Raw genomic sequence first — 55,400 nt, 5'->3', positions numbered from 1 at the left:
CATCCTGGGCAAGGCGTACGCGTTCCTCACCCGCCCGGTGTGGGTCGAGGGCTACCCGCGCAACGACGTGCTGACCAACGGCGACGGCGCCGCCACGCGCGAGGCGCTCGGCATCCACCCCGGCGAGCGGGTGCTGCTGTATGCGCCGACGTGGCGCGACGATCGCGACCAGATCGTGGACTTCGTCGATCCGGCCGCGCTCGCCGCCGCCACCGATGCGGTCGTGCTGGTGCGCGGGCACTCCCGCACCCTCCTGCCCGGTCGCGACGCCGAAGGCCCGCGCGTCATCGATGTGACAGGCTTCCCTGACACATCGCTGCTGCTGCTGGCCGCCGACGCGCTCATCACCGACTACTCGTCGGTCATGTTCGACTTCTCGGTGACCGGTAAGCCGATGTACTTCCTGGTGCCCGACATGGAGCACTATCGCGGCCAGCTGCGCGGCTTCTACTTCGACCTGGCGGCGCACGCGCCGGGTCCGGTGGTGCGTACGCAGGACGAGCTCGTCGCGGCGCTGGCCGCAGACGACGCCGCCGAGCACGCCGGGCGCTACCGCGAGTGGCAGGCGAGGTTCAACGCGCGCGATGACGGTCACGCGGCCGAGCGCGTGGTCGCCCGCATCCTCGATCAGGGATTCATCCGCGCCTGACGCGAATCGGGCGGCCAGGCCGTGCCTGGCTCACGGGAGCGGCGTGTTGCGGCTGCCGAGTCGCGACGTGTCGACGGTGTCCTGAGCGCCGCCGACGACGCCGCCGAGGAAACCCCAGCCCCACGCCAGATGCATCGAGGGCAGCACGGCGGCCGTCCACAGCTTGTCGCGCCAGCCGCGGCCGCCGCCGTGACCCAGCGCGACCGCGATGATCAGCGCGGCGTACGCGATCACGGGCAGGTAGACGAGGGATGCCGCCACCGACCACCAGCCGGCCAGCACGCCCGTGAGCTGAAGCACCCCCACGACCATCGCGAGGAGGATCGTGACGACCAGCGCCGGTGGCGCGAAGAACCGGATCGAGTTGCCGCGCCCGAACCGCCGCACGAGTTCGCCGCGCCAGCGTCCGGTGGCCGCGAACTGGCGCACCAGCCGGGCCCAGCTCTCGCGCGGCCAGTAGGTCACCGACAGCGACGGGTCGAACCACACGCGGTAGCCGGCGCGGCGGATGCGGAGGTTCAGCTCCCAGTCCTCGCCGCGCCGGATGCTCTCGTCGAACAGGCCGACCTCTTCCAGGACGCTGCGACGCATCACGCCGAGGTAGGCGGACTCCGCCTCACCCTCGTGCGTGCCGCCGTGATAGGCGCCGCCGCCGAGTCCGATGGGGGAGTTGTAGGCGCGGGCGACCGCGCGCTGGAAGGGGGTCCGCCCGTCGGCGCGCATGACGCCGCCGACGTTGGCCGCCTTCACCCGGTCGAGCGTCTGCAGGGCACGGCGCGCGTACGAGGGATCCAGTTCGGAGTGCGCGTCCACGCGCACGACAGTGGGGTGGCTGCCCGCGCGGATGGCGAGGTTGAGCCCCACCGGTATATCTGCGGCAGGGTTGTCGACGAGCACGATGCGGGGGTCCGCCTGCGCGAGTTCGCGGGCGAGTTCGCTCGTGCCGTCGTTGGAGGGTCCGAGGGCCAGGATGAGCTCCGTCGGCGCGTCGATGTCCTGCGCCAGGACGGTCTCGACCGCGCGCTGAAGGTAGTCCTGTTCATTGAGGACCGGCATGACGAAGCTCACGCCGGCGCCGGGAGGGGGGATGGGGGCGTCCCTGCGTCCGTGTTGCTCGTCCTGCACTGGTCGATCATGTCATGCGCGCCGGTCGATAGGCTGGACGGGTGGGTCTCGTCTCGGATGTGAAGAAGGCGGTCGCGCTCCTCCGGAAGGCCGTGCGCAATCGCTCTGCCGTCATCGACGTCCGTCGGACGCTCGCGACCGGGCCGAAGCATCCGCCGTTCCACTATCGCGTTGCGGTGTACTTCGCCGACGGCGCCGTGAACATGTACCAGATGCGTCAGTGGTACAAGCCGCTGGCAGGGCTGGCGGAGAAGTGGCCCGTCGTCGTGCTGAGCCGTGCCGCGACGGGCGCGGAGGCGCTGCTGGCGGACGATGCGCTCCCGGTGGCGTTCGTGCCCACCGTGCGCGACCTCGAGCGCTTCATCGCCAAGCAGGACATCCGCGTCGTGCTGTACGTCAACCAGAACACGCGCAACTTCCAGATGTTCCGGTACGGGCGCCGGTGGCACGTGTTCATCAACCATGGCGAGTCCGACAAGATGTACATGACCACGAACCAGTACAAGGCGTACGACTACGCGATGATCGCGGGGGATGCCGCACGCGAGCGCCTGGGCCGTGTGCTGTGGGACTACGACATCGACCGTCGCACGATCGAGATCGGGCGACCGCAGGCCGACCACTACTCGGGCACACTGCCGTACACGCCCGACGAGCGGACCGTCGTCCTCTACGCGCCGACGTGGGAGGGCGACCGGCCCTCTGCGCACTACGGCTCGATCGTCACCCACGGCGAGGCCCTCGTCGCGGCACTGCTGGCGACCGGTCAGCATCGCGTCATCTATCGGCCGCACCCCCGCTCCGGCGTGGTGAATCCCGAGTACGGTGCGGCCAACAAGCGCATCGTCGCCGCACTCGCCGCCGCGAACGCCGCCGACCCGTCGGCCGCGCACGTGTTCGACGACGGTCCGGAACTGGGCTGGCAGCTCGCGGCCGCCGACGTCGCGATCGTCGACATCTCGGCGATGGTGTACGACCGGCTGGCGGCCGACAGGCCGCTGCTCATCACACGCCCGGCCGATCCCGCGGCGGCGATCGACACCCACGGGTACCTGTCGGCCTGCGAGTGGCTGGATGCTGCGGCCGCCGCAGAGATCGTCGCCGAGACCGATCGCGTGCTCGGCGACCCCGATGCGGTCGCCCGCTTGGAGGAGTGGGTCGCCCACTACTTCGGCGACACGGCGCCGGGTGCCGCGACCGCCCGCTTCCACGGTGCGGTTCAGGGGCTCATGGACGATTGGGAGCGGTGGTACGCGCTGTCGTCCGCCGACGACGAGGACGAGGAGCCCGACGACGAGGCCGAGCTCGACGAAGAGGGCTGAGCCTCCTCACAGCACGGGCGCAGGCCGCTCCACCAGTCGGGCGACCGCGCCGAGCGGGATCGCGACCCATGTCGGCCGGTTGCGCGCCTCGTAGATCGCCTCGTACACGGCCTTGTCGAGTTCGAGGGCGGCCAGCAGCGGATGCCGCGGGTCGAGGTCGATGCCTGACGTCGCCGCGTAGCCGTCCACGAAGGCTGCGCGGGCAGCCGCCGCCCACTCGCGCACGGCGCCGGGGGAGCGGTCCGGATCGTCGAGGCGCAGGGATCCTGCGACGTAGTCGAACGACCGCAGCATCCCCGCCACGTCGCGCAGCGCAAGGTCTGGCCGCACGCGCTCGACCATCGGCCGGAGCGGTTCGCCCTCGAAGTCGACGAGCACCCACCCGCGTCCGGGCGCGTGGAGCACCTGGCCCAGGTGGTAGTCCCCGTGGATCCGCTGCAGCGGCGGCCATGCCACGTCGAGCGCCCGGCTGTAAACCGCCCCAATCGCCTCGCGCTGCGTGGCGAGCTCGGGCACCTCGGCGATCGCGATGGCCAGGCGCCGCTCCCACGCCGCTGCTGTCGCCTTGCGGTCCGAAGCCGCCGCGGGGTGGGTCGGGAAGCACCGGGCGAGGCCCCCGTGCACGTCCGCGGTGGCGGCGCCCAGTGCGTGCGCGGCCTCGCGGAAGTCGTCGCCCCGGGCGGCGGCCCGCAGCGCCACCCGCCAGGCGTCCTCGACATCGGGGAGGAACTCCTGCGCGAACGCCAGCGAACCGTGGACGGCGCCGTGAGCCGTCGCGAGATCCGGCCATGCCCCCTCGATCCATCCGATCGGCGTCGGCACACGTGCGGATCCCGTCGCAGCGAGCGCCTCCTGCAGCTCGATATCGGGGTTGAGGCCCGCGTGCAGCTGTCGATACACCTTGCAGATGACCGGCACGCCGTCGCCCTCGTAGATCAGCGATGTGTTCGACTGCTCGCCGCTGACCACGCGCGCGACGCGCAGCCTGCCGGCCGGCTCGGCCGCGGCGGCCGGGCGTCCGGTGGCGGTGGTCTGCGGCCCCCCGGCTGTCCCGCCGCCCTCCACCAGGCGCAGCAGCGCCTGTGCGTACGCGTCGTCGAAGGGGCCGTCGATGAAGGTGGTGCCGGGCTCGGGGCTGCCGATCACGTGCTCCGGGTCGGCGTCGACAGTCTCGGTCGCCCGCTCGACCACCGGGATCTGGTACAGCACGGCGGGCAGCGCCCCCTCGTCGGCCACGAGGAACGTCCGCACGCGTGCCCCGGCATCCCCGGCCGGATGCGCGGGGTCGTGGGCGCCCAAATCCCACCACGAGACCAGGCGCAGGCTCGGCGGGCGCCCTTTGGCGGCGTACCACCGTTGCCGCGGCATCCACGCCGCCAGGCACGCCAGGGTGCTGTCCATACGTGCGAGCGTATGCCCCGTACCGCGGCCTGTCGAGGTACGGGGTGCAAGCGCTTACACGGATCATCGACGGCGCCGGGCCGGCGCCGCCCGGTTGAGGGCGTGGCCGAGCCCCGTCGGGTCGACCTCGTCGCGCAGATCCCGATCGACCGCCGGACTACTCGTCCTCGCCGGACTCCTGCGACTCGGAGATCTCGACCACCGGCTTGACGGGGATCACGATGGACTCCACGGCGCCTGCGCCGGTCGCGTCGCCGAAGGAGAGACCGCCGAGATCGATCGAGGTCGCCGACGAGAGCCGCTCTGCGGCGCTCTCAGGACGATCGGGCTCGGAAGGGAGCCCCGCCCACTCCACGGGCTCCTCGGGGAGCTTGCTGAACAGACCCATACCGCTATTGTCGCGCCGTCGCCGGCCTGGTGGCTCACCTCACGGACTTCCACAGGCACTCCTCACCGTCCTCCGGGCTGAGCCACGCCCCGGTGCTCGGTGGCGGTCCTGGGGAGGAGGCTCAGTCGGCGCGCGGCGCCTCGAGCTCGGGCTTCTTGCGGCGCACCGCACCGGCCACCGCGGCGGAGCCGCGTGTGACACCGCCGATGACGGCCTCGCCCGCCCGACGGATCCCACGGCCGGCGACGCGCTCGAGGCGATCGGCACCCGGCCGCGGCTCGAGGTCCGCCGGGAGGTCGATCGGCGGCATACCGAACGCGCGTCGCGAGCCGGTGAGCACGCGTCGCCCGAGGATGTTGTTGCCGGCCCCGCCGATCGCGGCGCCGATGCCGAACGGCAGGGCCTTGCCGATCCACGATGCGCCGCCGCGCGCGGCGAACTGCCGGATGAACGTCGACTTGAGGCGGTCGAGGACGGGGCCGACGGCGGCACGCGGGAGCGTCTTGGTCACCATCTCGCCCCAGTAGGTGGCGCGGGTCGGTCCGCGCCCGGCGGCCTGACCTGCCAGCTGCGCGACGAGGTCGACGCCCTCCTGTCCGAGCATGAGCATGAGCACCAGCGTGCGGGCGCGGTCCGGATCGGCGACCGGGATGCCGTGCACCTCGGCCACCGACTGGGCGAACAGCGTCGTCGCTTCGAGGAACGCCACAGTCTCGACGCCGCTGAGGGCGAGTGTGACGCCTGTGCCGATCCCGGGCACGACCGCGGTCGCGCCCACGGCCGCGCCTCCGGTGGTGACGGCGGCGAGGTAGCGGCGTTCGAGGATCCGCACGATCTCGACGGGCGTCGCGTGCGGGTGCCGCAGCCGGATGCTGCGCAGGTGCGCGAGCACCGCGGGGCGCTGGATGGCCAGGACGCGGTCGAGCGCGCGGATGGTGAACGGATGCTCCGCCGACCCTACGGGCGGCATTCCCCCCTGCCACGGAGCGTCGTCGGGCAGGGTGTGGATGCGGTGAACCTTCTCGGTCATCGGCGTCAGCCTAAGACGAACCGCTGGGCGAATGCCGCATGTGGCATCCGCCCAGCGGTCGGCGGTCTGCGGGGTGAGCCGGTCAGACGAAGAGGTTGGCGCGCTCGAGGTCCTCGGCGAAGTCGACCTCGACGGCGTACAGGTCCGAGATGTCGAGAGGCTCGAGCAGCACGCCGTCCTCGGCGATGGCGAGCTCGAGGCCGCGCTCGAAGTAGTCCTGGTCGTCGACCCGCGTCAGGTGGCGCATGAACGACTTCTTGTCGGCGCTGGAGATGTAGTTGATGCCTACGGCCTCGCCGATGCCGCCCTTGACGGTCTTGGACAGCTCCTTGATGAAGCCCTCGGACGTGACGGTGTACTTGACCTCTTCGTCGCTCACCTTCGAGGTGTTGACGGTGACGAACGACTGGTCGCGCTCGATGAGCTCGATGGCGCGGCCGAGCACGCGCGGGTCGAAGACGACGTCGCCGTTCATCCAGAGGACGCCGCTCTTGCCCGTCTTGGCGAGGGCGCGCAGCAGGCTCTTGGACGTGTTCGTCTGGTCGTAGCGGTCGTTGTAGACGTAGTCGACCTGCGGGAACGCCTCGACGATCGTCTCGGCGCGGTAGCCCACGACGGTCGTGATGCGCACGTCGCCGCCGAACGCGGCACGGATGTTGTCGTGCTGCTGCTGCATGATGCTGCGGCCGTCGCTGAGCTCGGTGAGCGGCTTGGGGAGGCTGCGTCCGAGACGCGAGCCCATACCAGCTGCGAGGATGACGGTCTGAAGGGTCAAAATCTGCTCCTGAAGTGCGTGATTCACTGCCGGTTCACCGGCGCGACACCCCTTCGTGCCTGGACCAGGGTATCGAAGGCAACTGGAAAGGTGCAGAATGAGCGGCTCCCGTTGCCGTTTCGTGACATAACGCGAATGCTGAGACTCGGCGACACGATCTGCCACGCGATCAGGCCCGCTTGATACGTTGGTGCGGTGACAGCCTCCCTCCCGGTGCCGAACGACATCGATCCGGAAGAGCCGGACCGTCACTCGAGCGCGCGCGTCGTGCGGATCTCGGACTCGGTGCCGAAGCCGCCCGAGAAGCCGCGTCGCCCGGCCCGTGCGCCGCGGCAGTCGAGCGGCAAGGCGGCTCCCCGCAAGAAGCGTGAGAAGCCCGCGGCTCCGGTCGATCCCGGTCCGCCCCCGCCGATGCCGACAGATCTCGAGATCGCCGCCTCGGTCGCCGCCGCCATCGTCGTGCCGCCGAAGCCGCCGCTTCCGCCGTCCGACACTCCGCAGCCCGAGGCGTCGCAGCCTGAGCCATCGCAGCCTGAGGCTCCCGCAGCACCAGCCGCGGCCGCCGCCCCTACTGCGCCTGCGCCGCCGCCCGTCCCGGCTCCGGCACCTCCCGCTCCGGCCGCGGAGGCGACCGCTCCCGTCCCCGCACCGTCCCCGGCTCCAGCGGCCCCGCCGGTCGCCTCGCCCGCGGAGTCGACCCCGGCCGAACCTGCTCCCGCCGAACTCGCACCGGCGGAACCGGAGTCGGAGTCGCCGGCATCCGATCACCACCCGGTCATCGTGCCCACGCTGGGAGCCGCCGCAGGCGAGGCACTCGTGCTGCGCGGCGTCACCAAGCGGTTCGGCAGCACGCACGCGGTCGACGGGATCGACCTCACGGTCCCCGCCGGAACCTTCTACGGCCTCGTCGGTCCTAACGGCGCCGGCAAGACCACCACGCTGTCGATGATCGCGGGCCTGCTCGAACCCGATCGCGGCACGATCCAGGTCGCCGGAGTGGATGCCGCGGCCCACCCGCTCGCGGTCAAGAAGCTCATGGGCGTCCTGCCCGATCGCCTGCGCACGTTCGACAGGCTGACCGGCCGCCAGCTGCTCTACTACTACGGCGTGCTGCGCGGCCTTCCGCCGGCGGTGGTCGAGAGCCGCACCGGCGACCTCGCGCGCGCGTTCGACCTCGTGGACGCACTCGGCCGCAGCGTGTCGGACTATTCGGCCGGAATGCTCAAGAAGGTCATGCTCGCCGGCGCCCTCATCCACTCGCCGCGCGTGCTCGTGCTGGATGAGCCGTTCGAGGCGGTCGATCCCGTGTCGAGCGCGATCATCCTCGACATCCTCTCGGCCTATGTCGCCCACGGCGGCACGGTGATCCTCTCCAGTCACGGCATGGAGCTCGTCGAACGGGTCTGCACACGCGTCGCCGTCATCGTGGCGGGCCAGGTGCTCGCCGAGGGCACCGTCGACGAGGTGCGCGGCGAGCTCACGCTCGAGCAGCGCTTCGTCGAACTCGCGGGCGGGCTCAGCGACGTGGAGGGCCTGGAGTGGCTGCACACGTTCTCCGGCTGAGGTTCGCGCTGCTGCTCGGCGCGCTGCGCGGCGACATCGGTCACGTGGTGCGCCGCGTGATCGCGCTGGTGCTGCTGATCGCCGCGACGGTGGCGGCCTGCTGGGCGATGCTGACGATGCGGGATGCCGCGACCGACGCCGTGCGCACGGTCACAGTGCTGGGCGGCTCGGCCGTCACCCTGGGCTTCGCGCTCGCGCCCTTGATCGGCGCGATGGAGGATCCGCTGGACCCCCGGCGGTTCGCGCTGTTCGGGCTGCCGCGGGGCGGGCTGGCGGGCGTGCTGGTCGTGGCGGGTCTCATCAGCGTGCCGATCCTGGCGCTGCTCGCCGTCGCCGTCTGCTCGGCGATCGTGTGGGCCGACCACGGCGTGCCGGTCGCCGTGGGGATCGTCAGCGTCGTGCTCGGGGTGCTCACGTGCTCGCTGTTCGCGCGGGTGTGCGGTGCGGTGGCGTCGCTTTACCTGCGTGAGCGGCGCTCGCGGGAGCTGTCGGGCGTGTTCCTGCTCGTCGTGCTCGTCGTCGTGGTGCCGGTCGGCGTCTTCCTGGCCTCCCTGGAGTGGCGCGGCGCGGTGCCGCCGCAGCTGCTCGAAGCCGTCGATGCGCTGGGGCTGACGCCTTTCGGTGCGGCGTGGGCGCTCCCCGGCGAGGTCGCGAGCGGGTCGCACGCGTGGGTCGCGGCGACCGTCGCGGTCGCAACGCTCGTCGCGCTCGGACTGCTGTGGGTGTGGGCCGTCCACCGCCTGCTCACCACGACCGAGCGGCCCGGGACGGGGCGCGAGCGCGCGGGCCTCGGCTGGTTCGGCGTGGCGCCCGGGACGCCCGGCGGCGCGATCGCCGCCCGCAGCCTCGTGTACTGGTTCGGCGACCGCCGCTACGTCGTGAACGCCCTCGTGATCCCGGTCGCCGCCGCCATCACCGTCGTGCCGCTGCTGATCGCCGGCGTGCCGCCCGAGATCGTCGCGCTCGTGCCGGTGCCGTTCGCGGCGCTGTTCCTCGGCTGGCTCCCGCACGATGACGTCGCGTACGACTCCACGGCGATCTGGATGCACATCTCGGGCGGCGTGCGCGGTGTGTCCGACCGTGTCGGGCGGCTCGTGCCCGTGCTGCTCGTCGGCGTGCCCCTGCTCGCGGTGGCCATCCCGGTGGCGACGTCGTTCCATGGCCGCTGGGCGATCCTGCCGGCGCTGACCGGCGTCTGCGCCGCGCTGTTCCTGTCGGGACTCGGACTGTCGAGCATCTCGTCGGTCGTGGCCCCCTACGCGGTGTCGCGTCCGGGAGAGAGTCCGTTCCAGCAGCCGCAGCGCACGAGCGCCGGCGGCGCCGTCGCCCAGGGCGTCGTCATGCTCGGCGTCCTCGTGCTGTCGGCGCCCGTGGTGTGGTGCGGCTGGCTGGCGCTGCAGGGCGACGTCGAAGCGGCCACCACGGCGCTCTGGGGCGGACTCGCCATCGGGTTCGGCGTGCTCGTGGTCGGCATCGTCATCGGATCCATCGCGTTCGAGCGGCGAGGCGGCCGGCTGATGGAGTTCGCCGAGTCCACTTGACGCTCTCGGGCCGCCCGGAGCGTCCCTGCCGCGACTACACTGGCACACCATGAGCACGCCCCTTGACAGCCCCGACCAGGGCGGTATCGCGACCCTCGATCGCGAGCTCGAAGAGCTCCTCCGCGAAGAGCAGATCGAGCCGGGCGATCATGAGCGGTTCTCCCACTACGTCAAGAAGGACAAGATCCTCGAATCGGCGATCACCGGCAAGCCGGTGCGTGCGCTGTGCGGAAAGAAGTGGACGCCCGGACGCGATCCCGAGAAGTTCCCGGTCTGCCCGACCTGCAAAGAGATCTACGAGTCGCTCGGGGGCTGACTCAGCGCGTGCGGGCCGCGATCATCGCGGGGCGCGCCGACGAGTGAGCGAAGACGCTCTCAGCGGTCCTCCGCGTCGACGTACACGGTGGGGATCGCCGGATCCGAACGGCTGAGCGCGAGCGCCCGCACCGGCAGCTCCTCGCGCACCCGGGAGTGATGTGCCCGCGCGGCCTCGACGCCGGCGTGCCCCTCGTGCGCGGCATCCACTTCTCCGTCGATCACGAGCGGAACCTGCAGCGGGCGCGCGTCGGGGTGCGAGGACGCCGCCCCGAGCGCCTCGAAGCCGTCCGAGACCACGATGAGCTCACTGGTCGCGGTGCCGGCGTCGAGGGTGCGGAAGGCGGCTTTGCGACCGCCTTTCGAACCCTTGTCGGCCGACGCCTTCGCGACGCCGACCCATCCGCCCGCGGAGTCCTGGCGGGCGACGAGCTTGTAGACCATGCCCGCCGTCGGCGTGCCGGATCCGGTGACGACCGAGGTACCCACGCCGTACGCGTCGACGGGGGATGCCGCCAGCGCCGCGATCGCGTACTCGTCGAGGTCGCTCGTCACGGTGATGCGGGTGCCGGTCGCGCCGAGTCCGTCCAGCTGTTCGCGCACCTGCGCCGCAACCGTGGGCAGGTCGCCGGAGTCGATCCGGACGCCGCCGAGCCCCGTGCCCGCGACGCGGATCGCCGTCTCGACGCCGGTGCGGATGTCGTAGGTGTCGACCAGCAGGGTCGTGCCGACGCCGTGCGCCGCGATCTGCGCGCGGAACGCGTCCTCTTCGGTGTCGTGCAGCAGCGTCCAGGCGTGCGCGGCCGTCCCCATGGTCGGGATGCCCCACCGCCGGCCTGCTTCGAGATTCGACGTGGCGCCGAACCCGACGATGTAGGCGGCGCGTGCGGCGGCGACCGCGGACGACTCGCCGGCGCGGCGCGAGCCCATCTCGGCCAGCGGACGATCGCCGGCGGCGACGCTCATCCTGGCCGCGGCGGTCGCGACGGCGGAATCGTGGTTGAGGACGCTCAGGGCGAGGGTCTCGAGCACGACAGCCTCGGCGAACGTGCCCTCGATCGTGAGCAGCGGAGACCCGGGGAAGTAGAGCTCGCCCTCGCGGTACCCCGAGACCGAGCCGGTGAACCGATAGCCCTCGAGGAAGGCGAGGGTGGCGGGATCCACCACCCTCTCGTCGCGGAGGAAGCGCAGTTCGTCGTCGCCGAATCGGAACTCGCGCAGCAGCGACAGCAGCCGGCCGGTGCCGGCCACGACGCCGAAGCGTCGCCCGCCGGGCAGCCGGCGGCCGAACAGCTCGAACACGCAGCGCCGATGCGCTGTGCCGTCGCGCAGCGCGGCGTCGAGCATCGTGAGCTCGTAGCGGTCCGTCAGCAGAGCCGTCGAATCACCCATGCGGGTCAGCCTAGCCAGCGCCTGGCGTAGGCTGGGGCATCGTGAACGACGCGCCGATCGGAATCTTCGACTCCGGAGTCGGCGGGCTCACCGTCGCGAGGGCCGTGTCGGCCCTGCTGCCCCGGGAGTCGATCCTGTACATCGGCGACACCGCGCGCTCACCCTACGGGCCGAAGCCCATCGCCGACGTCCGCCGGTACTCGCTGGAGGTGCTCGACGACCTCGTGGCGCAGGGCGTGAAGATGCTCGTCATCGCCTGCAACACGGCGTCCGCCGCGGTCCTGCGTGACGCGCGCGAGCGCTACGACGTGCCGGTGGTCGAGGTGATCAAGCCCGCTGTGCGCACCGCGATGTCGACGAGCCGCAACGGCCGCGTCGGCGTCATCGGCACATCGGGCACGATCGGCTCGGGCGCGTATCAGGACATGCTCGGCGTCAACGAGCGGCTGACTGTGTTCGCCCAGGCGTGCCCCCGCTTCGTGGAGTTCGTCGAGGCGGGCATCACCGACTCGCCCGAGGTGCTGGCCGTCGCCGAGGAGTACCTCGCGCCGCTGCGGCATGCGGGAGTCGACACGCTCGTGCTGGGCTGCACGCACTACCCGTTCCTCGAAGGCGCCATCAGCTACGTCATGGGTCCCGACGTGTCGCTCGTGTCCAGCGACACCGAGACCGCGAAGGACGTCTACCGCCAGCTCGTGTCGCGTGATCTGCTCGCCGGCCCGGATGCCGCACCGCGGCACGTCTACGAGGCCACCGGCGCCTCGGCCGACGAGTTCCTGCGGCTCGCCCACCGGCTGATGGGCCGCGAGGTGACCGCCGTGCGGCTCGTGCAGACGGGCGCCATCGATCTTCCGACCCGCCTCGGCTGAGGCATCCATCCCTCAGAGGAGAGAAATGACCGACATCACCCGTGCCGACGGCCGCCGCGTCGACGAGCTCCGTACCGTGACGATCGAGCGGGGGTGGAGCTCGCAGGCCGAGGGATCGGCGCTGGTGTCGTTCGGCGGCACCAAGGTGCTGTGCACGGCGTCGTTCACGAACGGCGTGCCGCGCTGGCTCACCGGCAAGGGCAAGGGATGGGTCACCGCCGAGTACGCGATGCTGCCGCGCGCGACCAACAGCCGAAACGACCGCGAGAGCGTCAAGGGCAGGATCGGCGGGCGCACGCACGAGATCTCGCGCCTGATCGGCCGCGCGCTGCGCGCCGTCGTCGACACGAAGGCCCTCGGTGAGAACACGATCGTCATCGACTGCGACGTGCTGCAGGCCGACGGCGGCACGCGCACCGCGGCCATCACGGGCGCCTACGTCGCGCTCGCCGACGCGATCGAGTGGGGTCGCGCGAAGAAGTTCATCGGGCAGAAGGCGCCGGTGCTGTTCGACTCGGTGTCGGCGGTGTCGGTCGGCATCATCGACGGTGAGCCGATGCTCGACCTCGCCTATGTCGAGGACGTGCGCGCTGAGACCGACATGAACGTCGTGGTCACCGGCCGCGGCCTGTTCGTCGAGGTGCAGGGCACCGCCGAAGGGGCGCCGTTCGATAAGCGCGAGCTGGACGCGCTGCTGCAGCTCGGCGTCGACGGCTGCGCGTCGCTGCGCGAGATCCAGGCCGGCGTCCTCGCCTCCGAAGGGGAGTGAGGGATGCCGCGCCAGATCGTCCTCGCGACCCACAATCCGCACAAGGTCGAGGAGTTCCAGGCGATCGTCGCCGGCACGCGCCCCGACATCGAGGTCGTCGGATATGACGGGCCCGAACCCGTCGAGGACGGCGTGACGTTCGCCGACAACGCGCTGATCAAGGCGCGTGCCGCGGCCGCGCACACCGGGCTCGCGGCGCTCGCCGACGACTCGGGCGTGTGCGTGGACGTGCTCGGCGGCTCGCCGGGCGTGTTCTCGGCCTACTGGGCCGGGCACGCGAAAGATGCCGTGGCCAACCTGAACCTGCTGCTGGACCAGATCTCCGACATCTCGGACCCGCACCGCGCGGCGCAGTTCGTCTCGACCATCGCGCTCGTCGTGCCGTCCGCCGACGGCGGTGAGCCGGTGGAGCACGTGGTCGAAGGGGTGTGGCCGGGCCGGATCGCGACCGCCCCCTCGGGCGGTGGCGGGTTCGGGTACGACCCGGTCTTCGTGCCGGACGGTCAGGAGCCCGGCGCCGAGCGGAGCGTGGGCGAATGGACGGCCGACGAGAAGAACGCGGCATCCCACCGTTCACGGGCGTTCACAGCGCTCGCACCGCTGCTGTCCACGCTGTGAGCGGTTCCGCCGGCGGGGATGCGGTGCGAGTGAGAATCACACTCATTCCCGACTAGGCCGAGCGGGGCTCCGGGCCACGGACCCGGGCTTAGCCTGGGCACATGCACGATCACGCGCCCACCGGGATCCGAGGTGCCGGCAACCGCAGGCTGCTCGCGATCTCGCTCGCGATCACCTCCACCGTCATGGTGGTGCAGGTGGTCGGCGCGGCGCTGTCGGGCTCGCTCGCGCTGCTCGCCGACGCCGCGCACATGTTCACCGATGCCGCCGCCCTGGTGGTGGCGCTCATCGCGAGCACCGTCGCCGCGCGCCCGGCCAACGATCGCCGCACCTTCGGGTACCAGCGGGCCGAGGTGTTCGGCGCGCTGGTCAACGGCATCATCCTGATCCTGCTGTCGGCGTGGGTCGCGTTCGAGGGCATCTCCCGCCTGCTCCGCCCGGCCCAGATCGAGGTCCAGGGCGGCCTCATGCTCGTCGTCGCGATCGTCGGCCTCATCGCGAACGCCGTCGCGATGTGGATGCTGAGCTCGGCGCAGCGCCGCAGCATCAACGTGCGCGGGGCGTACATCGAGGTCATGGGCGACCTGATCGGCTCTGCCGCGGTCATCGTCGCCGCGGTGATCGTCGTCACGACGGGCTGGAACCAGGCCGACGCGATCGCGTCGCTGTTCATCGCCGCGATGATCGTGCCGCGCGCCTTCAGCCTGCTGCGCGAGGTCGTCTCGGTGTTCGCCGAGTCGGCGCCGAAGGGCACCCACGTGCAGGACATCCGCGACCACATCCTCACCACTCCCGGGGTGGTCGATGTGCACGACGTCCATGTGTGGCAGCTGACGCGCGGCGCACCGGTGTTCACCGCCCACGTCGTGGTCGAGGAGTCGGCGCTCGCCGACGGCCGGGCCGCCGGCATCCTGAGCGGGCTGCAGACCTGTCTGTCGGAGCACTTCGACGTCGAGCACTCGACGTTCCAGCTGGAGCCCGCGGGACACGTCGAGCATGACGCGCACGCCTGAGGTCAGAGCTCGGGCCGCACGTCGGCGGGGGACTTGTCGGGCCGAAGGCCCCGCCATCGCGCCTGGCGCAGGATGCCGCCCGGCGTGAACTCGGCGAACTCGACCTCGCCGACGACCTCCGGCCGCACCCACAGCGCGTCGCGCGCGTCGAGGTCTGGCACCCCCTCGAACGGGTTCTCGTCGGTGCGGATCGGCCGCAGCAGCTGTTCGAGCGTCGCGAGCGTCGCGTCCGAGAAGCCTGAGCCCACGCGCCCGGCGTAGCGGATCCGGCCGGTCGCGGCATCCGGGATCCCGACCAGCAGTGATCCGATCGACCCCGAGCGTCCGCCCTTGCCGGGGCGGATCGCGCCGATCACGACCTCCTGCGTCAGCGTGAGCTTGAGTTTGAGCCAGTCCTCGGAGCGCTGTCCGCGGCGGTAGGCCGACGCGGGGTTCTTCACGACGATGCCTTCCAGCCCGAACCGCCGCGACGCGGCCAGCGCATCGTCCACGTCGTCGAACACCGGCGGCACGACGATCGCGGGGATCGCGTCGCGGCCCACCTCCTCGAGGACGCCGCGGCGTTCCTGCAGGGGGAGGGATGCCGCATCCGCCCCTCCCCGTGCCAGCACGTCGAACAGGTAGTAGTGGACAGGGGTGCGTGGGGCCTCGCGCTCGATCTCGCGGGGCTTGGAGAGGTTCATGCGATTCTGCAGCCGCGGGAAGCTCGGGCGTCCGTTCGCGTCGAGCGCCACGATCTCGCCGTCCAGCACGGCGGGCTCGGGACCCAGGCCGGGGTCGGCGCGGGTGAGCTCGGGGTACTTCGCCGTGATGTCGTTGCCGCTGCGCGCCCGCAGCCGCAGCCGGCGCCCGTCCCAGATCCCCACGGCGCGGATGCCGTCCCATTTCATCTCGACCCAGGCCTCGTCGTACCCGCTGGCCCGCGCCCACTCGCGCGAGGCCGCGCGGGCCAGGCCGACCGTGGTCGTCGTGGCGAGCATCGGCCGCAGCTGCGACGGCGTCGGCATCGCCGCTTCGGCGGCGGGGGAGGCGTTCGCCGGGGCCGCGGATCCGCGCGGGACGTCGGCCTGCTCGGAGGCCACGACAGCCGGGCCGTCGTGCTGAGGCCGGCCGCCGGCATCCGTCTTCATCCGGTGCAGCAGCCACTGCGACTTCTCGCCCTGCCCCGACGTGCGGATCAGCGCCAGCCGCACTCGGCCGAGCGGGCCGCCGGGACGCCCTTCGGCGGTGAAGATCACCTCGCCGTCCTTCTCGCTCTCGCGCCACTTCTCCAGCTCGTAGCGACCGTCGTCCCAGATCGTCATGGTGCCCGCGCCGTACTCGCCGCGCGGGATCGTCCCCTCGAACGTCGCGTACTGCATGGGATGGTCCTCGGTGCGGACGGCGAGGCTGTTGCGCGAAGTGGTCGGAGGGATGCCGCGCGGCACCGCCCAGCTGACGAGAACGCCGTCGCGCTCCAGGCGCAGGTCCCAGTGCAGCGCCGTCGCGTGATGCTCCTGGATCACGAACCGCGGCAGCTCGCCGGACGCGGAGGCGGCCCCCAGCGCATTGGACGGCACGGGCTCGGGGGTGCGCCCCGCGCTGCGCTTGGCGATGTAGGCCGCAAGCGGGCCATCGGCGGCCTCGCGGCCCCCGGCATGGAACCCGAGCGCCGCCATCGGGTCGCCGATCGTCGCCGCCCGCTCCAGCACCTCGTCGAACAGCAGTTGGCGCAGTCCGGGGTCGTCGAGCTCTTCCCACGTGCGCGGCGCGGCGACGGTCGGGTGTGCGCGTCCGCGCAGCGAGTACGGCGCGATGGTCGTCTTGGCGCCGTTGTTCTGGCTCCAGTCGATGAACACCCGCCCGCCGCGCGCGGCCTTGGCCATCTCGCTGACGACGAGGTCGGGATGGTCAGCCTCCAGGGCCCGTGCCAGCTCTTTGGCGACGGCCGACGCCTGCTCGGTCGAATGCCCCGGCGGGAGGGCCGCGTAGAGGTGGACGCCCTTGCTGCCGCTGGTCACGGGATACGGCTCGAGACCTGTCGCGACGAGGATCTCGCGAGCCCAGCCGGCCACTGTCGCGCATTCGGTGAGGCCCACGCCCGGACCCGGATCGAGATCCAGGACGAGACGGTCGGCGTCGCCGCGGTCACCGTCCGCGGTGAACCGCCACTGCGGCACATGCAGCTCCAGGCTCGCCACCTGCGCGAGGTAGACGAGGGTGGGCGCGTCGCCGATGAGCGGGTACTCCTTGGTTCCGGTGGAGTGCGGGATCGGCATCCGCCGCACCCACGACGGGGCGCCGCGCTCCAGGTCCTTCGCGAAGAACTCCGGGTGATCGACGCCCTCGGGCCAGCGCTTGCGGGTCACCGGCCGGCCCACGACGTGCGGGATCAGGAGCGGCGCGATGCGCGTGTAGTAGTCGATCACCTCGCCCTTGGTGGTGCCCGACTCGGGGTAGAGGACCTTTTCGAGGTTCGTCAGGCGCAGGCGGCGGCCGTCGATGCGCACCAGCTGCTCGTCGCCCGCCATGTGGCCAGGGTAGCGGCGGCGCCGGCGCAGGGGGTGGCCGGGTGTCGGGACCCTGGTGTTCACTGGTGGGGTGAGAGCGATCTGGAAGGGTGCCCTGACGTTCGGACTCGTGAACGTCCCGGTCAAGGTCTATGCCGCGACCGAGGACCACGACGTGTCGCTGCACCAGGTGCACAACAAGGACGGCGGCCGCATCCGCTACCAGCGGATCTGCGAGATCGACGGCGAGGTCGTGCCGTACTCCGACATCGACAAGGCGTACGACGACGGCGAGAAGACCGTCGTGCTGACCAAGGACGACCTGGACTCGCTGCCCGCCGAGCGCAGCCGCGAGATCGACGTCGTCGAGTTCGTGCCGAGCGAGCAGATCGACCTGCTCACCCTCGACCGCGCGTACTACCTCGAACCGGACTCGATGTCGCCCAAGGCCTACGTGCTGCTGCGCCGGACGCTCGAGCAGACCGACCGCACCGCGATCGTGCGATTCTCGCTGCGCCAGAAGACCCGGCTCGCGGCGTTGCGGGTGCGAGGCGACGTGCTCGTGCTGCAGACGCTGCTGTGGGCCGACGAGGTGCGTGAGGCGGCGTTCCCCGCGCTGGACGAGCCGGTGCGCATCTCGGCGAAAGAGCTGGAGCTGTCGGCATCCCTCGTCGAGAGCTTCGCGAGCGATTTCGATCCCGAGGCGTTCACGGATGAGTATCAGGACGAACTGCGCACGCTGATCGAGGCGAAGCTCGAGAAGGGCGACGCGCTCGACACGTCCGAGACGTTCGGCGAGCAGGAGGAGCAGGAGACCGGCGGCGAGGTCATCGACCTGATGGCCGCGCTCCGGGCGAGCGTCGAGAAGTCGCGCGCGGCCCGCGAGGGCGCAACGGCCAAGGCAGACAAGAAGGATGCCCCGGCCTCCGCGAAGAGCGAGGTCGAGGCATCCAGCAAGCCGGCGGCGAAGAAGACCGCGAAGAAGAAGGCGTCCTGAGGCCGAAGGCGATCAGGCCTTCGGCGACTCGCCGTGGTCGGGGCCGCGCTCGAACACCTCGGCGTCGAGGACGAGCGCCTCGGCCTCGGCGTGGTCGGTGACGACGTCCGCGCCGGCCGCCGCCTCCTTGCGCGCCTTGCTGCGCTCGCGCAGGTAGTGCCACAGCGTGACGACCGCGGTGCCGCCGACGGCGGCGAGCAGGATCAGGTCGATGTAGTTCTCGACGAAGGTGGCCACCGGAGGGATGAACCCGATCAGGTAGCCGAACATCGTGAGCCCGAAGCCCCACAGCACGGCGCCGATGAAGTTGTACAGCGTGTACATCCACTTGTTCATGTGCCCGACGCCGGCGGCGACCGGGGCGAACGTGCGGACGATCGGAACGAAGCGGGCGAGGATGACGGTGACGCCGCCGAACCGTTCGAAGAACGCGTTGGTGCGTTCGACGTTCTTGACACTGAAGAGGCCCGATTCCTTGCGCTCGAAGATCGCGGGCCCGCCCTTGTGTCCGATGTAGTACCCGACTTCACCGCCGATGAACGCCGCGAGGCCGATGAGCAGCGCCACCCACCACACGCTGAGGCCGAAGATCCCGTGGGGTGCCGCGTCCTGCGGATGCGACAGCAGACCGGAGATGACCAGCAGCGTGTCGCCGGGCAGGAGGAAGCCGATCAGCAGACCGGTCTCGGCGAACACGATGAAGCACACGACGGCGAGTGCCCAGGGGCCGGCCCATTCGATGATCGCGGCGGGATCCAGCCAGGGGATCAGGGCAGTGGGAACAGCGTGCACGGTTAGTCCCGTCGTAGTCGGCGGAGGATGCGAGAACTCGCGTGCGGAAGGTGGGACTTGAACCCACACGCCCGAAGGCACAGGAACCTAAATCCTGCGTGTCTGCCGATTTCACCACTCCCGCGAGTGGGTCTCAGTCTACTGAGGCGTCTGACGATCGGCTGTGGGGCTGACCCCCGTATCGGCGGTGAGTTCGCGCGATCGCGTCGCACGGCCGATGGATGCGCAGACTGTCGCCGGAGCAGTCAGCGCAGCGCCGTGCGACTGGTCGCGGTCGCCTCCAGGCGCACGCCGTCCGGCACGAAGACGGTGACCACGGGCGGACGCCACGCGTCCGTCACGGTGACGCGTGCCGAGGAGCCGTCGGGGGCGGTCGCCGACACGAGGCGCGCGTCGCCGCCGATCTCTTCCAGCATCGCCCGCGCCTCACGCTCGACGTCGGCGTCCGACAGGGTGGCGACGGCTCCGGCGCCGGTCACGGTGAGCTCGAAGCCGTCCGCGGCGGCGAGTGCGGCGGCATCGGCCACCGCGTCGAGGCTCTTCTGAGCGAGGTACAGGCTCGTCGCCGCCGTGCAGACCAGCACCACGGCGATCGCGAGGATGCCGTAGCCCAGGGTGAGCAGCAGCACGCTCCCTTCGTCATCCGGGTCGTCCGCACGGCGTCGACGCAGGGGTCGGCGCGGGCGCGTCGTCATCGTTCGCTCCAGAACCGCGAGACCTTCTGGACCGCGGTGGCCTCGACAGGGATGGATGCCAGCTCGTCGAGGCCGAGGACGGGAGGGACCAGCGGCAGGGCGACGGTGGTGCGGACCGTGATGTGGATGGTCGCGCCGGCGCGCGGGCACGCTGCGCCGGCGGGCGTGCAGACGATGGAGAGGTCCACGTGGTCGAGGTCGTACTCGTCCGAGACGGACGAGAGCACGGCGTCGGCCCGCGACCGCGCATCGGCATCGTCGGCGGCGGTCGACACCGCACGGGCGATGTGGCGCGCGGCGGCCTCGGCTCCGAGGCTCTGGCCCTGGACGAGTCCGAGCGCGACGATGAGGTACACGATCGGCACCAGCAGGAGCAGCCCGAGCAGGATGAACTCCAGAGCAGCGGAACCGCGCTCGCCGTCGTCGACGTCGTGCGCGCCGAGTGCGGGGACGACGCACGATTCAGTCGAACGATTCGACGGGCGCATGCGCCGTCACCTCCAGGGCGCGCGGGGCGCCCAGCAGCCCGACGAGGGGGAGTGTCGTGGTGACGCGAACTTCGACGGCGTCGTGGCCCAGCGATGTCGTCTCGCGCACGCGCACGTCCGTCGCATACTCGGCGCCGACCGTGCGGGTCAGGATGTCGCGGGTCCGGCGCGCTCCGTCGTCGAGCGACGTGTCGGCGAGAGCGGCTTCGTATGCCCCCTCGACGGCGGCGTCATGGACGACGTTGCGCACGTAGACGGCGAGGCCGAACTGCAGCACGGCGAGAGTGAGGACGGTCAGGAGCGTCCCGACGAGCACGAACTCGACGGGGCTCGCTCCGGTGTCGTCGTGCAGATCGTCGCGCAGTCGGGCGCGCACGCCCGCCGCGAGGCGGATCACGGCGACACGCACGCCTTACAGCCCGGATCCCGACACGCGCTTGAGCGCCTGATCGAACAGGTCGGCCAGCGCGGGGCCGGCAAGGGCCCAGATCACGACGACCAGCCCGGCAGTCATCAGGGTGATCAGCACCCACCCGGGCACGTCGCCCCGCTCGTCGTCCGCCAGGTCGCCGGCGGCCGTGTGCAGTCGCGCCACGAGGCGCAGCATCCGTTCTTTCATGATCACCTTTCTGGGTTCAGCCGAGTCCGAGACGCAGCATGAAGATGCCGGGGAAGACCGCGAACAGCACGCTCAGCGGCAGGATGAGGAAGACCAGCGGGAAGAGCATGTAGATCTCCTTGCGGCCGGCCCGCTCGATCAGCGTGCGCTTGGCGTCCTCGCGCGCGTCGAGAGCCTGCGCCTGCAGGACGTGCGCGAGCGGTGCGCCGCGGTCGATCGCCGCGACGAGCTGGTCGACGGATCGCGTGAGAGCGGGGATCTCCAATCCGGCGGCCAGACGCGCGAGCGACTCCGACAGCGGAGAACCGGTGCCGACGGCGACCACCACGCCGCGCAGCTCGGTCGTGAGCTCGCCGGCGCCGACCTCGCTCACCCGGCGCAGCGAGTCGAGGATGCCCTCGCCGGCCGACAGGCAGAGCGACAGGAACTCCAGGACCGTGGGAAGCTCCTCCTCGATGCGTGCGGCACGGTTCTTGGCGGCACGCGTGAGCCACGCGTCGTACCCGAGCGCTCCGGCGACGGCCGCGACCGGGGGGAGCAGGCCCAGTGCCGGTGATCCGCGGCCGGCGAGGACGAGCCCGACGATCACGACGCCGCCGGCCGCGAGTCCGGCGACGGCCCAGCCCAGCTGTCGAACGCGGAAGCGGGCGGCGTCGATGCTCCAGCCGGCACGGTGCAGACGCTGGTCGAGGGCGGCATCGCCGCCCGCGAGGCGGGCGAGGCGCACGCGGAGCGTCGTCGACCAGGCTGCGCCGACCGCGGCACCGGTCACGTCGAGGCCACGCGCATCGGTGACGTCGCGGATGTACGGGGCGATGCGGCGGGCGAGGCCAGGCGCGCCCCATCGCGGTGTGAGCGAGACGAGCAGGCACACGCCGACGCCCAGCGAAGTGCCCAGCACGACCGCGTAGGCGAGGTCGGTCGCCGTGAAGACGATCATCCGAACCACCTGCGAGGCTCGGGCAGGCGTCCGAGACGGAGCATCAGCCGATAGGCGATGAACGACACTGCCGCGCCGACGAGGATGAGCGCGATGCCGGCGGGACTGCGGTAGGCGCTCGCGCCCTCGGGGCGCATCGCGAGGAGGGCGAGGATCACCCAGGGCGCCACGACGCCGAGGATCGCGGCGCCGCGGATCCACGACTGCCGGGACTCGACCTCGGCGCGCAGCGCCGCGTCGGCCCGCACCGAGGCGGCGAGCGCGCGCAGGACCGCCGTCAGCTCGGTGCCGCCCACCTGACGCGCCATGCGGAGCGTCTCGACGATCCGGTCGGACACCGGGTCGGCGAGGTTCGCCTTCAGGCGGAGGACGCTGGAGTCGAAGTGACCCGAGGCGGCCATGTCGCGGGAGAACGCCGCGAACGCCGGTCGCAGCTCGGCGGGGGCGGACTCGGCCAGGCTCGACACGGCGTCGGGAAGCGACATGCCCGCACGCACGGAGGCGATCAGCAGGTCGCACACGTCCGGCCACAGCCCGCGCCGTGTGCGCAGCAGCCGAGAGCACCGCGCGCGCAGCCACGCGAACGGCGTGACGGCGCCGGCGGCTGCGGCGACGACCGCGAGCGCCGCCACCGGCGCGACGAGCCAGGCGACGGCGGCGCAGACGACCGCGCACACCGCCGAGCCGATCACCAGCGAGGTCGATGAGAAGCGCGCCATCCCCGCGTCCTCGAGCAGCCGGACGAGCCGCCCACGGCGCGTCGGTGCGGCGGGACGGGTCCGATCCGCGGGCCACAGCCAGGGCGACATCGCCAGAAGCAGGCCGGCCGCGAGCACCGCGCCCCAGACGAATGTCATGCGGAATCCGCCCGGTACAGCGTGCGTGCCCCGATGACGCCGTCGTCGACGCCGGTGGGCGCCACGATCTCGACGACGCGCCGTCTCCCGCTCCCGTCGCGCTCGCAGTGCGCGACGAGATCGACGGATGCCGCGACCGCCGGCCGCACGAAAGCAGAGTCGATGTTTCGGCCGGCCAGGAGCGGCAGGGCCGCCAGCTTGCCGAGCGCCTCTCGCGCCGAGTTCGCGTGGATGGTGGCCGCACCCGGAACGCCCGTGTTGAGCGCGAGCAGCAGGTCGAGCGCCTCGGCATCGCGCACCTCGCCGACCACCAGCCGGTCGGGGCGCATGCGCAGCGCCTCCTTGACGAGGCGTCGAAGGGTGACCTCGCCGGTGCCCTCCAGGCTGGGCTGGCGTCCTTGCAGCGACACGATGTCGGCGGCGGCCACGGCGAGCTCGAACGTCTCTTCCACAGTCACGATGCGGTGCTCGGACGGGCACGCGGCGATCAACGCGCCGAGCAGCGTCGTCTTTCCGGCGTGGGTGGCGCCCGACACGAGGACCGAGCGCCCGTCGATCATCGCGTCACGCAGCAGCGCGGCCGCCGACGGTGCGAGCGAACCCGCGGCGACGAGCCGGCCGAGATCGCGGAACGCCGGGAGGAACTTGCGGATGTTGACCGCCCAATGCCGTCTCGTGATATCGGGGATCACCACGTGCAGACGGGAGCCGTCGGGCAGCGACGCGTCGACGAACGGCTGGCTCAGGTCGACCCGGCGGCCGCTGGACTGCAGCATCCGTTCGACGAGGTCCCGCACCTCGGTGTCGGTGAGCGTCAGCGCAGCGCGCTCGGCGACGCCGCCCCTCGCCACGAACACGCGGTCCGGAGCGTTGATCCACAGCTCTTCGACAGTGGGGTCGTCGAGGTAGGCCTGCAGCGGACCGTAGCCCGCCACGACGGCGAGCACGTCGCGCACGCACGCGGCCTCGTCGTCGACTGTCGCGAGCCCGCGGGCCAGCGCGTAGTCGTTGTGGCGGCGGACTTCGTGTCGCGCGACCTGCGCGGCGAACTCGGGGTCCCGTGCCGGGTCGGACCGTTCGGCGCGGAGCCGCTCCCGCACCCGCTCGGCCACGAGGGTGGCCACGGGTGCGGTCGAGGAGGTCACCGGAGCATCCTCGCAAGAAACGCCGATCGGGCCGGAAAGTTATCCACAGACGTGCGCGCCGCCCGAGAGCAGAGCAGGATGGAGGGACGAACGAAGGGGTGAGCATGGCGAAGAAGGAGATCGCTCCGGCGGCGCAGGCAGGACTGGGGCTGGCGGGGCTCGTGCAGGTGGTGTTCGCGTTCCTCGCGTTCTGGGATCTCGCCCATCGCGAGGCTGAAGAGGTGCGCGGGCCCAAGGCCGCCTGGATCCCGGCGATCCTCGTCAACTGGATCGGCCCGGCGAGCTACTTCCTGTTCGGCATCCGCCGCTGACTCAGTCCTGACCGGCGTCGCTGCTCGCTCGCGCCGCAATCGCAACGGCCTCCATGCGCGAGTGGACGCCGAGCTTCATGAGCAGGTTCTGCATGTGGGCGCCGACGGTCTTGATGCTGATGCCCATGGCTGTCGCGACCTGCTTCTGGGTGAGGCCCTCGGTCGTCAGGGCGAGCACCTCGCGCTCCCGCGAGCTGAGTGACGACAGCCGCCGCAGATCGGCGGTGGCGTTGCGGGCCGGCTTCGTGCGCTCGATGAGGCGGCGCACGCGGGCGAGGAACTCCTCGGCGTCCATGGTCTCGGCCGCGTAGTCGTCCGCGCCCACGAGCAGCCCCGCCACCACATCGGCGGGCGTCACTCTCTCGGCCGACACGAGCACCGCCGGGATGTCCGGCCCGTACCGGTCGCGCAACTCCCTCAGGAACCCGCAGCCCCCGTCCTCGACCTCGAGTATCGCCACCGCTGGTGGCGTCGAATTCAGGGCGGCTGCGGCATCCATCGCTCTGCCGAAGGCCGCCGACGGCAGCCCGAGACGACGCAGCAGAGCGACGTAACCGCCCCGGACATGGTCTCCGGCGACCACCAGCGCAAATGGATCTTCCGCGCCCACGATTCCCTCCCAGAAAACCGCGTGCCTCGCCGAGACGCGCGCCTTAGGGAGTTTCTCCGAACTCCCCGCGCATTCACCCGATGGTGACGTCCCCACGCAGTTCCTAGCCTAGGGCCAGCAATGGCTGGGGGAAAGGGGAAAGCCATGCAGAAGGGGATGCGGCGGCATGCGCTCGCCGCGGGAATCGCGGGCTGTCTGGTCGTGGGGGTGATCGTCGGCGCAGCGTCGGCGGCATCGGCTGCGGTCATCGGTCCCTACAACATCGACGGGAGCGTGCCGGACGCCGGCGCGACCTCCTACTCCGACCCGAACGGCAACACGAAAGAGCTCGGGCCGCTCAACTCCAGCACCACCAAGATCGGAGTCGTCCACAACGACGCACTGCCCACGCTCGATCTCACCAACCCGAATGCCCAGGTCGACCTGAACCAGGTCTGGCTGGCGACGCAGCGCGTGAGCAACAAGGACTACCTGTACTTCGCGTGGCAGCGCGACAAGGAGACCGGCTCCGGGTTCATCGCGTACGAGTTCATGAAGGCGGCGGCTCCCGCCGCGTGCGCCTACGGCACGGCGACGGACGCGCAGCTGATCGCGGGCTGCAACCCGTGGGCGAACCGTCAGGCGGGTGACTTCATGATCCTGTGGGACCAGCAGGGAGGAAGTACGAAGCTGTACGTCCGCACCTGGTCGGGCACCGCGCCCAACCTCGTGCTCAGCCCGCTGAGCGAGCTGCCCGCGGGAACGTACGACGCGAAGTACAGCCCGGACGGGTTCCGCGGGGAGGCGGCCATCAACCTCACCGACAACGGCATGGGATCCGGAGGGTCGTGCCTCGCGTTCGCCAACGTGATCCCGAGCACGGTGACCGGCAACTCCGACACGGCCGACTACAAGGACACCGTCCTGCAGAAGATCTCGTTGAGCAACTGCACGTCGAAGACGGAGACGGTCGCCTCCACGGCCGCGGGCACGCCGCTCGGGTCGTCGGTCTCGATCGGCACCGGCGTCGTCGAGGTGAAGGACGTCGCGACGGTGACGGCGGTCGGCGGCAACTCCGTCCCCGGTGGCAGCGTGGCGTTCTCGCTCTGCAAGACCAGCGGCGGAACCTGCATCCCCGCTACGGTCACGGCGGTCGGCACCGTCTCGCTCACCAATGGTTCGGCGACGTCGCCGTCCGCCTGGGTGACGTCAGCGGGCAGCTATTGCTGGCACGCCGTCTACAGCGGCGATGCGTCGCAGAACATCCCAGGATCGAGTGACGACGGCACGAACGAGTGCTTCACTGTCACTCCGGTGACACCGACGCTGTCGACCACCGCGAGCGGGGACGTCGTGCTCGGCAACCCGGTGAGCGACGACGCGGTGCTCGGCGGGACGGTCACCAAGCCGACCGCGAAGATCATCGAGACGACGGCGCCGAACCCGAACAGCCTCGCGAAGGCGGACGGCAAGATCACGTTCACCGCGTACGGCCCCGGCGATGTCTGCAGCGGCACCGCGGCCTACGGTCCGATCGAGGTGCCGGTCAATGGCAACGCGACCTACAACAGCGGATCGGGCTTCGTGCCGACGGCTCCAGGCACCTACCACTGGGTCGCCGTGTACAGCGGCTCGTCGCCCAACACGAGCGGCGTGTCGCACAACACGGACTGCAAGGACGGTGACGAGGACGTGACGGTGAACACCGTGCCGTCGTCGATGACGACCGCGCAGACGTGGGTGCCGAACGACTCGGCCACCGTGTCGGCCTCGGCAGGCGGGAATGTCAAGGGAACGGTGACGTTCACGCTGTTCGCGACGAGCGACTGCACGGGAGCGGTCGTCTACACGACGACGGCGGCCCTGGACGGACCGTCGCCGCAGTCGGGATCGACGGCGAACACGACGGCGGTGACCGCTTCGGGGGACTACTCGTGGCTGGTCGGCTACCAGAGCGACAACCCGGCGCAGCGCGACATCGCGCCGAGCTGCCACGAGACGTCGGCGCTGACGATCACGAACGGAGGCACCGCGACCAGCGATTGAGGATCCCGTTCCCCGTACGGGATGCGGCGGCCGTGGGCGATGCCCACGGCCGCTGTCACGCCCTGGCGGCGGTCGGCTAGACGGCGACGGTGAAGCCGAGGCTCGATTCCTCGGCGGCCTCGCCCGACAGGCCCCAGTTCTCGAAGGCGGCCTCGTGCAGGAGGATCGAGACCTTGTCGCGAGGGATGCCCAGCAGCTCGAGGCGCTCGACGATCTCGCGATACAGCGCCCGCTTCGCCTGGACCGATCGCCCGGGGAAGCAGTCGATCGTCACCCGTGTGTAGCTATCGGCCTCGCCGGGCTGCAGCCCGTCGACCATCCGGTGCGGCGGGTACGACAGCAGTCGGCTGAAGCGATCCTCCTCGGGGATCTTGAACGCCTGCACGAGCGCCGCGTGGACGGCGTCGATGAGGGCGACCTCTTCTGCGGGCGTGTACGCCCTGCGGACTTCGATGAGCACACTCGGCATGAGCCCACGATAGGGGGACACACCGGTCCTGCGTGCGAGGTCGGGATTGCTCTCGACTCGGGGACTGTCTAGAGTGGGGCGATCGGTGCCACGGCACCCGGAACGGAAGGAGGTCGTGTGATGGCTGTCTTCGTCATGCCCCAGACCCCTTCCCTTCCTTTCGAGGTCGCCCGCACCCGTTGATCGTCGGCGGCCTCCTGTCCTGGAGTCCCTCCGATGACATCTGCACGCTTCGACGTGTTCTCCGCAGTACTTCCGCCGGACCTCGAGCCCGGCCCCGATCAGCGCTGGTCCACGTGGCCGGCCTCCCCGCCCACCCAGCGTGGGCCTCTTCCGCACCCGCACTGGGTGGTGACGGCCTCGGGCGCGTTCGACACCGAGCTCGGCGTCGTCAAGACCGGCAAAGAGGCCGACGTACATCTCATCGAGCGCGCGATCCCCGGAACGCCGGGCGTGCTGCTCGCCGCCAAGCGCTACCGCAACACGCATCACAGCGACTTCCACCGCTCCGGCGCGTACGAGGAGGGGCGCACGATGCGCAACACCCGCGACGCCCGTGCCGTGCAGCGAAAGACCGCCTACGGCCGTTCGGTCGCGGCCGGGCACTGGGCGGCGAGCGAGTTCGAGGCGCTCTGCCGCGCGTGGCGCGCGGGGGTACCGGTTCCGTATCCGGTGCAGGTGAGCGACACCGAGGTGCTCATGGAGTTCGTGGGCGACGGCCGCACCGCGGCTCCGCGGCTCGCGCAGAGCCGGCTGCACGGCGAGGAGCTGCGCGGTGCGTTCGACCAGGTCGTCGCGATCCTCGGTGCGTTCGCCCGCGCCGGATTCGCCCACGGCGACCTGTCGCCGTACAACCTGCTGGATCACGACGGCCGCATCGTCGTGATCGACCTGCCGCAGATCGTCGACGTCGCGGCGAACCCGCAGGGGTACGACTTCCTGTACCGCGATGTGGTCAACGTCTCGACGTGGTTCGCCCGGCGCGGGCTGCAGAACGACCCCGAGGACGTGTTCGCCGAGCTGGTGGCGATGATGTGGTGACCGCAGCGTCGGAGGGGCTGGATGCCGTCCCCTCCGCACGGCGCCGGCTCAGGTGGACTCGCGCACGTTGAGGGTGGGAGTGAGCTGGATCCGCTGCGACGGTGCGAGGCCGCCCTGCTCGAGTCGGGCCAGGCACGCTTCGAGCGCCCGTCGTCCGACGGCGAGCTTGGGCGGCGCGATCGCCGTGAGCGGCACCGTGGCGAACGAGGCGATCTCGTCGTCGTAGGCGACGATCGCGAAGTCCTCCGGGACGCGCAGTCCGCGTCCCTCGGCGATCCCGAGCAGACTCACCGCGAGATCGTCGGGAAGCACGACGGCGGCGCGGATGCCGGCGGCCAGACAGTCGTCCAGGAACCCGCGCAGCACGTCCGACGTGGAGCCGTCGCCCCAGCGCAGCGAAGGGGCGAAGACGACCGGGGCGTCGACCATGCCGTGGCGTCGCGTGGCGCGGGTGTGGCCGTCGGCCACCCAGGGCGCCGTTGCCGTCTCGCGCAGCAGCAGCCCCACGCCGCGATGGCCGCGCTCGGCCAGGTGGTCGACGGCCAGCTCGGCGCCGAAGCCGTGGTCGGATCGCACCGAGTCGATGCGCAGCGTCGTCGGAGCGCCGTCGGCCGACCGCTCGACGAGGACGACGGGGGTGCGGATGCCGCCGATCGCCTGCCACGTCGTGCCGTCGTCCATGCCGGGGCGCGCGGTGACGAGCATGATCGCATCGACGCCGCCCGCGTCGAGCCGCGCCAGCTGGTGGATCTCTTCGCGCGGGTCGTAGTTCGTCGTGCCGAGCACGATGCGGATGCCGGCGCCGCGGGCGGCCTCGCCCACACCGCGGATGACAGGCGGGAAGTAGTAGGCGGCGTCCGGCACGATCAGGCCGATCGTGGCGACCGGCCGCGAGGCCGAGCCGATCCGGCGGGCGCCCGAGACCGGGGCGTCGGCGGTCTCGGGGAGCACCGCGCCACCGTGGACGCGCCGGATGAGTCCCCGCTCGGCCAGCACTGCGAGGTCGCGGCGGATCGTCATGCCGCTGAGCTCGGTGCGGCGGGCGAAGTCCGTCACTTCGAGGCGCCCGCGCATGACGATCTCGCGCAGGATGCGCTCGCGGCGCTGCTCGGCGATCATCGGGTCACCCTAACGTGTGGATGTTCGACATGTGTGTTCGTGTGCACCGAGGACCGGCATCCGAGAATGCGGCAGCGGGGGCGACGCCTGCGCGCCGCCCCCGCTGCCGACGCCGGCTCAGCGGCAGTCGGTCCCGGTGTACGGGACCACGGTGGTCGTGCGTGCGCCGTCCGCGGTCGAGGCGACCACGGTCACCTCGCCGTCGGCCAGGGCATCACGGACCTTGAACGACGAACGCGTGTCCTTGCCCGGGTTGAGCTTGACCTTGACGTCGTCGCCGAGCGCCGTGTCCACCGCGACCGTGATCGGGCCGGCCGTCTCGTTGGCGACCGTGACGTGCACCCACGCGTTCGGTCCGCGGCACTCGGTCACGACCGACGCCGAGGTCGGCACGGCGCTGCCCGCGAGCTTCATCGTGAGCAGGCTCAGGCCCTGGCCCGTCACCGGGCTCCCCTCGGGCAGCGTGACGCTCGCGACCGGCTTGCCCGACAGCGGGATGCGCTGCGCGAACACCGTGGCCGCAGCGGTGACTGTCGAGATCGTGCCGCCCAGGTACGGCTTGGTGCGCTGCAGGTACGAGCCGGCGCTGCCGAGCACCTCGGTGTCGGCGGCATCCGTCGACGCGTCGCTCCACAGCGGCAGCGACAGCTGCACCTGCGCGCTGGTGCCGTCCTGGTAGTGGACCGTCGCGGTGCCCGAGGTCGCCGTGCCGGCCGAGAAGCCGGCGACGATCAGCTCGTCGCCCTCGCCCTCGAGCGACACCTGCTGACCGGCGACCTTGATGGCGTCGGGCGTGCCGATCGCGGCGGGGTGCCAGTCCAGCGCGGCGCCGAAGGCCGTGGCCGTCTCGCCCGCAGCCAGCCCGGCGCCGGCGAGCGCCTCGGCCGAGAACACGCGGAAGTCGGCCGTGACCGCACCGTTGCGCGGGTTCGCCGTCGACGCGACGGCGGTCTGGTTGACCAGCGCCTCGAAGGGCAGCGGGGCGACCTCGGCACCGGTGCCCTGGTACGCGCCGATGTTCGGCGTGGCGGGGATCGGGTTGCCGAAGAAGTCGCGCTCGCCGGCATCCGCGATCGGAACGCCCGCGCCCAGCAGCGGCGATCCGACGGCCAGCTCGTAGCCCGGGAGGGCGCGCGTGAGCTGTCCGCTGCCCGCCGCGATCAGCTGCGGGTCGCCGACGACCGCACCGGTCTCGGTGGCGGCCGGCTGGATGCCGCCGAAGTACGCGTTGTTCTCGTACACGGCGTTCGTGGTCTTGAGGGTGCCGCCCGTCGCGATGATGATGTTGTTCTTCACCTGGCGGGGTGCCGTCATGTCGTCCTCGAACGGCCGGTTGAGGCACGAGAACGTGTTGTTGTAGATCAGGTGCAGGCCGGGTCCGCCGCTCGCGCCGCCGAGGCGGCAGTCGTCTTGCGAGACGTTGTAGCGCAGGATCGCGTTGGTGGTGGTGGATGCCGTGCCGCAGCCCGAGATGCAGTCCAGGTAGAACCCGCCGGCGTTGCCGTAGGAGTAGTTGTACTGGAACGTGCAGCTGCCCTTGATCTTCATGTCGCAGTCCCACGCGGTGGAGTCGTACGTCGAGCCGACGCTGTTGCCCACCACGTTGTACTGGAAGAGCGGGTCGACCGAGTTGTACGGCCACATGCCGGCGAAGTTGCCCTTGAGGAACGGATACTCGCCGTGCCCGAGGTCGATCGCCGAGTTGTACTCGATGACCGGCTTGTCGGAGTTGTGGATCACGATGCCGTCGCCGCCCACTGCGCGGATGTCGTTGCGGGCGATGTAGACCTTCTCGTTGTAATGCCGCGTCGTGTCGGGCGCCGACAGCTTGATGCCGCCTGCCGCGGTGTCGTTGACGACGTTGTCGGTCACGGTGATCCCGTCGAACCAGCCGATGCCGTCGCCGAGCACCGAGATGCCCGCCGAACGTGAGAACGCGTTGCCGAGGCTGGTCTTGTCGGACCAGCCGGCGACCTTCTCGACATGGTTGCGCGCCAGCACGACACCGCTGCGCTTGGTGCCGTCGTTGATCTCGTACAGGATGCCGACGCGGCGCTGGTCGGGAGTGCCCGGGTTGATCACGTGCATGCCGTCGACGGTCCAGTTGCTGACGTTGAGCAGGTGGATCCCGGCGAGCGCGCCGTTCCCGTTGATCGTGGCCTCGGCATCGCCGTCGCCGTACGGCGAGACGGTGATGGGCGCGGTGCCCAGGCCCGACCCGGTCGGGGCGAAGGTGCCGACGCATTCCGCGCCTCGCCGGAAGCGGACGGACTGGCCGGGCTGGAACGGCTGCGCGCTCGCGAGCTGTTCCAGCGACGTGAAGGGCGCGGCCTCGGAGCCGTCACCTGTCCCGGTGGCCGAGCAGTCGACGAAATACGCGGTGTCGGAGACCGCGACGACGTGTGCGGCGAGCTCGCCCTGCGCGATCGCGCCGAAGAGCGACGCGGCGCGCGCGGTGATCGTGTACTCGCCGGCCGCCGTGCCCGCGGGAACGACGAACGAGGCGGTGGCGCGGCCGCCGTCGTCGGCATTGGCGACGACCTCGGTGCCGGCGAAGCCGACGGTGACCGGCGTCTGCGGGTTCGCGCCGTCGACGGTCACCGACACCGGGGCACCGGGCGCGAGCAGCGACAGGTCGACGTCGTTCGCGGCGAGGGTGAGCGGCTGCGCGAGGTACTCGTCGGTGCAGTTGATGCGCAGGTCGGCCCAGTCGGCGTGATCGTTGCCGTTGCCTTCGGGACCGGTCTCGGCGATGAGCTCGACGGTGCTCGCGCCGCGCAGGTCGAGGTTCAGCCGGCCGGCGGGATCGATGCCGCTCCGGGCCATGCGGAACTTCTCTGTCCCGTCGACCTTGACCACGAAGTCGACGCGGCCCTTGCCGGCCTGGCTGTCGTCGATGCCGACGTAGCCGAGCAGCTGCGTGCACTCCTGCGCGACGTCGTACACGACGCGGGCGGGGGCGTGGGTGCCCAGGCCCTTCGGGTACTGCACGCCTCGGATCGACTGGATCGTCCGTGTCGTGTCGGGCACTGCCTTGGCGCCGTTGCTGAAGTCGCGCTCCACCGGTCCCCAGCCGTTGTCGGCCGAGACCCAGTCCAGATCGCTCGCATAGTGCACGGTGCCGGCGAGTCCGTCGGCGGCGAGGGCGGGCGCCGGGGTGCCCGCCAGACAGAGGGCGCCGACGGCTGCTGCGACGAGCAGCGTGGTCCGTTTCCTGGGCAAGGGATTCCTCCTCGAATCACACGGTCCGCGGCCCGGGATGACGGCGGACGATTCATCGTTCCAGCCCGTGTGCGTTCAGGCGATCGAACTGAACACAACTGAACATCCACACACGAAGAACGGCCCCGGTGCTCGCGCACCGGGGCCGTTCTCATCATGCGATCAGTGCACGCCCTTCGCGGGGCCGGCCTCGAACGCCTTCACGATCTCCTGCGAGAACGTGTTGCCGGCGGCATCCTTCGCCGTCACCCGCAGGTCGACCCACCCGCCCTTGTCGGGCACCGGGACGTCGGCGCGGAAGGCGCTCACGAACGAGCGGCCCTCGGGGAACGTGCCCGCGGGCGGCTCGGTCGCGCCCGTCGGCGCGCTGGTCTTCGCCGGAGCGAGGGCCACCGCGTGCCATTGCCCGTCCGCACCCCGGGCTTCGAGCGTCGCCTCGGTGATCTTCGCGGCGCCGAGCGCCCCACCGAGGTGGCCGAGCTCGAGGCCGAGCGTCACCGCCGCACCCTTGCGCCGCCCGTCGCCCGCACGACCGTCGGCCGCGAGATCGACGTCGTAGAACGCCTGGATCATCGGCAGGATCCGCTGCGAGTAGTCGTCGGCCGCGCCCGACGAGTGGAAGCTCCACTCCGTCGTGGTGGCGGTCGACGACGCCAGGTGCGATCCGTCGTGCGTCGCGGTGTTCACCACGCGCACCTCGACGTCGTCCTCGGGCAGGCCCCAGACGTTCGCGCCCTGATACTCACCGGATGCCGCGAGCTCGCCGTTCACATAGACATCGGTCTGCTGAGCGATGCCGGGGTTGCCGGCGAACACGTCGAACGTGCCGGTGTGCAGCGCGTCGCCGCCGTCGGCCCAGGACGGCAGGTTGAACTGGATGCCGTCCCCCGAGCGGTGCGGAGCCCAGTAACCGGGGCCCACATACGGCCGCACGATCGAGCCGAAGTAGCTCGCCTCGGTCTTCGAGCCCGCCGCATACGTGCGCTTCGTGTCGCGGATCTGCCAGTCCACGCCGACGACCGTCGCGTCCTGATACCACTGCAGCTGATCGGTGTTGACCCACTCGGTGCGCTCGGTGCCGCGCGCGGCGCGCATCGGGAAGCCGCTGCCGTACAGGGCGCCGGGCACGAAGTCGTACCGGAACTCTCCGACGGTCTCCGGCTGCCCGTGGTACATCGTGTCGATCCGCGCCAGCTTGCCGGGCTTGAAGGCCAGGTTCGCCGGGATCTCGCCGTCGCCGTGCTGCGCGATGTCCCAGATCTCGTCGGCGTTCGGGATGCCTGTGCCGGTGACCTTCACGGACTTCGAGGCCAGCTGCGCCAGGAGCTCGCGCCCCTGCACGCCGCTGATCCCGGCGACCGGGATCGCGACCGGGGTGACGTAGTCGTCTGCGCCGACCCATTCGCTCAGCTCGCCGTCCGCATCGTTCGCGACGATGAGGAGGGCGGCACCGGCCGCGGCGGCATTCGCCGCACGCTCGGTGGCCGACACCTCGTCGGATCGGGTGACGAGAGCGACCTTGCCATGGACGTCCACCGCGGCGAACGCCTCGGCGCTGCCGGTGCCGGCATCGACCGCCGCCGTCTTGATCGACCCGTCCAGCAGCGTCGAGCCGACCTGCGGGATCACGTCGAGGGCTGTCTTGCCCGCCGTCAGCGACAGCGTCGGACGCTGCAGGCGCCAGCGGGTGGCGAACGAGAACTCGGCGGTCTCGGCCTTCACCGGCTGCGCCCACATCTCGTCGACCCACACCGGCATCATGGCGCTGCCCGAGAAGCCGTCCGCGGTGTAGTCGACACGACGGAAGGTGGCGTCGAGCCCCTTGGTGCCGACGTCGACGGTCTGCTGCTTCGTGGCGCGGGCGTCGAGCGCGACGGTGCGCGCCTGGTCGAGCACGACGTCGGGGTCGCCCACGAGGACGCTCGCGATCGTGTCGGGCGTGCGCTGCAGCTCGAGGAACGACATCGCCGAGTATGTGCCGCCGGGAAGCCGCAGCGTGGTCTCGCCCTCCACCGCGACGGGCGCGTACCAGCCCGTGGCGCCGTTCGAGAGCCACACGTAGCCCGACGACGGCTGGCCGGCGAAGTCGGTGACCGTCAGCGTAAGGTCGTAGCGTTCGTCTTCGGCGATGGCGCCGAGTGCCGTCCGGGTGATGGGCGTGCCGTCGGCCGACGCGATGAGCTCGCCCGACAGTTGGGTGCCGGCCGCGATGAGCGACGGGTCGACGGTGAGCGTCACCGAACGGCTCTCACCGGCGGGGATCGTCAGCGTGTCGGCATCCATCGTCAGCACCTCGGGGCCGGCCGACATCGGCTCGATGCCGCCGCCCGCGCCCGGGGTGGTGTCGGCCAGCGTCGCGGCCAGCGACAGCTGCACCTCGGCGTCGCCGCGGTTCGTGTACTCGATCGTGCGCGAGACGGGGGCCGGGGACTCGCCCCACGTGAGCATGCCGAAGTCGCCCGAGCCCGAGGCGATCACCGGGACGTCGATCGCGGCATCCACATCGAGCAGGCCCGTTCCGCCCTGGTAGGGGGTGAGGCCGACGTCGGCGGTGCTGCTGGTGAGCGCCGCCTTCAGCTGCGCGCCGGTGTACTCGGGGTGGCGCTGCTTGAGGATCGCGGCGGCGCCCGCGACGTGCGGGGTCGCCATCGACGTGCCGCTCATCGAGATGTAGGAGCCCTCGCCCGGGCTGTCCGACGAACGGGCCGCGGTGACGTCGTTGCCGGGACCGACGATGTCGGGCTTGAGGGTGCCCGAACGCGTCAGCGGTCCCTGGCTGGAGAACCACGAGAGCGCGCCGGACGGGTCGTCCACCGAGCCGACGGTGAGCGCGGCGGCCGCCGATCCGGGCGAACCGATGGTCTCGGGGGCGCTGGAGTTGCCGGCGGCGATGACGAACAGCGCACCCGTCTCGTCCGACAGGCGGTCGACAGCCTCGGCCATGAGGTCGGTGCCGTCGGACGCCTCCTGCGAGCCGAGGCTCATCGAGACGATGGGCGCGTTCGCGGCTGCCCACTCCATGCCGGCGATGATCCAGGAGTCCTGGCCGTAGCCGTCGTCCCCGAGGACCTTGCCGATCAGCAGTGACGCGTCGTCCGCGACGCCCCGGTGGGTGCCGTCGCTCGCAGCGCCGGTGCCGGCGATCGTCGAGGCGACGTGCGTCCCGTGGCCCTGCACGTCGGTCGCGACATCCTGGCCGGGCACGAAGCTGGTGGCGCCGGGCAGGACGCGTCCCGCGAGGTCGGGGTGGGTGTCGTCGTAGCCGGTGTCGAGCACCGCGACTGTCACCCCGGCGCCGGTGTAGCCCTCTTCCCAGGCCTCGGGCGCGTCGACGTACGGCACGCTGGAGTCGAGCGTCGCCTTCACCTTGCCGTCGAGGTGCACGGCCGTGACATCGCCGCCCAGGCGGGCTCCGGTCGACAGGCTGCGGGCCTGCGGGGCTGCGCTCGCACCGGTGAGCGTCGTCCACAGTGCGGCGGCGTCGGCGTGCGACGCGGTGCCGGCCGAAGCCGAGATGCTCGGCAGCGCCGTGGTCAGCTCGACACCGGGGAGCGGTTCGGCCGCTTTGCGCGAGCGCGCCGCGGACTGCTCGATGATGACGGGTGTGGCGTCGACGGAGGCGTCGTCGTAGCCGTAGTCGATGAGCTTGGTGACGTTGAACAGGTCGCCGTCCAGCGCGCCCGACGCGAGGTAGGGCTCGGCGTCGTCGGGGACGACGTGGAGCTCGCCCTTGACGTCGAACGTCTGGACGCCGGCGCCCGGCTCGACGGTCTGCACCGAGACGGCGTGGGTGCCATCGCTCAGATCCGCGACGGTCACGCGATCGCCGGTGATCAGTGTGACGGTGTGCGAGGCCGACACCGACGCGGTGGCCGTGGGGGCGGCATCCGGGTCCGTGGCGGCTGCCGAGGGCAGGGCGGCGGCGCCGACGCCGGCGATGCCCATCGCGAGGCCGCTCGTGGCGGCGACGACGGCACGCAGGCGTCGGCCTGACGGGTTGGGGTGTGACATGTGCACCTCTCCGTGGGGTTGTGGGGACTTGTCACGAACCTCTCACGGCGTTCTCATAGGCTGTTGGCGGAGATACGCCATGGCCACCTTCCGCCAGGCGGGACGGGAGCGGCGATGCTCGAAGCCCTCGGATTCGACGCCGCGCACACCGATGTGTACCGCTCAGTGCTGCAGCGTCCGTCCTCGTCGGTCGCCGTCGCGGCCGCCGACACCGGGCTGTCACGCACGCGGGTGCGGGCGATCGTCGCGGAGCTCGAAGGGCTCGGCCTGCTGGCACGGCACGCGTCCGACGCCGAGCGCCTCGTCGCCTCGCCGCCGGCGATGGCGCTGCGGCCGCTGCTGCTGGAGCGCGAACGCGGGCTCACCCGCGCGCACGAGGCCCTCGTCGAACTGAGCGAGGTGTACCGCGCGTCGGCCGAACAGCGCAGTGCCGCCGACGTGATCGACGTCGTGGTCGGGGACGACGCGGTGCGGCAGCGGCTGGCGCAGCTGCAGGCGGCCGCGACACGCGAGGTGCGTGTGCTCATGCTGAGCGATGTGGCGCTCATGACGGCGGAGGAGAACATCGAGGAGGAGCGGGCGCTGCTGCGCGGGGTGCGCTACCGGGTCATCGTCGAGAGCGGTGTGCTGGAGCGGCCCGGGTTCCTGGAGCTCGCCCGTGAGGGCGCGCAGGTCGGCGAGGAGGTCCGGGTGCTGCCCGCGCTGCCGACGCGGATGTTCCTCGCCGACGACCGCATGGCCCTGCTCCCGATGCACTCTCAGGAGGACGGCCGCGGGTTCGGGGCGCTGCTCATCCACCCGAGCGGGCTGCTCGACCTGGTGATGGCGATCTTCGAGGAGTACTGGTCGGCGGCGACGCAGTTCCTGGCTCCCGCCGAGGGCGATCCCCGCGCCGATGCCGACCGCGAGCTGCTGAAGCTGCTGCTGCTCGGACTGACGGATGCCGCGGCCGCGGCCCAGCTGGGGATCTCGCTGCGCACCGCCCAGCGCCGGATCGCCGTGCTCATGGAGCGCGCGGGCGTCACGACCCGCATCCAGCTGGGCGCGGAGGCGGTGCGGCGTTCCTGGGTGTGAGCCCCCTCAGGGCTCGGTGCGCGGCACGTACCGCGGCACCCAGCGCACGAACGCGAGCGCGCCGACCAGTCCGATCGCGCCCATGACGCCGGTCGCGACCGCGAGCGAGGCGATCGCCGCGAGTCCCGACACGATGAGGGGCGCGATCGCGCCGCCCGCATCGGTGAGCGTGCGCCACGAGCCGAGGAACGCCGCAGGGTCGGAGCTCGGCGCGACGTCCGCGCCGAGGGTGAGCAGGATGCCGCTGGACAGCCCGTTGCCGACCCCCAGGACCGCCGCGAACATCGCGAACCACATGGCGGCCTGCGGCACGTCATGGGTGAGTGCGAGGGCGATGAACCCGGCGCCCATCAGCACCATGGCCGGAAGAGCGGCCCACAGCCGGCCGAACCGGTCCATCACCTGACCGCTCGCGTAGAAGAGGGCGAAGTCGATGGCGCCAGAGATCCCGACCACGAGGGCGATCGTCTGCGCGTCGAGCCCGATCGACACGCCCCACAGCGGCAGCACGACCTGCCGCGCCGAGCGGACGGCCGAGAGGGATGCCGCCGCCAGGCCGAGCGTCGAGAGCACGCGCCGGTGGCGCCACATCGTGCGGATCACGCCGGTGCGCGGCCCCGGTCCCTGCACCTGCCGGAGCGGGATGGATCCGGTGACGGGTTCGCCGGTGTCTTCGGAGATGCCGTTCTCGGTGCGCGGCGCGGCAGCCGGGACCGGCAGCTGCTTCTCGGGGTCGGGACCCAGCAGCACCAGCAGCACCGTGGCGACGAGGCATCCTCCGAAGAACCAGACTGTCGCGTGCTCGTCGCCGAACAGCGCGAGGAGCCCTGCGGCGATGAACGGGCCGACGAACATGCCGAGCCGGAACGTGCCGCCCAGCAGCGACAGCGCACGGGCGCGGAACGACAGCGGCACGCGCGTCGTCATGAAGGAGTGGCGCGCGAGGCCGAACGCCGCTGCGCAGAAGCCGATGAGGAACACGGCGATCGCGAACACGCCCAGCGACGGCGCGACGGCCATGCCCACGATCCCCGCCAGCGAGATGACGCCCGCGATCGCCATCGTCAGGCGCTCGCCGATGCGCGCCACCGCCCAGCCCGCCGGCAGATTGCCGCACAGCTGGCCGATGACGAGGGCGGATGCGACGAGCGCCGCCGTCGCCACATCGGCGCCGAGCTGCGCCGCGATGACCGGGATCAGCGGGATGACCGCGCCCTCGCCGAGCGCGAACAGTACGGTGGGGCCGTAGACCATGGGTCCGAACCGCCACAGCACGTCGCGTGCGGTGGGGGAGTCGGCGCGTTCACTCATCGCTTCCACGTTAGTCTGGAGTGTCATGCTCGACTTCGATCCCTCCGCCGATATCCAGGCCCTGCGCTCCACGTTCGCCGACATCAAGGCCGTGGTCGACGTCGAGGCACTCACCGCCGACATCGCCCGTCTCAGCGAGGAGGCCGGTGCCCCCGACCTCTGGGACGACGTCGAGAAGGCGCAGAAGGTCACCAGCGCCCTCAGCCACCGCCAGGCCGATCTCAAGCGCGTCACCGACGTCGAGCAGCGCCTCGACGACCTCGACGTGCTGGTCGAGCTCGCCAATGAGATGGACGACGAGGATTCGGCCGAAGAGGCGCGCCGCGAGATCGCCGAGCTCGAAGACATCGTCAGCCAGCTCGAGGTGCAGACGCTCCTGGACGGCGAGTACGACGACCGCTCGGCCGTCGTGACGATCCGCTCGGGCGCGGGCGGCGACGACGCCACCGACTTCGCCGAGATGCTCATGCGCATGTACCTGCGCTGGGCCGAGCGCCACAAGTACCCCGTCAAGGTCATGGACACCTCCTACGCCGAGGGCGCCGGAATCAAGTCGGCGACGTTCCAGGTCGACGCGCCCTACGCGTACGGCACGCTGTCGGTCGAGGCCGGCACCCACCGCCTGGCCCGCATCAGCCCGTTCGGCTCGGCCGACAAGCGTCAGACGAGCTTCGCGGCCGTCGAGGTGATCCCGGTCATGGAAGAGGCCGTCGAGGTCGAGGTCCCCGAGGGCGACATCCGCGTCGACGTGTTCCGCTCGTCCGGCCCCGGCGGCCAGTCGGTCAACACGACAGACTCGGCGGTGCGCATCACGCACATCCCGACCGGCATCGTCGTCTCGATGCAGAACGAGAAGTCGCAGATCCAGAACCGCGCGGCCGCCATGCGCGTGCTGCAGACCCGGCTCATGCTGCTGCAGCGCGAAGAAGAGGCGGCCAAGAAGAAGGAGCTCGCGGGTGTGATCACCGCGAGCTGGGGCGACCAGATGCGCTCGTACTTCCTGTACGGCCAGCAGCTCGTCAAGGACCTCCGCACCGGGCACGAGGTCGGCAACCCCGCCGTGGTCTTCGACGGCGACCTCGATGGCTTCATCTCGGCGGGCATCCGCTGGCGCAAGCGCAAGGACGACGACGACTGATCCGCGGTTCTGAGTTCGTCGGGGGATGCCGCGGCCCTGAGTGTCGCTGGTCCGTCGGGCCGGGCATCCGCTTAGGCTGACACAGCCATGATCCGGTTCGAGAACGTCACGAAACGCTATCGCGGCACAGCGAAGCCCGCCCTGACCGACGTCGACTTCGAGGTGCTCCGCGGCGAGTTCGTCTTCCTCGTCGGCGCATCGGGGTCCGGCAAGTCGACGTGCCTGCGCATGATCCTCCGCGAAGAGACCCCCAGCGAAGGGCGCGTGGTCGTCCTCGGACGCGATCTTCGCACGCTGTCGAATCGCAAGGTGCCGTACTTCCGGCGACACGTCGGCGCGGTGTTCCAGGACTTCCGGCTGCTGCCGACGAAGACGGTGTTCCAGAACGTCGCGTTCACGCTGCAGGTGATCGGCTCGTCGCGCGGATTCATCCAGCAGGCCGTCCCCGAGGTGCTCGCGCTGGTGGGGCTCGCCGGAAAAGAGAAGCGGTTCCCGCACGAGCTGTCGGGCGGCGAGCAGCAGCGTGTCGCGATAGCCCGCGCGCTCGCGAACCGTCCCCAGATCCTGCTCGCCGACGAGCCGACCGGAAACCTCGACCCGGCGACGTCGGTCGACATCATGCAGCTGCTCGCCCGCATCAACGCCGGCGGCACGACCGTGGTCATGGCCACGCACGAGGCCGGGTTCGTCGATCAGATGCAGCGCCGCGTCATCGAACTGAGCCACGGCGAGATGGTGCGCGATGAGCGCCACGGCGGCTACGGCGACACGTCGAGCCTGCCGAGCCTCGCCCCCGAGCCCGAGCGTGGCGCCGCGGCGGTCGCCGCCCTGACCGCCGTGCTCGAAGTGCAGCGCGAGGCCGCGATCGCCGCGGCCGCGGGACTGGATCCCACCGACGTGCCCGAGGACGACGACGAGCGGGTCCCCGCCGTCGAGGCGTCGGTGGATGTCGCCACCCCGTCCGCGCCGGCTGCACCCGCGCCGCGCACGCCGGTGCCGGACGCCCCGGCCGCGACCGCAGCCCCCACCACCGCGGCGGTGGGCGCCGATGCCGACGAAGAGGCGGAGGAGGAGGCATCCACCCCGGCGAAGCCGCCGGTCGTGACGCCCCCGACGATCCCGGTCGAGCTCGCCGAGATCGACGTCGAAGAGCTGGGCCTGGCCGATCGTCTCGGCCTGGGACGCGACGACACCGACACCGAGGACGAAGTGGGGCCGACGTCATGAGGCTCGGACTGATCCTGTCGGAGGCGCTGTCGGGCCTGCGCCGCAACCTCTCGATGGTGGTGTCGGTCGTCCTCGTGACATTCGTGTCGCTCACCTTCGTGGGCGCCGCCATCCTCATGCAGATGCAGATCGCGACGATGCGCGACTTCTGGGTCGAGCGGGCGCAGGTCGCCGTGTACATGTGCACGAACATCTCGACTGCGGCGACGTGCGTGAACGGCGAGGCGACGCCCGAGCAGGTCGAAGAGGTCAAGGCCAAGCTCGAGGGCAGCGCGCTGGCGCCGCTGATCCGCGAGATGGTGTTCCTCAACCACGAGCAGGCCTACCAGGAGTACGTCGACCTCGCCGGTGAGGACAACGCCAGTGTCATCACGCCCGATCAGGTGAACGAGACGTTCCGGATCACACTCGTCGACCCGTCGCAGTCCGACGTGCTGATCGAGGCGTTCAGCGGGACGCAGGGCGTCGAGGACGTCAAGGACCAGATGCAGTACCTGGACCCGCTGTTCTCGGCCCTCACGATCGCGACGTACATCGCGGTGGGGATCGCGGCGCTGATGCTGATCGCCGCGGTGCTGCTCATCGCCACGACGATCCGTCTCTCGGCGTATGCGCGAAGACGAGAACTGGGCATCATGCGCCTGGTCGGGGCATCCAATCGGTTCATCCAGACGCCGTTCATCCTCGAGGGCGTTTTCGCGGCGCTGCTCGGATCGCTGCTCGCGAGCGGTGCGGTGCTGGCCGGGGTCTATTTCGGCGTCGACAAGTATCTGCGCAACCGCGTCGACTTCGTGACGACGTGGGTCGATCTCGGCGACGCGTGGCTGGTCGTACCGGTGCTGATCCTGGTGGGCGTGCTGCTGGCGGCGCTGTCGGCGGGATTCGCGATCCGGCGGTGGCTGCGCGCGTGAGTCGGCCCGGGTCTGCCGGAGGGTAGACTGACAGGCTGCCGTGCACCCGGTGCGGCTTCAGCGAGGAGACACCCATGCCCAGGGAACGCGGGGAGAAGGTCGTGGCGACCAATCGTCGCGCACGCCACGAGTACGCCATCGAGAAGACGTACGAGGCGGGCCTCGTGCTCACCGGAACCGAGGTGAAGTCGCTGCGCGAAGGCCGCGCGAACCTCTCGGACGGCTACGCGTACATCGACAACGGCGAGGCGTTCCTCGACGCGGTGCACATCCCGGAGTACTCGCAGGGGCACTGGACCAACCACTCGTCCAAACGGACCCGCAAGCTGCTGCTGCACAAGGACGAGATCGTCAAGCTCTCGCACGCAATCTCGGCAGGCGGCTACACGCTGATCCCGCTGAAGCTGTACTTCTCGGACGGGCGCGCGAAGGTCGAGATCGCGGTCGCGAAGGGCAAGCGCGAATACGAGAAGCGCCAGACCATCCGCGAACGCGAAGACAAGCGCGAGGCCGAGCGCGCCATGCGCAGCCGGAACCGACTGGGCGAGTAGTCGCCGGCGTCGTCGAGTGGATGCCGCACGCCCGCGCGCGGCATCCGCACGAGTCTCAGCGGGCGACGAAGCGCGCCTCGACGCCCGCCGAGACCACGATGTCTTCGGGCTGCAGCTGGACGGCGGGAGCGCCGTCGGCATCCGCGGCGAAGGCGGCCTTGGCCATCATCATGCGCGGCGCCGGCGCGGGGGACTGCTCCGGGTGTGACAGCAGGCCGATGTCGGCGATCTCGAGCGCGCTGACGTTCGCCAGCCCGAGCGCACCGGCGTAGGCCGCGGCGCGGGCGACGGCGACCCCCACCGCCTGTGTCGCGACATCCTTCTCGGTCTGCGCTCGCGTCTCGGGGGTGAGCAGCCACTCGATCCAGCCGAGCTGCACGCCCTCCCGCTCGGCGACTTCGCCTGCCCACCACGACAGGACCGTGAAATCGGTGAACGTGACGGAGAAGTCCACGCTCGCGTAGTGGACGGGAGCGAGCCGCTTGCCCTCGTTGTTCCAGGGCCGCTCCGACCACACCGACACGCGCTGGCTGGTCCACTCGGGCACGGTGCCCGCGGCCTTGCGGGCGGCGAGGTCGTCGCGCACCGGCTCGGTGAGCGCGGCCATGCGCTCGACGACGGCACCGCGCTCGGGACCTTCGGCGCGGATGGTGAGGTGCGCGATCGCGCGCTCCGGGGCGATGCGGGTCTCGTGCTCTCCGCGGACCGTGATGACGACGTCGCTCATGCTGCCGACTCTACGTCTTACGCCTCGCCGGGCGCCTGGACGAACCGGAGTTCATCCTTGAACATCGCCCATCGCACGTCGTCGGCCGTGAAGAGGTGGGCCTGAGCAAAGCCCTCGTCGTCCGCCCAGCCTTCTTCTCCGCGCATCGCGAGGTACATGCCCTCCGCCGTCTCGATCCGTTCGTAGCCCTCGGCCTCGAGCTGGCTCTGTGCGGCGGAGGCGGCATCCTCACCGATCGGAGCCCACGCGAGGTCGATGACGTTGTCGGTGGCGAGAGCCGGATCCTCGCCCCAGCGGCACGAGATCGAGCCGGCGGGAGCGCCGTTCGCGAACGTGTCGAAGGGACTGCCGCCGACGCCCTCGTGCGGGAGCTGCCACGACACCCACGTGTTCTCAGCCATCGACGCGTCGAACTCGGCCGTCGAGATGGCGTCGCACGTCGGCGCGGCCACCGGCACGCTCGCGGCGGGCGTGGGAATCGGCGACGAGTCGGAGGCGCCCGCGGGAGAGGTCTGCGGGGTGGCCGCCGTGGCTTCGGCGTCCGGGGCAGGCGAGCTCGGGCCGGCGCACGCCGTCAGCCCGCAGGCGAGCAGAGCGGTGAGGGCGATGGTCGCGGGGCGAAGGGTCACGAAGAGCTCCTGTTGGTGGTGTGCGGCCTTCAGGCTGGTGAACAGGCGGGCCAGGAATGGCTGTCGGGACGAAGTCGTTATAGACTGATGTGCTCGGGAACTTCGGAACCTGAGATGAACAACTCCACAGTGTGACAACGGCCCTTCGACAGAAGGAACACCTCGAACGAGGCACGGGGATGATCGGTTTCGACATCGCCTGTGAATCTGCGAGAAGCGGGCCGAGGATGCAGGGTTATCTCGTGAACGCCCCCTGCAAACCAATAACTGCCGAAAAGAAGCAGTCCGACTTCGCCCTCGCTGCCTGAGCAGCGAGCCCGAGTCCGTCAATCCGTGACTGATCCCGTCACGGGTATTGGCGTCATCTAGGGATCTTGCTGTGTGACGTCGCCTGAGCGTCACACGGGACTCTTTTCAGGATGGGCTTGTCGACTTAGGTGTCTGTGACAAAGGTCGGAGCCGAGTAGAACGCTCGTACAGACTGCGCCCGGAGAAGCCGCCGTTACTCAGCGATGGACGGGGGTTCGATTCCCCCCATCTCCACAGCCGTTGTCACTGGATTAAGGCCTCAACTTCCGCGTAATCACGCGGAAGTTGAGGCCTTCGTTCGTTGTCGGTGAGGCGGCTCGAAACCGAATCGCCCACAAATCGACCACCGACTTCTGACGCATACAGGTCGAGATCGGCTCGATCAATGGAGGCGGCGCCGCGTCGGAGTCGCTGGGGGGCTGCCCGCGACCTCGTCGTCCAGGAACGCGGCGAGGCACTCCGCCACGACGTGCGGGGAGTTCTCATCGGGGGCATTGTGGTCCGCCCCTTCGAGCATCTCGACGTGCGAGTCCAGGATGATGCGACTGAGTGGGTCGAGAACTCCGGTGAGATAGGTCGGAGTCTTGGTGCCCCCGATCAGGAGAGTCCTCGCCGTCACCTCCGCGTAGCCCGCCCCGTCGGAGTCGCACCGGAGAACCTCGCTCAGCTCCGGGGGAGTGGTGGGCATGAGATCTCGCATCTCGGCACCGCTCTTGCCTCGCACCATGAGTGCAGCCAAGACCTGGAACACGAATCGCGGGGTCGCATCGGGCAGGGGCGTGCGTCGGGTGCGCTGTAGGAAGAGGGCCATGGCGCGTGCGTGCCGTCCCGCCGCGAGCAGCCGTTCGAACTCGGGCAGGAACGACAGATCGAACGATCCGTTCAGCGAGACCGCCGGCTCGTACACCGCCACCCGGTCGAGCGATCGATCCGTGCGGGCCGACTGGAGCGCGATCAGCCCGCCGTAGCTGTGACCGAAGACGAGGCGCGCCCGCTCGGCGCGCTGGACGGTCTGCACATCTTCGATCTCTCGATCGAGACAATAGGCGGGGCCTTGAGCTCCACTGGCGCCGCGACCGCGACGCTCGAGGACCGAGACGGCGAAGCGGTCGGCGAGTTCGCTCGCCAGTCGGGCGTAGTTGTGCGCCATGCGGTTGTTCCCGGGGACGATCACGAGCCCAGGACCATCACCTGTGCGGGTGTAGCCGATGGGGGTGCCGTCGGGCGAAACCGCCGAGCGAAGTTCGGTCATGACAGAAGCGTGCCCCTGAGGCACTGTCACCGCGCTGCCACCGGGTGCTGGCGCTGTCATCGCCCTGTCAGACATCGTCGGGGCCATCGGAGGTCGAGCGTCGGGGCGACCCACGTACCCGCAAGCAGGCTCGCGAGCCCGAGTTCCGGCGAATCGGATCCGTGTCAGCAGAGGTCGCGCACAATAGGTGCCATGGTCGAGATCTCGGACGCGGATTTCGAGGCGATGGTCGCGGAGGAGTATGAGGCTCTCCCCGACGGCATCGTGAGAGGTCTCGAGAATGTGGCGATCCTCATCGCGAACCAGCCCGTGGGCGAGCGACCCAGGCTGTTCGGGCTCTACAGCGGACGCCCGCTGAAGACGCGTGGTGTGTACGGCTACGGGGAGCTCCCCGACCGGATCACCCTGTTCAAGAACAACATGCAGGAGCACAGTGCGGATCTCGACGCGCTCCGCATGCGTGTGCGGATCACCCTCGTGCACGAGATCGGACACTACTTCGGGCTGGACGACGCGCGCCTGCGCGAGCTCGGATGGGCCTAGACCCGGCGCCCGGCGGTGGTCTCGTGCGGCGTGAGTGCCCCGCGCCTCGGCCTGCCTGCCGCCCTACGCGTCGGCCCACAGCCTCTCGATCGGCACCTCGCGACCGAGCAGGTTGACCGCGGCCCGGTGCCCCGAGAGCATCGCGGCGGGGACGGTGGCGGGGTCATCGGTCCAGGTCGCCTCTCCGGCGAGGTGCAGGATGCCGCCGATCGGGGTGGCGAGGTCGTCATGGTCTGCGGTCGTCGAGCCGACGGTCATGTACGCGTACGAGCCGTGCGAGAACGGGTCGTCCTGCCACGCGGTGATGTCGACGCGCGTGGGCTGTTCCACGCGATCGCCGTAGAGGCGGCGCAACTGCGTGAGGACCGAGTCCACGACGTCGGTCTCGGACCAGTCGCGGGTCTCGACCGCGGCGGGCCCGGCAGCGAACGTCAGGAGGGTCGGGACGCCGTGCAACGGAGTCAGGTCGTACCAGGAGTGCCACCACACGCTGTCTGGACCCTGCTGGCGCACGGCGTAGACGTCGTCGTCCCAGAACTTCGCAGGGAAGCGCAGGAAGACCTTCTCGAACGCGTTCATCCGCAGCCGGCCGAGCGCGCCGGCGACCGGCTCGGGCAGCGCGGGCTCGATGACGAAGCCGTCGGACTGCAGCACGCCCACCGGGACCGTCACGACGGCCGTGTCGGCGGTGAATCCACCCCGGTCGGTCGTCACGGCGACGCGCCCGTCAGACCAGTCGACGCGCGCCACGATGTGGCCGAGGCGCACGTCGAGTCCCTCCGCCAGCCGGGCCGGCAGCGCGTCGTACCCGTCGGGGAACACCACCTCGTCGCCGTCGATCGAATCGTCGTCGAGGCCGTGCGCCGCGAGGTCCTCGATCCAGGCGCCGTACTGCTCCTCGGAGCGGTGCTCCAGGTACTCGCGCACGCGCTGCGTCCGCTCGGGGTCCCAGCCCTGCCGGCCGAGCGCCCGCTCGGTCACATCGCGGTAGGAGTCGTCGGCGGCCGAGACGGTCACGACGTCGAGCAGCGCCGAGTCGACGGCGTGGATGTCGTCGATGAAGCCCTGGGCGGCGGCATCCGTCAGTCTCGTCCCGTCGGGTCCGTAGTACGCGATGGGGCGGCTGTCTGGCTGGTAGCCGCCGACGGTGAACTCGACGGTGCGCAGGCCCAACGCGTCGGCTGCCGCGGCGACGGGGCTGCCGACGACGCCGTGGATCCACGACGCGCCGAGGTCGGTCGCGACGCCACCCGTGCGGTCGGTGTGCACGCGCCCGCCGATGCGGTCGCGCGCCTCGAGCACCACCACCCGCCGACCTGCGTCCACGAGCAGCCGCGCGGCAGAGAGTCCGGCGACCCCCGCGCCGACGACGATCGTGTCGAAGTGTTCCACGACCGTCATCCTCGCGCATGACAGGCGCCCGTGCCGAGTGTGCTTCTGCGCGCTGAGAGAATCGACGCATGACCGCAACACTCGTCGCGCGTGGGCTGGCCGGCGGGTACGGCCACCGCACGCTGTTCGACTCACTGGATCTGACCGTCGCCCCCGGTGATGTCGTCGGGGTCGTCGGCGCGAACGGCGCCGGGAAGTCGACGCTGCTGCGCCTCCTCGCCGGCATCGACGAACCGCAGGCGGGCTCGGTGACGTACGCGCCGGCCGACGCGTTCGTCGGCTGGCTGCCGCAGGAGCACGAACGCGTCGAAGGTGAGAGCGTCGCCGGCTACATCGCACGTCGAACGGGCTGCGCGCAGGCGACGAGGGAGATGGATGCCGCAGCCGCCGCACTCGCGGAGCCGGCGCCGCCGCGCGGCGGCGCTGATCCCGCCGACGTCTACTCGGCGGCGCTCGACCGCTGGCTGGCCAGCGGCGCGGCCGACCTCGACGAACGCCTTCCGGTCGTGCTCGCCGAGCTCGGGCTGGACCTCGGCGGGACCCCTGCCGAGCACGCGCTCATGACATCGCTCTCCGGAGGCCAGGCCGCGCGAGTCGGACTGGCGGCGCTGCTGCTCTCACGGTTCGACATCGTGCTGCTCGACGAACCCACCAACGACCTCGATCTCGACGGCCTCGAGCGGCTGGAAGCGTTCGTGCGGGGTCTGCGAGGCGGCGTCGTGCTGGTCAGCCACGACCGCGAGTTCCTCGCCCGCAGCGTCACACGCGTCCTGGAGCTGGATCTCGCGCAGCACTCCAACCGCGTCTTCGGGGGCGGCTACGACGCCTACCTCGAGGAGCGCGAGACTGTGCGCCGCCATGCTCGGGAGAAGTACGACGAGTTCGCCGAGAAGAAGGCCGACCTGGTCGCCCGGGCGCGTACACAGCGGGAGTGGTCGAGCCAGGGTGTGCGCAACGCGATGAAGAAGTCGCCCGACAACGACAAGATCCGCCGCAAGGCCGCGACCGAATCCAGCGAGAAGCAGGCGCAGAAGGTGCGCCAGATGGAGAGCCGGATCGCCCAGCTCGAAGAGGTCGAGGAGCCCCGCAAGGAGTGGCGGCTCGAGTTCACCATCGGGTCGGCGCCGCGGTCGAGCACCGTGGTCTCGACGCTGAGCGCGGCGGTCCTGGAGCAGGGGACGTTCACCCTCGGACCGGTCTCGCTGCAGGTGAACGCCGGTGAGCGCATCGGCATCACCGGGCCCAACGGCGCCGGCAAGTCGACGCTGCTGCGGGCCCTGCTGGGCAGGCAGCAGCCGAGCGCGGGGTCGGCGAGCGTGGGCGCCAACGTCGAGATCGGCGAGATCGACCAGGCGCGATCGCTGCTGGTGGGGTCGCAGCCGCTCGCGGTGGCGTTCGGGGATCTGGTGCCCGAGATGGAGTCCGGCGAGGTGCGGACGCTGCTCGCGAAGTTCGGACTCAAGGCCGACCACGTCGGACGCCCGGTGGGGGAGCTGTCACCCGGCGAGCGCACGCGCGCCGCACTGGCGCTCCTGCAAGCCCGCGGCGTGAACGTGCTCGTGCTCGACGAACCCACGAACCACCTCGACCTGCCCGCGATCGAGCAGCTGGAGCAGGCACTGGAGTCCTACCGCGGCACCCTGCTCCTGGTCACCCATGACCGGCGGATGCTCGACGCCGTGCAGCTCGATCGCCGTTGGCGGGTCGACGCCGGAGGCGTCACCGAGCTGTAGGCCCGCAGCCGCTCAGCGGCCCTGCCTCTTCTTGAACGGCTTCGGCTGCCCCTTCACCACCGGGGCGCGGCCCTTGCCCTTCGACGCCTTCGCCTTTCCGCCCGCCGGTGCCTTCGGCTTCGCGATCGGTGCGGGCGCGTCGGCGATCCGCCGGCGGGCCTCGTCGAGCAGCAGCGCGCCCGGCGCGGTCAGCGACCAGCCGGACTTGCTGCGCGTGAAGAGCGGTTGCCCCACCTCGGCTTCGAGCTTCTCGATTGTCGAGTAGAGCGCCGGCAGCGGCATCCCGAGCGCCTCCGCGGCCCGCGGGACGTGCAGGCCGTTGTCGACGACGGCGACGAACTGCTCGAGCTGGGTGAGCTTCACAGAAGGCCTTTCGCACGCCGGGGCGGCGTCGGATGTCGTGGATGCCCCGCATGACGACCGTACCGGCGAACTTCGCCGAACCTGTCACAACGGCGGGCTCTGCCCGGTCTGAGCTGACGACGCGCGCGTTCCCGCGTGCGATGAGCAGAGAGGGTTCGACATGAGGATCGCTGTCATCGGGGGAACAGGACTGATCGGCACGAGGGTGGTCGCGGGACTGCGGGCGACCGGGCACGACGTCGTCGTGGTCGCGCGGGCCGTGGGCGTGGACTCCTTCACCGGCGAAGGACTCGCCGAGGCGCTCGCCGGGGTCGAGACGATCATCGACGTCTCGAACTCGTCGTACACCGACGAGGCCGGCGCCAGGGAGTTCTTCTCGGGCTCGACGCTGAACCTGATCACTTACGGCGAAGCGGCCGGCGTCCGCCACCACGTCGTCCTGTCGGTGGTGGGAACCGATCGCCTCGCTGCTTCTGAGGGCGGGTACTTCCAGGCCAAGGCCGAGCAGGAGCGCCTGCTTGTCGCATCCGGCCGTCCTCACTCGGTCGTGCATGCGACCCAGTTCTTCGAGTTCATCCGCAGCATCACGGATGCCGCCACTCGGCGCGGCATCGCGCACGTGGCCGATGTCCTGCTGCAGCCGATGGCGGCCGATGATGTCGCCGCGGCGGTGTCGCGCGCGGCGCTCGCGCGCCCGACCGGCACGATCTCGGAGGTCGCTGGACCGGAGGTGTTCGAACTCGGCTACCTCGCGGAGCGCGAGCTGCGGTTCCGCCGTGACGAGCGTGAGGTGGTCGCCGATCCGCTCGCGACGTACTTCGGCGCACGGCTGGATCGCTGGGAGCTGCTTCCCGACCCTGATGCGACGATCGCCCCGACCCGCTTCCACGACTGGCAGACCGACTCGGCCGCCGGACGCGCGGCGCTGTCGTCGGCCGTGGGCGTACTCTGAGTCCGGCGATGGGGGCGGACGGCACGATGGACCAGACCAGCGGCGCTGACGACCTGGCGCAGGCGGTGGCCATGTTCGACGAGCATCGCCGTCGCATCTTCGGAATCGGCTACCGCATGCTCGGCACGGTCGCGGACGCCGAAGACATCGTGCAGGAGACCTGGATCCGGTGGCAGAACGCCGACCGTGACGGCATCCACGATCCGGCGGCGTTCCTCGCGACGATCGCGACGCGGCTCTCGATCAATGCCACGCAGTCTGCGCATGCCCGGCGCGAGACCTACATCGGGCCGTGGCTGCCCGAACCCGTGAACACCGACGACGATCCCGCCCTCGGCGCCGAGCGCGGCGAGGCGCTGCAGTTCGCGATACTGCTCATGCTCGAGAAGCTCACGCCCACCGAGCGTGCCGCGTACATCCTGCGCGAGGCGCTGGACTACCCGTACGAGCGGATCGCCGAGGTGATCTCGACGAGCGTCGCGAGCGCCCGCCAGCTCGTCAGCCGCGCGCGCAAGCACCTGGAGTCGGCCCGCCGCGCCGAGGTGGCCGCCGCCGAGCAGCGGCGCCTGCTCGAAGCGTTCCTGGTGGCCGCGCAGAAGGGCGACGTGAGCGATCTGGAGCGGCTGTTCGCCGAGGACGTCGTCAGCTACACCGACGGCAACGGCGTCAAGCTGGCGGCACGCATCCCGGTCGCCGGTCGCAGCCGGGTGGCGAAGTTCGTCGCCGCCTTCTCGAGCCACTTCTGGACGGGCAAGCGGATCGACTGGATCGAGGTGAACGGGCAGCCCGCGGCGACGCTCACCGAGGACGGGCTGGTCACGACGATCGTGACGGTGACCGCGCGGGAGGACGGCATCCATCAGCTGCTGTGGGTGATGAGCCCCGACAAGCTGGCGAATCTCGCACAGGTCGGGACGTGACCCCGCGGGATCGAGCGGGGTGGCTGCACGGCTCGCCGGAGGGGACGCGGTCGACCCGGGTGCATCATGAGCGCGTCGCCCAGGGACTCCTCGCGGCGGCGGCAGCGGGCGATGCCCGCGGGATGGAGCGGATGCTGCATCCCGGGGCGGCCCTGACCGTGGACGGGGGCGGCCACGTGCCCGCGCCCGGCACCACGGTCGAGGGCGCCACCGACGTCGCCGCGTGCCTCGCCGACGTGCTGCTGGCGACCGGGACGACGCTGCGGATCGAGGCCGTCAACGGCCTGCCGGGCATCATCGTGTGCCGCCGCGGAGCGGTGGTCGGCATCCTCGGACTGCGCGTCCGTGGGCGCCAGATCATCGAAGCCTGGCTCATCGTCAACCCCGACAAGCTCACGCGCTGGAACTGCGACTGAGCTGTCACAGATCCCCTCCCGCTCCTGTCTTAGCTGGTGGGCGCGGAACCGCGCACTCCCGAACGAAAGGCACATCATGGCAAAGATCGTCGTCATCGGAGGCTCCGGTCTGATCGGCTCCAAGGTCGTCGCGAAACTGACCGCGCACGGTCACGAGGCGCTGGCGGCATCGCCCAACTCCGGCGTCAACACGCTGACCGGCGAGGGGCTCGCGGAAGCGCTCCGTGGCGCGGACGCGGTGGTCGACGTGTCGAACTCCCCGTCGTTCGCCCCCGACGACGTGATGGACTTCTTCACGACGTCGACGACGAACCTCATCGACGCGGAACGGGCCGCCGATGTCGGACACCATGTCGCGCTCACGGTGGTCGGCACGGATCGGCCGAACACGATCGCCTACTTCGCCGCGAAGGCCGCTCAGGAGAAGCTGATCCGCGAGTCGGGCATCCCGTACTCGCTCGTGCACGCGACGCAGTTCTTCGAGTTCATCAGCGGCATCGCCGCGGTGTCGGGCAAGGACGAGGCCATCCACCTGCCGAACAACCTCGCGCAGCCGATCGCTGCGGAAGATGTGGCCACGGCGGTCGCGCGCACCGCCGCCGGGGAGCCCCTGGAGGCCGACATCGAGATCGCGGGGCCCGAAGTGATGGGGCTCGACGAGATGGTGCGCCGCGGGCTGACGTTCCGCGAAGACCCGCGCGAGGTCGTCACCGACCCCGAGGCGCCCTACTTCGGCGCGCGGATGGAGGAGCGCACCCTCATGCCGGTGGACGGCGTGCAGGTGTTCGAGACGACGCTGGCCGAGTGGCTGCCGGCGAACCCGCCGCGCAACTGAGCGAAGGCGGACCGAGGCCCGGGGCGCGCAGCGCGCTCCGGGCCTCGGCCGTCCGCACGGGAGCCCGTTCGGCCTACGCCGCGGGATCCGTCCGTGGCCGGCGGGGCGGGGGCGGCGGCGGAACCTCCTTGGCGGCGATGATCGCGCCACGGGGGATGCGCTCGACGCCGCGCTTGCCGTCGACGACGACCGTCGCAGCATCCGCGCTCAGCAGTTGGCCCAGGGCGTCGGTGGCCTGCCCGGTGGGCAGGATGTAACGCACGACGACCCGGCGGCCGGGCTCGGGGAGGTTCACCACGCGCCGGGGGAGTAGTCCTTGAGGAACACGCCGAACAGGTCTTCGCCGGCCTCGCCGCGCACGATCGGGTCGTACACGCGCGCGGCGCCGTCGACGAGGTCCAGCGGCGCGTGGAAGCCCTCTTCGGCCAGACGCACCTTGGTGGGGTGCGGGCGCTCGTCGGTGATCCAGCCGGTGTCGACGCTGGTCATGAGGATCCTGTCGGCCTCGAACAGCTCGCGGGCGCTGGTGCGCGTGAGCATGTTGACCGCGGCCTTCGCCATGTTGGTGTGAGGATGCCCGGGGCCCTTGTAGCCGCGGTTGAACACGCCCTCCATCGCGCTGACGTTCACGATGTAGGTGCGACGTGCGCTGGACGCGGCGAGCGAGGGGCGGAGCTTGGAGACCAGCAGGAACGGGGCGGTGGTGTTCGCCAGCTGCACCTCGAGCATCTCGAGCGGGTCGACCTCGTCGACGCGCTGGACCCACGAGTTGCTGTGGTCGAGGTCGGGGATGAGCCCGCCTGCGTCGATCGCGGTGCCGGCCGCCAGCCGCTCCAGAGAGCTCGAGCCGGCTGCCATGGCCTGCTCGGTGAGCTCGTCGGCGCGCGAGGCGGCGGCGGCGAGGATCGGATGCGCTGTCACCGAGCGCTCCAGTGCCTGCGGATGACGGTCGTTGGTGTGACCGAACGTGACGAGCTCGGGCAGCGGTCCGTTCGGGAGCGGGGCGAGCTCGGCGTCCACGAGCGGCTGGTAGGCGCCGGGGGAGCGGCGCACGGTCTGAGTCGCGTTGTTGATGAGGATGTCGAGCGGGCCGGCCGCGGCGACGTCTTCGGCGAGCCCGATGACCTGGGCCGGGTCGCGCAGGTCGATGCCGACGATCTTCAGTCGGTCGATCCACTCGGCAGCGTCCGGCAGGCCGCTGAAGCGGCGGACCGCGTCACGCGGAAAGCGCGTCGTGATGGTCGTGTGGGCGCCGTCACGCAGCAGGCGCAGCGCGATGTACATGCCGATCTTCGCGCGGCCGCCCGTGAGGAGCGCCCGCTTGCCGGTCAGGTCGGTGCGCGCGTCGCGCTTGGCGTGGCTCATCGCCGCGCAGTCCGGGCACAGCTGGTGGTAGAACGAGTCGACCACCGTGTACGGCTGCTTGCAGATGTAGCAGGCGCGCGCCTTGATGAGGGTGCCCGCGGTGGGCGCGGTCGTCGACGAGGCGATCGGGATGCCGCGCGTCTCGTCGTCGATGCGGTCAGGCGCCCCGGTGGCCGTGGCCGCGACGACCGCCTTGTCGGCGGCGGCGATCGCATCGCGGATCTCGCGCCGGCGGTGACGCTTGACGGCCTTGAACATCTTCGCCGTCGCACGCCGCACCGCGATGAAGTCGGGGTGGGTCTCGTCGGTGCCGGCGAGGTTGTCGAGCACCCGCAGAGCGACCGCCAGATCGTCGGGGTCGATTCCGCTCGGCGGCAGGTCGGAGGGCACGGGCGATTCGGGAGGCACACGTGATTCTACGCCGAGCGACATGCGCACGACCTGTTAGCGTGCCAGGGTGACGACGACCCCGAACCCGGCCGCGACGCCCGTGCGCAGCATCCACGTCTCCGCCGCCGTGATCCTGAACCAGGCGAACGAGCTGCTGCTGGTGCGCAAGGCGGGTACGACCGCGTTCATGCAGCCGGGCGGCAAGCCCGAGCCGGGGGAGTCCGCCGCCGAGACCCTCGCGCGCGAGCTGTTCGAAGAGCTCGGCGTCAAGGTCGAGGCCGAGGGGCTCGAGTCCCTCGGCTCGTTCACGGCCGCCGCGGCGAACGAGCCCGGCTTCCTCGTGGTCGCCGATGTCTTCGTCGCCGACATCGGCGCGCAGCAGCCGATCGTCGCCGCCGAGATCGAGGAGCTCCGGTGGGTCAGCCGTGCCGACGCCGAGCGGCTGGAGATCGCTCCGCTGGCGCGCGAGAACTTCCTCCCCGCGTGAAGGTCGTCGCTCAGGCGGCGGGCTGCGTGCGGATGTCGCTCTCGAGGCTGGTGCCCCCGAGATCGAGGTAGATGCGCCGCTCGGTGACCGACAGCGTCAGCGAGGTGCGCCGCTCGACGAGGGCCGCGGCGGCGTCCACGAACCCGGGATCGAAGCTGTGCAGCAGGATCTCATCGGCGCGGTGGATGCGCTTGCCCGCCCACAGCGCGGCCACCTTGGCGGGGTCGCGGTGGGTGTACACGGCCGTGCGCGCTGCCTGCATGCTCCCGGAGTGC

The 55,400-nt window shown here is 70.9% G+C and carries 54 protein-coding genes, 1 tRNA gene and 1 other RNA gene (2 of these 56 cut by a window edge); 26 read left to right on the top strand and 30 right to left on the bottom strand.

The window, feature by feature from the left end:
• Positions 1-649, top strand: partial view of a CDP-glycerol glycerophosphotransferase family protein gene (locus tag ABEA46_RS07385; protein WP_345543733.1) — the end only. It extends 803 nt beyond the left edge of the window; 649 of the gene's 1,452 nt are visible here — the last part of the coding sequence; its start codon lies beyond the left edge, outside the window; the stop codon is at positions 647-649.
• A gap of 30 nt (positions 650-679) precedes the next feature.
• Here ABEA46_RS07385 and ABEA46_RS07380 read toward each other — a convergent pair whose 3' ends face one another.
• Complete coding sequence (locus tag ABEA46_RS07380) at positions 680-1,705, bottom strand: glycosyltransferase (protein ID WP_345543732.1); 1,026 nt, start codon at positions 1,703-1,705, stop codon at positions 680-682.
• Positions 1,706-1,815: 110 nt separating this feature from the next.
• On the opposite strand from ABEA46_RS07380, the gene ABEA46_RS07375 reads away from it, so the two are divergent.
• Positions 1,816-3,096, top strand: coding sequence for a CDP-glycerol glycerophosphotransferase family protein (locus ABEA46_RS07375; protein WP_345543731.1), 1,281 nt, complete (start codon positions 1,816-1,818; stop codon positions 3,094-3,096).
• A 6-nt stretch (positions 3,097-3,102) separates the two neighbouring features.
• Here ABEA46_RS07375 and ABEA46_RS07370 read toward each other — a convergent pair whose 3' ends face one another.
• The 4 genes from ABEA46_RS07370 to ABEA46_RS07355 all read right to left on the bottom strand — a co-directional run bounded on the left by ABEA46_RS07370 (position 3,103) and on the right by ABEA46_RS07355 (position 6,690).
• Entirely contained in the window at positions 3,103-4,497 is a 1,395-nt protein-coding gene (locus ABEA46_RS07370; protein ID WP_345543730.1) for a maltokinase N-terminal cap-like domain-containing protein, read from the bottom strand.
• A gap of 157 nt (positions 4,498-4,654) precedes the next feature.
• The gene (locus tag ABEA46_RS07365) at positions 4,655-4,885 is read right to left on the bottom strand and encodes a hypothetical protein (RefSeq protein ID WP_345543729.1); all 231 of its coding nucleotides are present in this window, start codon (positions 4,883-4,885) and stop codon (positions 4,655-4,657) included.
• 121 nt (positions 4,886-5,006) lie between these two features.
• Positions 5,007-5,915, bottom strand: coding sequence for a hypothetical protein (locus ABEA46_RS07360; RefSeq protein WP_345543728.1), 909 nt, complete (start codon positions 5,913-5,915; stop codon positions 5,007-5,009).
• A gap of 82 nt (positions 5,916-5,997) precedes the next feature.
• Entirely contained in the window at positions 5,998-6,690 is a 693-nt protein-coding gene (locus ABEA46_RS07355) for a phosphocholine cytidylyltransferase family protein (RefSeq protein ID WP_345543727.1), read from the bottom strand.
• Between the two features lie 411 nt (positions 6,691-7,101).
• Between ABEA46_RS07355 and ABEA46_RS07350 the strand changes: the two genes are divergently transcribed.
• Genes ABEA46_RS07350 through ABEA46_RS07340 form a run of 3 tightly spaced genes read left to right on the top strand, consistent with a single transcriptional unit; the run spans position 7,102 to position 10,110 of the window.
• The gene (locus ABEA46_RS07350; protein WP_425563167.1) at positions 7,102-8,253 is read left to right on the top strand and encodes an ABC transporter ATP-binding protein; all 1,152 of its coding nucleotides are present in this window, start codon (positions 7,102-7,104) and stop codon (positions 8,251-8,253) included.
• Entirely contained in the window at positions 8,229-9,794 is a 1,566-nt protein-coding gene (locus tag ABEA46_RS07345) for a hypothetical protein (RefSeq protein ID WP_345543725.1), read from the top strand. Before ABEA46_RS07350 ends, ABEA46_RS07345 begins: the two co-directional genes overlap by 25 nt.
• A 49-nt stretch (positions 9,795-9,843) precedes the next feature.
• Positions 9,844-10,110, top strand: a complete 267-nt coding sequence (locus tag ABEA46_RS07340) for a DUF3039 domain-containing protein (protein ID WP_345543724.1) — start codon at positions 9,844-9,846, stop codon at positions 10,108-10,110.
• 59 nt (positions 10,111-10,169) lie between these two features.
• Here the strand turns inward: ABEA46_RS07340 and ABEA46_RS07335 are convergent, their stop codons facing one another.
• Positions 10,170-11,501, bottom strand: a complete 1,332-nt coding sequence (locus ABEA46_RS07335; RefSeq protein WP_345543723.1) for a nicotinate phosphoribosyltransferase — start codon at positions 11,499-11,501, stop codon at positions 10,170-10,172.
• A gap of 41 nt (positions 11,502-11,542) precedes the next feature.
• Between ABEA46_RS07335 and murI the strand changes: the two genes are divergently transcribed.
• From murI to ABEA46_RS07315, 4 genes are all read left to right on the top strand, one after another.
• Entirely contained in the window at positions 11,543-12,370 is an 828-nt protein-coding gene (gene murI / locus ABEA46_RS07330) for a glutamate racemase (RefSeq protein WP_345543722.1), read from the top strand.
• A 25-nt stretch (positions 12,371-12,395) separates the two neighbouring features.
• Entirely contained in the window at positions 12,396-13,139 is a 744-nt protein-coding gene (rph, locus tag ABEA46_RS07325; RefSeq protein WP_345543721.1) for a ribonuclease PH, read from the top strand.
• 3 nt (positions 13,140-13,142) lie between these two features.
• Positions 13,143-13,757, top strand: coding sequence for an RdgB/HAM1 family non-canonical purine NTP pyrophosphatase (rdgB, locus tag ABEA46_RS07320; RefSeq protein WP_345543720.1), 615 nt, complete (start codon positions 13,143-13,145; stop codon positions 13,755-13,757).
• A gap of 101 nt (positions 13,758-13,858) precedes the next feature.
• Positions 13,859-14,770 (top strand): cation diffusion facilitator family transporter, encoded by a 912-nt coding sequence (locus ABEA46_RS07315; protein ID WP_345543719.1) that lies wholly within the window; start codon positions 13,859-13,861, stop codon positions 14,768-14,770.
• A gap of 2 nt (positions 14,771-14,772) precedes the next feature.
• Here the strand turns inward: ABEA46_RS07315 and ABEA46_RS07310 are convergent, their stop codons facing one another.
• Positions 14,773-17,280, bottom strand: a complete 2,508-nt coding sequence (locus ABEA46_RS07310) for an ATP-dependent DNA ligase (protein WP_345543718.1) — start codon at positions 17,278-17,280, stop codon at positions 14,773-14,775.
• Positions 17,281-17,350: 70 nt separating this feature from the next.
• Here ABEA46_RS07310 and ku point away from each other — a divergent pair, with 70 nt between their 5' ends.
• Positions 17,351-18,256 (top strand): non-homologous end joining protein Ku, encoded by a 906-nt coding sequence (gene ku, locus ABEA46_RS07305; protein ID WP_345543717.1) that lies wholly within the window; start codon positions 17,351-17,353, stop codon positions 18,254-18,256.
• A 12-nt stretch (positions 18,257-18,268) separates the two neighbouring features.
• On the opposite strand, the gene ABEA46_RS07300 is transcribed toward ku, so the two are convergent.
• The 9 genes from ABEA46_RS07300 to ABEA46_RS07260 form a co-directional block, all read right to left on the bottom strand.
• Complete coding sequence (locus ABEA46_RS07300; protein ID WP_345543716.1) at positions 18,269-19,048, bottom strand: DedA family protein; 780 nt, start codon at positions 19,046-19,048, stop codon at positions 18,269-18,271.
• A gap of 42 nt (positions 19,049-19,090) precedes the next feature.
• Positions 19,091-19,172 (bottom strand) — tRNA-Leu (locus ABEA46_RS07295).
• A gap of 121 nt (positions 19,173-19,293) precedes the next feature.
• On the bottom strand, positions 19,294-19,743 hold the full coding sequence (locus ABEA46_RS07290; RefSeq protein WP_345543715.1) for a pilus assembly protein TadG-related protein: 450 nt from the start codon (positions 19,741-19,743) through the stop codon (positions 19,294-19,296).
• Positions 19,740-20,231: a TadE family protein gene (locus ABEA46_RS07285; RefSeq protein ID WP_345543714.1), complete on the bottom strand. Its 492-nt coding sequence runs from the start codon at positions 20,229-20,231 to the stop codon at positions 19,740-19,742. The genes ABEA46_RS07290 and ABEA46_RS07285 overlap by 4 nt, the downstream gene beginning before the upstream one ends.
• A complete protein-coding gene (locus tag ABEA46_RS07280) occupies positions 20,206-20,628 on the bottom strand; it encodes a TadE/TadG family type IV pilus assembly protein (RefSeq protein ID WP_345543713.1) in 423 nt (140 codons plus the stop codon). Before ABEA46_RS07280 ends, ABEA46_RS07285 begins: the two co-directional genes overlap by 26 nt.
• A gap of 15 nt (positions 20,629-20,643) precedes the next feature.
• Positions 20,644-20,850, bottom strand: a complete 207-nt coding sequence (locus ABEA46_RS07275) for a hypothetical protein (protein WP_425563166.1) — start codon at positions 20,848-20,850, stop codon at positions 20,644-20,646.
• Positions 20,851-20,866: 16 nt separating this feature from the next.
• Positions 20,867-21,790: a type II secretion system F family protein gene (locus ABEA46_RS07270; protein ID WP_345543712.1), complete on the bottom strand. Its 924-nt coding sequence runs from the start codon at positions 21,788-21,790 to the stop codon at positions 20,867-20,869.
• Complete coding sequence (locus ABEA46_RS07265) at positions 21,787-22,647, bottom strand: type II secretion system F family protein (RefSeq protein ID WP_345543711.1); 861 nt, start codon at positions 22,645-22,647, stop codon at positions 21,787-21,789. The genes ABEA46_RS07270 and ABEA46_RS07265 overlap by 4 nt, the downstream gene beginning before the upstream one ends.
• Positions 22,644-23,792 (bottom strand): TadA family conjugal transfer-associated ATPase, encoded by a 1,149-nt coding sequence (locus ABEA46_RS07260; protein ID WP_345543710.1) that lies wholly within the window; start codon positions 23,790-23,792, stop codon positions 22,644-22,646. The genes ABEA46_RS07265 and ABEA46_RS07260 overlap by 4 nt, the downstream gene beginning before the upstream one ends.
• Before the next feature lie 104 nt (positions 23,793-23,896).
• On the opposite strand from ABEA46_RS07260, the gene ABEA46_RS07255 reads away from it, so the two are divergent.
• Positions 23,897-24,103 (top strand): PLDc N-terminal domain-containing protein, encoded by a 207-nt coding sequence (locus ABEA46_RS07255; RefSeq protein ID WP_345543709.1) that lies wholly within the window; start codon positions 23,897-23,899, stop codon positions 24,101-24,103.
• Position 24,104: 1 nt separating this feature from the next.
• Here the strand turns inward: ABEA46_RS07255 and ABEA46_RS07250 are convergent, their stop codons facing one another.
• A complete protein-coding gene (locus tag ABEA46_RS07250; protein ID WP_345543708.1) occupies positions 24,105-24,713 on the bottom strand; it encodes a LuxR C-terminal-related transcriptional regulator in 609 nt (202 codons plus the stop codon).
• A gap of 144 nt (positions 24,714-24,857) precedes the next feature.
• Between ABEA46_RS07250 and ABEA46_RS07245 the strand changes: the two genes are divergently transcribed.
• On the top strand, positions 24,858-26,738 hold the full coding sequence (locus ABEA46_RS07245) for a hemagglutinin (protein WP_345543707.1): 1,881 nt from the start codon (positions 24,858-24,860) through the stop codon (positions 26,736-26,738).
• A 76-nt stretch (positions 26,739-26,814) separates the two neighbouring features.
• Here ABEA46_RS07245 and ABEA46_RS07240 read toward each other — a convergent pair whose 3' ends face one another.
• Positions 26,815-27,207, bottom strand: coding sequence for a tautomerase family protein (locus ABEA46_RS07240; RefSeq protein ID WP_345543706.1), 393 nt, complete (start codon positions 27,205-27,207; stop codon positions 26,815-26,817).
• Between the two features lie 216 nt (positions 27,208-27,423).
• Between ABEA46_RS07240 and ABEA46_RS07235 the strand changes: the two genes are divergently transcribed.
• Positions 27,424-28,248 carry a serine protein kinase RIO gene (locus ABEA46_RS07235; protein ID WP_345543705.1) on the top strand — a complete coding sequence of 275 codons (825 nt, stop codon included), beginning with the start codon at positions 27,424-27,426 and terminating at the stop codon, positions 28,246-28,248.
• A gap of 48 nt (positions 28,249-28,296) precedes the next feature.
• Here ABEA46_RS07235 and ABEA46_RS07230 read toward each other — a convergent pair whose 3' ends face one another.
• The 3 genes from ABEA46_RS07230 to ABEA46_RS07220 form a co-directional block, all read right to left on the bottom strand.
• Positions 28,297-29,367 (bottom strand): substrate-binding domain-containing protein, encoded by a 1,071-nt coding sequence (locus tag ABEA46_RS07230; RefSeq protein ID WP_345543704.1) that lies wholly within the window; start codon positions 29,365-29,367, stop codon positions 28,297-28,299.
• A 117-nt stretch (positions 29,368-29,484) separates the two neighbouring features.
• Positions 29,485-32,589, bottom strand: coding sequence for an NPCBM/NEW2 domain-containing protein (locus tag ABEA46_RS07225; protein WP_345543702.1), 3,105 nt, complete (start codon positions 32,587-32,589; stop codon positions 29,485-29,487).
• Between the two features lie 162 nt (positions 32,590-32,751).
• Positions 32,752-36,600, bottom strand: a complete 3,849-nt coding sequence (locus ABEA46_RS07220; protein ID WP_345543701.1) for a S8 family serine peptidase — start codon at positions 36,598-36,600, stop codon at positions 32,752-32,754.
• Between the two features lie 114 nt (positions 36,601-36,714).
• Here ABEA46_RS07220 and ABEA46_RS07215 point away from each other — a divergent pair, with 114 nt between their 5' ends.
• Positions 36,715-37,674, top strand: coding sequence for a TrmB family transcriptional regulator (locus ABEA46_RS07215; protein WP_345543700.1), 960 nt, complete (start codon positions 36,715-36,717; stop codon positions 37,672-37,674).
• Positions 37,675-37,680: 6 nt separating this feature from the next.
• Here ABEA46_RS07215 and ABEA46_RS07210 read toward each other — a convergent pair whose 3' ends face one another.
• A complete protein-coding gene (locus ABEA46_RS07210) occupies positions 37,681-38,985 on the bottom strand; it encodes an MFS transporter (protein ID WP_345543699.1) in 1,305 nt (434 codons plus the stop codon).
• Positions 38,986-39,010: 25 nt separating this feature from the next.
• Here ABEA46_RS07210 and prfB point away from each other — a divergent pair, with 25 nt between their 5' ends.
• From prfB to smpB, 4 genes are all read left to right on the top strand, one after another.
• Positions 39,011-40,123, top strand: a complete 1,113-nt coding sequence (gene prfB, locus ABEA46_RS07205) for a peptide chain release factor 2 (RefSeq protein ID WP_345543698.1) — start codon at positions 39,011-39,013, stop codon at positions 40,121-40,123.
• Positions 40,124-40,210: 87 nt separating this feature from the next.
• A complete protein-coding gene (gene ftsE / locus ABEA46_RS07200; RefSeq protein ID WP_345543697.1) occupies positions 40,211-41,350 on the top strand; it encodes a cell division ATP-binding protein FtsE in 1,140 nt (379 codons plus the stop codon).
• Positions 41,347-42,261 (top strand): permease-like cell division protein FtsX, encoded by a 915-nt coding sequence (gene ftsX / locus ABEA46_RS07195; protein WP_345543696.1) that lies wholly within the window; start codon positions 41,347-41,349, stop codon positions 42,259-42,261. Before ftsE ends, ftsX begins: the two co-directional genes overlap by 4 nt.
• 74 nt (positions 42,262-42,335) lie before the next feature.
• Positions 42,336-42,812, top strand: coding sequence for an SsrA-binding protein SmpB (gene smpB / locus ABEA46_RS07190; RefSeq protein WP_345543695.1), 477 nt, complete (start codon positions 42,336-42,338; stop codon positions 42,810-42,812).
• Between the two features lie 55 nt (positions 42,813-42,867).
• Here the strand turns inward: smpB and ABEA46_RS07185 are convergent, their stop codons facing one another.
• Positions 42,868-43,539, bottom strand: coding sequence for an SIMPL domain-containing protein (locus ABEA46_RS07185; protein ID WP_345543694.1), 672 nt, complete (start codon positions 43,537-43,539; stop codon positions 42,868-42,870).
• Positions 43,540-43,556: 17 nt separating this feature from the next.
• Positions 43,557-44,168, bottom strand: a complete 612-nt coding sequence (locus ABEA46_RS07180) for a hypothetical protein (protein WP_345543693.1) — start codon at positions 44,166-44,168, stop codon at positions 43,557-43,559.
• 175 nt (positions 44,169-44,343) lie between these two features.
• On the opposite strand from ABEA46_RS07180, the gene ssrA reads away from it, so the two are divergent.
• Positions 44,344-44,714, top strand: a transfer-messenger RNA (tmRNA) gene (ssrA, locus tag ABEA46_RS07175).
• 145 nt (positions 44,715-44,859) lie between these two features.
• Here ssrA and ABEA46_RS07170 read toward each other — a convergent pair.
• Positions 44,860-45,729 (bottom strand): alpha/beta fold hydrolase, encoded by an 870-nt coding sequence (locus ABEA46_RS07170; protein ID WP_345543692.1) that lies wholly within the window; start codon positions 45,727-45,729, stop codon positions 44,860-44,862.
• A 192-nt stretch (positions 45,730-45,921) separates the two neighbouring features.
• On the opposite strand from ABEA46_RS07170, the gene ABEA46_RS07165 reads away from it, so the two are divergent.
• Positions 45,922-46,272, top strand: coding sequence for a metallopeptidase family protein (locus ABEA46_RS07165; RefSeq protein ID WP_345543691.1), 351 nt, complete (start codon positions 45,922-45,924; stop codon positions 46,270-46,272).
• Between the two features lie 63 nt (positions 46,273-46,335).
• Here ABEA46_RS07165 and ABEA46_RS07160 read toward each other — a convergent pair whose 3' ends face one another.
• Positions 46,336-47,664: a flavin monoamine oxidase family protein gene (locus ABEA46_RS07160; protein ID WP_345543690.1), complete on the bottom strand. Its 1,329-nt coding sequence runs from the start codon at positions 47,662-47,664 to the stop codon at positions 46,336-46,338.
• Between the two features lie 68 nt (positions 47,665-47,732).
• Between ABEA46_RS07160 and ABEA46_RS07155 the strand changes: the two genes are divergently transcribed.
• On the top strand, positions 47,733-49,397 hold the full coding sequence (locus ABEA46_RS07155; RefSeq protein ID WP_345543689.1) for an ABC-F family ATP-binding cassette domain-containing protein: 1,665 nt from the start codon (positions 47,733-47,735) through the stop codon (positions 49,395-49,397).
• A gap of 12 nt (positions 49,398-49,409) precedes the next feature.
• Here the strand turns inward: ABEA46_RS07155 and ABEA46_RS07150 are convergent, their stop codons facing one another.
• Positions 49,410-49,760, bottom strand: a complete 351-nt coding sequence (locus ABEA46_RS07150; RefSeq protein ID WP_345543688.1) for a LysR family transcriptional regulator — start codon at positions 49,758-49,760, stop codon at positions 49,410-49,412.
• A 160-nt stretch (positions 49,761-49,920) separates the two neighbouring features.
• Between ABEA46_RS07150 and ABEA46_RS07145 the strand changes: the two genes are divergently transcribed.
• The 4 genes from ABEA46_RS07145 to ABEA46_RS07130 all read left to right on the top strand — a co-directional run bounded on the left by ABEA46_RS07145 (position 49,921) and on the right by ABEA46_RS07130 (position 52,883).
• Entirely contained in the window at positions 49,921-50,712 is a 792-nt protein-coding gene (locus tag ABEA46_RS07145) for an SDR family oxidoreductase (RefSeq protein WP_345543687.1), read from the top strand.
• Between the two features lie 26 nt (positions 50,713-50,738).
• Positions 50,739-51,632: an RNA polymerase sigma-70 factor gene (locus ABEA46_RS07140; RefSeq protein WP_345543686.1), complete on the top strand. Its 894-nt coding sequence runs from the start codon at positions 50,739-50,741 to the stop codon at positions 51,630-51,632.
• Positions 51,629-52,048 (top strand): sigma-70 family RNA polymerase sigma factor family protein, encoded by a 420-nt coding sequence (locus ABEA46_RS07135; protein WP_345543685.1) that lies wholly within the window; start codon positions 51,629-51,631, stop codon positions 52,046-52,048. The genes ABEA46_RS07140 and ABEA46_RS07135 overlap by 4 nt, the downstream gene beginning before the upstream one ends.
• A gap of 76 nt (positions 52,049-52,124) precedes the next feature.
• Positions 52,125-52,883: an SDR family oxidoreductase gene (locus ABEA46_RS07130; RefSeq protein ID WP_345543684.1), complete on the top strand. Its 759-nt coding sequence runs from the start codon at positions 52,125-52,127 to the stop codon at positions 52,881-52,883.
• Positions 52,884-52,956: 73 nt separating this feature from the next.
• On the opposite strand, the gene ABEA46_RS07125 is transcribed toward ABEA46_RS07130, so the two are convergent.
• Both ABEA46_RS07125 and ABEA46_RS07120 read right to left on the bottom strand, forming a co-directional pair.
• Positions 52,957-53,181 carry a putative acetyltransferase gene (locus tag ABEA46_RS07125; RefSeq protein ID WP_345543683.1) on the bottom strand — a complete coding sequence of 75 codons (225 nt, stop codon included), beginning with the start codon at positions 53,179-53,181 and terminating at the stop codon, positions 52,957-52,959.
• Positions 53,175-54,680, bottom strand: coding sequence for an SDR family NAD(P)-dependent oxidoreductase (locus ABEA46_RS07120; protein ID WP_345543682.1), 1,506 nt, complete (start codon positions 54,678-54,680; stop codon positions 53,175-53,177). The genes ABEA46_RS07125 and ABEA46_RS07120 overlap by 7 nt, the downstream gene beginning before the upstream one ends.
• A gap of 25 nt (positions 54,681-54,705) precedes the next feature.
• On the opposite strand from ABEA46_RS07120, the gene ABEA46_RS07115 reads away from it, so the two are divergent.
• A complete protein-coding gene (locus ABEA46_RS07115) occupies positions 54,706-55,125 on the top strand; it encodes an NUDIX hydrolase (RefSeq protein ID WP_345543681.1) in 420 nt (139 codons plus the stop codon).
• 10 nt (positions 55,126-55,135) lie between these two features.
• Here ABEA46_RS07115 and ABEA46_RS07110 read toward each other — a convergent pair whose 3' ends face one another.
• A protein-coding gene (locus ABEA46_RS07110) for a YaeQ family protein (RefSeq protein ID WP_345543680.1) crosses the window boundary here: on the bottom strand, positions 55,136-55,400 show its end. The gene runs 275 nt beyond the window's last position; the window shows 265 of its 540 coding nt (coding positions 276-540); its start codon lies off the right edge, out of view — the gene reads right to left on this strand; its stop codon occupies positions 55,136-55,138.

It is taken from the genome of Microbacterium jejuense (assembly GCF_039544225.1).
In the GTDB taxonomy this organism is placed as follows: Bacteria; Actinomycetota; Actinomycetes; order Actinomycetales; family Microbacteriaceae; genus Microbacterium; species Microbacterium jejuense.
The sequence above is the reverse complement of the archived record's forward strand: the minus strand, read 5'-3'. Positions and strand labels throughout refer to the sequence as shown.

What these genes read in the sequence shown, in the direction of transcription:
- ABEA46_RS07380 (WP_345543732.1), bottom strand. Translation starts at nt 1,705, where the DNA reads ATGCCGGTCCTCAATGAACAGGACTACCTTCAGCGCGCGGTCGAGACC.
- ABEA46_RS07370 (WP_345543730.1), bottom strand. Translation starts at nt 4,497, where the DNA reads ATGGACAGCACCCTGGCGTGCCTGGCGGCGTGGATGCCGCGGCAACGG.
- ABEA46_RS07365 (WP_345543729.1), bottom strand. Translation starts at nt 4,885, where the DNA reads ATGGGTCTGTTCAGCAAGCTCCCCGAGGAGCCCGTGGAGTGGGCGGGG.
- ABEA46_RS07360 (WP_345543728.1), bottom strand. Translation starts at nt 5,915, where the DNA reads ATGACCGAGAAGGTTCACCGCATCCACACCCTGCCCGACGACGCTCCG.
- ABEA46_RS07350 (WP_425563167.1), top strand. Translation starts at nt 7,102, where the DNA reads ATGCCGACAGATCTCGAGATCGCCGCCTCGGTCGCCGCCGCCATCGTC.
- ABEA46_RS07340 (WP_345543724.1), top strand. Translation starts at nt 9,844, where the DNA reads ATGAGCACGCCCCTTGACAGCCCCGACCAGGGCGGTATCGCGACCCTC.
- ABEA46_RS07335 (WP_345543723.1), bottom strand. Translation starts at nt 11,501, where the DNA reads ATGGGTGATTCGACGGCTCTGCTGACGGACCGCTACGAGCTCACGATG.
- rph (WP_345543721.1), top strand. Translation starts at nt 12,396, where the DNA reads ATGACCGACATCACCCGTGCCGACGGCCGCCGCGTCGACGAGCTCCGT.
- rdgB (WP_345543720.1), top strand. Translation starts at nt 13,143, where the DNA reads ATGCCGCGCCAGATCGTCCTCGCGACCCACAATCCGCACAAGGTCGAG.
- ABEA46_RS07315 (WP_345543719.1), top strand. Translation starts at nt 13,859, where the DNA reads ATGCACGATCACGCGCCCACCGGGATCCGAGGTGCCGGCAACCGCAGG.
- ABEA46_RS07310 (WP_345543718.1), bottom strand. Translation starts at nt 17,280, where the DNA reads ATGGCGGGCGACGAGCAGCTGGTGCGCATCGACGGCCGCCGCCTGCGC.
- ABEA46_RS07290 (WP_345543715.1), bottom strand. Translation starts at nt 19,743, where the DNA reads ATGACGACGCGCCCGCGCCGACCCCTGCGTCGACGCCGTGCGGACGAC.
- ABEA46_RS07285 (WP_345543714.1), bottom strand. Translation starts at nt 20,231, where the DNA reads ATGCGCCCGTCGAATCGTTCGACTGAATCGTGCGTCGTCCCCGCACTC.
- ABEA46_RS07275 (WP_425563166.1), bottom strand. Translation starts at nt 20,850, where the DNA reads ATGAAAGAACGGATGCTGCGCCTCGTGGCGCGACTGCACACGGCCGCC.
- ABEA46_RS07270 (WP_345543712.1), bottom strand. Translation starts at nt 21,790, where the DNA reads ATGATCGTCTTCACGGCGACCGACCTCGCCTACGCGGTCGTGCTGGGC.
- ABEA46_RS07265 (WP_345543711.1), bottom strand. Translation starts at nt 22,647, where the DNA reads ATGACATTCGTCTGGGGCGCGGTGCTCGCGGCCGGCCTGCTTCTGGCG.
- ABEA46_RS07255 (WP_345543709.1), top strand. Translation starts at nt 23,897, where the DNA reads ATGGCGAAGAAGGAGATCGCTCCGGCGGCGCAGGCAGGACTGGGGCTG.
- ABEA46_RS07245 (WP_345543707.1), top strand. Translation starts at nt 24,858, where the DNA reads ATGCAGAAGGGGATGCGGCGGCATGCGCTCGCCGCGGGAATCGCGGGC.
- ABEA46_RS07240 (WP_345543706.1), bottom strand. Translation starts at nt 27,207, where the DNA reads ATGCCGAGTGTGCTCATCGAAGTCCGCAGGGCGTACACGCCCGCAGAA.
- ABEA46_RS07235 (WP_345543705.1), top strand. Translation starts at nt 27,424, where the DNA reads ATGACATCTGCACGCTTCGACGTGTTCTCCGCAGTACTTCCGCCGGAC.
- ABEA46_RS07230 (WP_345543704.1), bottom strand. Translation starts at nt 29,367, where the DNA reads ATGATCGCCGAGCAGCGCCGCGAGCGCATCCTGCGCGAGATCGTCATG.
- ABEA46_RS07220 (WP_345543701.1), bottom strand. Translation starts at nt 36,600, where the DNA reads ATGTCACACCCCAACCCGTCAGGCCGACGCCTGCGTGCCGTCGTCGCC.
- ABEA46_RS07215 (WP_345543700.1), top strand. Translation starts at nt 36,715, where the DNA reads ATGCTCGAAGCCCTCGGATTCGACGCCGCGCACACCGATGTGTACCGC.
- ABEA46_RS07210 (WP_345543699.1), bottom strand. Translation starts at nt 38,985, where the DNA reads ATGAGTGAACGCGCCGACTCCCCCACCGCACGCGACGTGCTGTGGCGG.
- prfB (WP_345543698.1), top strand. Translation starts at nt 39,011, where the DNA reads ATGCTCGACTTCGATCCCTCCGCCGATATCCAGGCCCTGCGCTCCACG.
- ftsE (WP_345543697.1), top strand. Translation starts at nt 40,211, where the DNA reads ATGATCCGGTTCGAGAACGTCACGAAACGCTATCGCGGCACAGCGAAG.
- ftsX (WP_345543696.1), top strand. Translation starts at nt 41,347, where the DNA reads ATGAGGCTCGGACTGATCCTGTCGGAGGCGCTGTCGGGCCTGCGCCGC.
- smpB (WP_345543695.1), top strand. Translation starts at nt 42,336, where the DNA reads ATGCCCAGGGAACGCGGGGAGAAGGTCGTGGCGACCAATCGTCGCGCA.
- ABEA46_RS07185 (WP_345543694.1), bottom strand. Translation starts at nt 43,539, where the DNA reads ATGAGCGACGTCGTCATCACGGTCCGCGGAGAGCACGAGACCCGCATC.
- ABEA46_RS07170 (WP_345543692.1), bottom strand. Translation starts at nt 45,729, where the DNA reads ATGACCGAACTTCGCTCGGCGGTTTCGCCCGACGGCACCCCCATCGGC.
- ABEA46_RS07165 (WP_345543691.1), top strand. Translation starts at nt 45,922, where the DNA reads ATGGTCGAGATCTCGGACGCGGATTTCGAGGCGATGGTCGCGGAGGAG.
- ABEA46_RS07155 (WP_345543689.1), top strand. Translation starts at nt 47,733, where the DNA reads ATGACCGCAACACTCGTCGCGCGTGGGCTGGCCGGCGGGTACGGCCAC.
- ABEA46_RS07145 (WP_345543687.1), top strand. Translation starts at nt 49,921, where the DNA reads ATGAGGATCGCTGTCATCGGGGGAACAGGACTGATCGGCACGAGGGTG.
- ABEA46_RS07140 (WP_345543686.1), top strand. Translation starts at nt 50,739, where the DNA reads ATGGACCAGACCAGCGGCGCTGACGACCTGGCGCAGGCGGTGGCCATG.
- ABEA46_RS07130 (WP_345543684.1), top strand. Translation starts at nt 52,125, where the DNA reads ATGGCAAAGATCGTCGTCATCGGAGGCTCCGGTCTGATCGGCTCCAAG.
- ABEA46_RS07120 (WP_345543682.1), bottom strand. Translation starts at nt 54,680, where the DNA reads ATGTCGCTCGGCGTAGAATCACGTGTGCCTCCCGAATCGCCCGTGCCC.